The following is a 51600-nucleotide window of genomic DNA, read 5'->3' on the forward strand; positions in this document are numbered from 1 at the left end:
ACCGGAGGCACGCATGAGCCTGTTCGCCGGTGACCTGGTCAGCGGCGGCGACAACATGGATGACAGCGAGTGGGGCGAGTGGTTCGCTGCCGCTGGCTGGCTGGCGCAGGAAACACTGGTGGCGCCGGCCATCGGCAACCACGAGTACTTCGAGGAATTCGAGGACACCCCGCAGGAACGCCGCGTGCTGGGCAAGCATTGGCCGGTGACGTTCGCGCTGCCGGGCAATGGCGCCAGCGCAGCACAGCAGACCAGCTACTGGTTCGATGCGCAGGGCGTGCGCGTGGCCGTGGTTGATGGCACTTCGGCGCTCGACCTTGGCACGGCCAAGGCACAGGCGCAGTGGCTGGAAAAGGTGCTGACCGGCAATCCGCAGCCATGGACCATCGTGCTGCTGCACCAGCCGTTCTACTCACCGCGCGAGGGCCGCGAGAACGCGGCGCTGCGTGATGTGCTGTTGCCGGTGGTGCGCCGCCACAACGTGGACCTGGTGCTGCAGGGCCACGATCACACCTACGGCCGCCGTGGTGAAGGGCAGGCCGCCACGCCGCAGTATGTGGTGACCGTGGCCGGGCCCAAGCAGTACCGCCTTTCCGACGAAGCACGCAGGACGATGGATCCGGTGGCCGAAGACACCCAGCTGTTCCAGGTGCTGCACATCGACCCGCAGCAATTGCGTTACGAGGCACGCACGGTGACCGGTCGCCTGTACGACGCGTTCGAGCTGCGTCGTGATGCCACGGGCGGCAAGCAGCGGCTGGAGCAGCGCGAGGGCCGCATCACTTCGCGTGAATGCCCCCGTGCGCAGACTGCCAAAGGTCGCGCAGACCGTTGTTGGGAGTGAGAGGAAGCGCCATGACGACACGCCGTATCGTCCCGATGGCCGCCATCGGCGGTGCACTGCTGCTTCTGGCCGGTGCGGTTGCCGCCGCCGACGCGGTGCTGCATCCGTTCCTGGTCGCGCAGCCGAAGCAGGCCCCGCAGGAGGTGAACCTGGCGGTGGAGATCCCCGCTGGCAGCTTCACCAAGTACGAAATCAAGGAAGACGGTTTGGTACACGTAGACCGCTTCCAGTCGATGCCGGTGGCCTATCCGGCCAACTACGGTTCGATGCCGCGCACCTTGGCCGGCGACAACGATCCGCTGGATGCGCTGGTGTTGACCCGCGAGCCACTGCATCCGGGCGTGATCGTGCGCTTCCGGCCGATCGGCTACCTGAAGATGATCGACGGCGGCGAGCATGACGAGAAGATCATCGGTGTTCCCACCGACAAGGTCGACCCGACCTACGCCAACATCCGTGACCTGAAGGATCTGCCGGAGGTCGAGCGCCAGCGCATCGAGGCCTTCTTCCGGGTCTACAAGGACCTGCCGGCGGGGCGCAATCCGGTGCAGCTCAACGGCTGGGGCGATGCCGCCGAAGCGCGTGTGCTGATCAGCGAGGCGATGCAGCGTTTCGAGAAGTAGATCCATGCCATGCATGGATTCAGCCTCGCAGTGTCTCCAGCAGGCACTCGGCATCCAGGCGGTTGCCAAGCACCTGCGCAACGGCCTGCACCGCGGCTTCCTCGTGCACGGCACGGATGCCCCCATCGTCATCATCGTCGTAGAGGTCGTCGCCGGCCTCCAGATACACGGTGCCGGCCGCGGCCAGAACCGCCATCAGGGTGGGTACATCGGCAACAATCTCGCCGGCATCCAGCAGACCGGCACCGTGGTGACTGAACAGCACGCGGCCGTCGTCCAGGTCGAGGATGAACGGGTCAGCGCCGCGATCGGCAATCACCAGCCAGTTGGAGGGCCAGCTGTCGATGGGCTCGCCGCTGACGCCGTTCCAGCGGTAACCGGCTTGGTGGCGCCACAGACGCTGCAGCGGGGGTATCCAGACATCGAGGCCCGGAATGGTGATGCCGGAGTTGCCCACCTTCGAATTGATCTCATGACCCAGCGGTCCCACCTGCGCGTAGAAGCGCGCCAGCACCGGTGGTAACGGGAGCGGTCCCTGCCAGTCACCTTCGTGCTGGGCCCGCAGCAGCCCGAAGCGGGCAAATGAGGCGTGCAGATCATCCATGGCGGGGTCCAAAGAGGAGCGGCCCAGCAGACTAGCAGACGGGGTCTGCGTGCAACGCCTTCACCGCCGCTGGCTATCATGTGCGCCTTCCACAACGAAGGCGGTGCATGTGTCGGTAGCGTTGCTATGGTTCCGCCGTGATCTGCGGCTGCAGGACAATCCTGCCCTGCAGGCCGCGCTGGATGCCGGTCACGATGTGGTACCGGTCTACATCCACGCGCCGCACGAGGAAGGCGAGTGGGTACCCGGTGCGGCCTCGGATGCGTGGCGCCACCATTCGCTGGCGGCACTGGATGCCGACCTGCGTTCGCGCGGTTCTTCGCTGGTACTGCGCAGCGGCGACAGCCTAGCCACGCTGCAGGCACTGATCAAACAGACCGGCGCCGAGGCGGTGTTCTGGAACCGCAAGTACGAACCGGCCACCCAGCCGCGCGACGCCACCATCAAGCGCACGCTGCGCGAGCAGGGCATCGACGCACAGAGCTGCAATGGCAGCCTGCTGTTCGAGCCGTGGGACATCGCCACCCAGCAGGGCCAGCCGTACAAAGTATTCACGCCGTACTGGCGCAACGTGCTCAGCCACTGGCGCCTGCCCGCGCTGCAGGCCGCACCGAAGGCGCTGACGGCGCATTCGGTCGACAGCCTCGGGCTGGAGGAGTTGCGGCTCGCGCCCACGCTGGACTGGGACACCGGCTTCTGGGAGCACTGGCAGCCGGGCGAAGCCGGAGCACTGGAGGCACTGTCCGTGTTCGAGGACGGCGCGTTGCGCGGTTACCGCGAGCAGCGCGACCTGCCGGATCGCGTAGGCACCTCTCGAATGTCGCCGCACCTGCATTTCGGCGAGATCGCCCCGTGGCGCATCGCCCATGCGTTGGAAGGCCTGCGCAGTGCGGGCACCGATGCCGATATCGATGGTTACCTGCGCCAGCTGGGCTGGCGCGATTTCGCCTACCACCTGCTGCACCACTTCCCGAAGACGCCCACCGAGAACCTCAACCCACGCTTTGACCGTTTCCCGTGGGCAACACCGAGTGCCGCGCAACTGCACGACTGGCAGCGCGGCAACACCGGCGTGCCGATCGTCGATGCTGGCCTGCGTGAGCTGTGGCATACCGGCTACATGCATAACCGGGTGCGCATGATCGTGGCCAGCTACCTGTGCAAGCACCTGCGTGCGCACTGGCTGCACGGTGCGCGCTGGTTCTGGGACACCCTGGTCGATGCCGACCTGGCCAACAACACGATGGGGTGGCAGTGGGTGGCCGGGACCGGCGCCGATGCCGCGCCGTACTTCCGCGTGTTCAACCCGGTCACCCAGGCTGAGAAGTTCGACCCGCAGGCCCGCTATATCAGCCGCTGGGTACCCGAGCTGGCAGCATTGCCGGTGAAAGCGCGCTTCGCGCCCTGGCAGCATCCGTTGCTGCTGGCCGCACATGCCCCGGGCTATCCGCGTACGCCGCTGGTGGATCTGGCGGTTGGCCGCGATGCCGCGCTGGCTGCTTACCGGCAGTCGGGAGCGGGGTAAAGTGCGGGCTGGCCGATCCGGTCAGTTAGCTGAACGCGGCCCTGTCGGCGCGCCCGATCATCATTCCGGCATCGCACCGGGCTGTTTATTCTCTTTGCGCCCGCAGGCCGCCGGCCGACCGGAAACCAAGGAGAACCTCATGATCCGCAACACCACCCGCAACGTCGCACTGGCCCTGATGAGTGCGGCCGTCCTGTCGGCCTGCGCCACCGGCGGCTCCTACGTACAGAGTGACCAGTACGGCAACCCGACCGAGCAGCAGAACCGCACCGGCCGCAACGCGCTGATCGGTACCGCCATCGGCGTGGCCGCCGGCCTGTTGACCGGTGACAGCGCCACGGAGCGTCGTCAGCACGCGCTGATCGGCGCCGGTATCGGCGCGCTCAGCGGCGCGGCCGTTGGCCAGTACCAGGACCGCCAGGAACGTGCACTGCGCGAGCGCACCGCCAACACCGGCATCGATGTGCAGCGCCAGGGCGACAACATCATGCTGAACCTGCCGGACGGCATCACCTTCGACTTCGGCAAGGCGACCCTGAAGCCGCAGTTCTACGGCTCGCTCAACGGTGTTGCAGGTACCCTGCGTGACTACAACCAGACCATGATCGAAGTGGTCGGCCACACCGACAGCATCGGCAGTGACGCAGTGAACAACCGCCTGTCCAAGGAACGCGCCGACTCGGTCGCGCAGTACCTGGTCGGCCAAGGTGTGCAGAGCGTGCGCATCGAAACCCTGGGCGCAGGCAAGTCCTACCCGATTGCCGACAACAGCACCGATGCCGGCCGCGCCAAGAACCGCCGCGTCGAGATTCGTGTGATTCCGCTCAAGCAATAACGCTACGCGTTATTGCTTGAGCCGGTCCGGCCATCGGCCGGAACGAAAATGCCGCCCTTGCAGGCGGCATTTTTGTGGGTGCCGAGCGTTGCTCGGCACGCCGATAGCACATGTAGAGTCGAGCCATGCTCGACTGCTTTGCATATCAGCCGAGCATGGCCCGGCTCTACAGATGCGAACCCGTGCCGACCTTGGTCGGCGCGGTTCCAGAAGCAAAGTCGAGCATGGCTCGACTCTACATGGAGCTGCACCGCGCGCCGGATAGATCCATGCCGTGCGTGGACGCGTCCGGTCATGCCGCCGAAGCGGCCACCTTCTCCAGAATCCGCTTGCCGCTGCTTTCCAGCGCGGCGTCTTCCTTTTCCCGCTGCTGCTGCGCCAGTTTCGCGCCCGGGCACTGGGCCAGCATGTAGTTCGCGTCGAAGTTGAGCTTCTCGACCAGGAAGTCGACGAATGCACGCACCTTCGGCGAGACCAGGCGGCCGCCGGCGAACACGGCATTGAAGTCCACCTCCGGCCCGGTCCAGCCAGCCAGAACGCGGCGCACCATGCCTGATTCGACGAACGGCTTGGCCATCACGTCGCCGGTCAGCAGCAGGCCTTCGCCACACACCAGCGCACCATTGAGCGCGGACATGTCGTTGGCGGTCATCAGCGGCGTGACCGGGAAGTCACGCAGCTCGCCACCGTTCTCGCCCAGCTGCCAGGTGAAGCGCGGCGAGTTGCCGGTGTGGTACGGCTTGCGCATCGCCAGGATGCGATGGAACTGCAGCTCTTCCGGATGCAGCGGCTCACCATAGCGTTCGATGTAGGCCGGGCTGGCGAACACCTGCGTGCGCAGGCTGCCGAGCTTGCGTGCCACCAGGTTGGAATCGGGCAGGGCACCCACGCGCAAAGCCAGATCGGCTTCGCCGGCAATCAGGTCCAGCTTCTCGTTGCCCATATGCATGTCGAGGCGGATCTCCGGGTACTGCGCATGGAACTGGCCCAGTAGTGGTGCGATCCAGGTGATGCCGATCGAGTAGGGCACGGTGAAGCGCAGCCAGCCGCGTGGGCCGGACTGCAGCTGGCTGACCGCGCTCTCGGCTTCTTCCAGTTCGCGCGCGATGCGCTGGCAGTGTTCGTGGTAGATCGAGCCGGCTTCGGTCAGGCCAAGGCGGCGCGTGGTCCGGTGCAGCAGGCGCGCACCCAGGCGCGTCTCCAGTTCCTGCACCTTGCGGCTGACCGTGGTCTTGGGCAGGCCGAGCGATTTGGCAGCGGCAATGAAACTGCCTTGCTCGACCACTTTGACGAAGATCAGCGTCTCGTTGAGATCGTGGGACATGGTCGGGGATCCTGGACGTCGGGGATGGGACAATCGTGACAGAACGATTGGACCGGGAGCGGGATGATTATTCCCCTTAATCAGGACTAATCAAGTAAAGGTTTGAGGTCTATCGTGGCGCCATTCGTTATTTGGAGCCCGTCCGCCATGAGCCTGCGCAACATTCTTGCCCGTCTCCGGAACGCCGGCCAGAGCACCCTGGACCTGGCAATGACCGTTGAAGTCCGCCCGAGTTCCTTGGTACACAAGGACTTCCGTGAGTTTACCGCGCCCATGCGTCAGCAGCGTGGCGGTGCCATCCGCCTGGTCCCACACAAGGGCGACCGACTGCGCCGAATTGGGACTATCCCGGATTTGGGAGGAAATGTCCCGTGAATGGGATGCTGACGCCAGAAGTTCTGGTTCTCGGCGGCACCGGTGCCGTGGGTCAGGGCGTGGTTGGCGCACTGTTGGAAGCCGGTAGCCCGGTGCTGGTGGTTGGCCGCGATCCGGGCCGACTGGCGGCGCTGCATGAGCAGTTCGCCGATGAGCCAGGCCTGGAAACGCTGCTCGGCTCGCTCAGCGACGATGGTTCGGCGCGCGCGCTGGCTGAGCGCGTCGCGCAGCGCCCGCGCCCGCTGGCTGCCGTGATCGCGGCCATGGGCGGTCCTTACCGGCGTGGCCGCGTGGTCGATCGCAATGGCAATGAACTGCTCGGCGCGCTGCAGGCTGACCTGATGCCGCACGTGCACGCGGTGCGCCACCTGCTGCCGTTGCTGCAGGAGAACGTGCACGCACGTCGCTACGTGATGATCGGCAGCCCGGCCGCCGTGAAGCCATGGGCCGGTTACGGCGAAAGCTCGATCACGGCTGCCGCGATGCGCATGTACGCGCAGGTGGTGCACCAGGAAGCGCAGGCGATCGGCGTGCGCGCGCAGATGCTGGAAGTCTGCAGCCCGGTGTGTACCCCGGCCAACGCGGCCAATGCCTGCATCGAGTGGCCGAGCTCGCTGCTGGTCGGCCGTCGCGTGGTCTCGCTGCTGGATGGATGCCGCGACAACCGCGCCGTCGTCCGTTGTGACAGCAGTGATGCCGAACTGCCGCGTGGCCTGCTGCACCTGGAAATTCCACCTTTGTGGCGCGATACCGCAGGCGTTGCTTGACCTCGACCTTGGTTGAGGTCGCAGGATACGCCGCCCGTTTTTGCAACACGTTCTCATCTAGCTGTACCACCCCTCCGTACGGATGCATGCCATGACTTCCCCCAATACCACCCCACATCGTTTCGGCCATCGCATCGCGATGGTCGGCGTGTCGATCCTCGCCGCAGCCGTGCTTGCGGCCTGCAGCGGCGGCCACGCCGAAGAAGCGGGCGCACCGCCGCCGCCGCAGGTCAGTGCCGCGCCGGTCCTGGTCAAGCAGGTCAGCCAGTGGGACGAGTTCAGCGGCCGCGTCGAGGCGGTGCAGAGCGTTGAACTTCGCCCGCGCGTGTCCGGCTACATCGACAAGGTCAACTACGTCGAAGGCCAGGAAGTGAAGAAGGGCGAAGTGCTCTTCACCATCGACGCGCGCAGCTACCAGGCCGAGTACGACCGCGCTGCTGCCGAACTGGCCCGCGCTCGCACCCAGGCCACCCTGGCCCGCAGCGAGTCCGAGCGTGCCAAGCGGCTGTCCGAGCAGCAGGCCATTTCCACCGAGACGGCCGAGCAGCGTCGCGCTGCGGCCGACCAGTCCGGTGCGGCCGTGCAGGCGGCGCAGGCGGCGCTGGATGCCGCTCGCCTCAACCTGGAGTTCACCAAGGTGCGGGCCCCGATCGACGGCCGTGCCGGCCGCGCGATGGTTACCGCCGGCAACCTGGTCACCGCCGGCGACAGCGCCAGCGTGCTGACCACGCTGGTGTCGCTGGATACCGTGTTCGTCTACTTCGATGCCGACGAAAGCACCTTCCTGCGCTACGCACAGATGGCACGCAAGGGCGAACGCCCGAGCGAGCGTGACAGCGATCTGCCGGTGAAGGTCGGCTTGTCCGGTGAAGAGGGCTACCCACATTCGGGCAAGGTCGACTTCCTCGACAACCAGGTGGCCCGCAGCACCGGCACCATCCGCGTCCGTGCACTGCTGGACAATGCCGACCGCCAGTTCACCCCGGGCCTGTTCGCCCGTGTGCAACTGCTCGGCAGCGGCCAGTTCCAGGCCCTGCTGATCGACGACAAGGCGGTGCTGACCGACCAGGACCGCAAGTACGTGTACGTGGTCGACAAGGATGGCAAGGCCCAGCGCCGTGACATCCAGCTCGGTCGCACCGCCGACGGCCTGCGCATCGTCGAACACGGCCTGGCGGCCGGCGACAAGGTGATCATCGACGGCGTGCAGAAGGTCTTCATGCCGGGCATGCCGGTGCAGGCCAAGGCCGTGGCGATGCAGCCGCAGGCTGCGCCGCCGGCCCCGGGTCGCGATGCCACCGCTGCACTGAACCACTGATCCGCGTCCCCGCTTAGCTGCCGGCGCCAGCGGCAGCCTCCCCTGCCTTCGTCATCTCGGCGAGGGGCGGGGAGGCTGTTGCCCGCCGAACGCCTTTCCCAGGAATTCCTCCATGGACTTTTCCCGTTTCTTCATCGACAGGCCGATCTTCGCGGCGGTGCTGTCGATCGTGATCTTCGCCGCAGGCCTGATCACGATTCCGATCCTGCCGATCAGCGAGTACCCGGAAGTGGTGCCGCCGTCGGTGGTGGTGCGCACGGTGTATCCGGGCGCCAACCCCAAGGTCATTGCCGAGACCGTCGCCACGCCGCTTGAAGAAGCAATCAACGGCGTCGAAGGCATGATGTACCTGAAGTCGGTTGCCGGTTCCGACGGCGTGCTGCAGATGACCGTCACCTTCCGCCCGGGCACCGACCCGGACGCGGCGGCGGTGAAGGTGCAGAACCGCGTGGCGCAGGCGCAGGCGCGCCTGCCCGAGGACGTGCGCCGGCAGGGCGTGACCACGCAGAAGCAGTCGCCGACCTTCCTGATGGTGGTGCACCTGACCTCGCCGCAAGGCAAGTACGACACCCTGTACCTGCGCAACTACGCCCGCCTGCACGTCAAGGATGCGCTGGCGCGTATTCCGGGCGTGGGTGATGCGCAGATCTTCGGTGGTGGCGACTACGCCATGCGTGCCTGGCTGGACCCGGACAAGGTCGCATCGCGCGGCCTGACCGCCAGTGACGTGGTGCGCGCCATGCGCGAGCAGAACGTGCAGGTCTCGGCCGGCCAGCTGGGCGCCGAACCGCTGCCGAACAGCCAGTTCCTGACCCTGATCAATGCCCAGGGCCGCCTCAAGTCCGAGAAGGAATTCGGCGACATCGTGCTCAAGAGCGGTGTGGATGGCGAGATCGTGCGCCTGGCCGACGTGGCCCGCCTGGAACTGGGCGCCGGTGACTACACCCTGCGCTCGCAGCTGGACGGCAAGAACGCGGTGGGTATCGGTATCTTCCAGTCGCCGGGTGCCAATGCACTGGAGATCCGTGACCAGGTCATCTCGACGATGGACGAGATGCAGAAGACCATGCCGGCCGACGTGAAGTACGAAGCGGTGTATGACACCACCATCTTCGTGCGCGACTCGATCAAGGCCGTGGTCTCCACGCTGCTGGAAGCCATCGCCCTGGTGGTGCTGGTGGTGATCCTGTTCCTGCAGACCTGGCGTGCTTCGATCATCCCGTTGATTGCGGTGCCGGTGTCGGTGGTGGGTACCTTCGCCGCGCTGTACCTGCTGGGCTTCTCGATCAATACGCTGAGCCTGTTCGGCCTGGTGCTGGCGATCGGCATCGTGGTCGACGACGCGATCGTGGTGGTGGAGAACGTCGAGCGCAACATCGAGGAAGGCCTGTCGCCCACTGCGGCGGCACACCAGGCCATGCGTGAGGTGTCCGGCCCGATCGTGGCGATCGCGCTGGTGCTGTGTGCCGTGTTAGTGCCGATGGCGTTCCTGTCCGGTGTCACCGGCCAGTTCTACAAGCAGTTCGCGGTCACCATCGCCATTTCCACGGTGATCTCGGCGATCAATTCGCTGACCCTGTCGCCGGCCCTGGCCGCGCGCCTGTTGAAGCCGCATGACGCGGCCAAGGACGCTCCGACCCGGATCATCGACCGCCTGTTCGGCTGGGTGTTCCGTCCGTTCAACCGCTTCTTCAAGTCCAGCTCGGAGAAGTACGAGCGTGGCGTGTCGAAGATCCTCGGCCGTCGCGGTGCGGTGTTCGTGGTCTACGCGATCCTGCTGGTCGGCACCGGCGTGATCTTCAAGCTGGTGCCGCCGGGCTTCATCCCGACCCAGGACAAGCTGTACCTGATCGCGGGCGTGAAGCTGCCGGAAGGTTCGTCGATCGCGCGTACCGATGAAATGCTGCGCAAGGTTGCCAAGATCGCCCAGGAAACCGATGGCGTGGCCCACACCATTTCGTTCCCGGGCCTGAACGCGCTGCAGTTCACCAATACCCCGAATACCGGTGTGGCATTCATTCCGCTCAAGCCGTTCGCCGAGCGTCATGGCCGTACCGCCGCGCAGATCAATGCCGAGATCAACCAGAAGATCGCCGGCCTGCAGGAGGGCTTCGCGTTCGCGATGATGCCGCCGCCGATCCTCGGCCTGGGCAACGGCAACGGCTACCAGATGTTCATCGAGGACCGTGGCAACCTGGGTTACGGCGCGCTGCAGAACGCCGTGCAGGCGATGCAGGGTACCGTCGCGCAGACCCCGGGCATGGCCTTCCCGATCAGCAGTTACCAGGCCAACGTGCCGCAGCTGGATGCTGAAGTGGACCGCGTCAAGGCCAAGGCGCAGGGCGTGCAGCTCACCGAGCTGTTCGACACGCTGCAGACCTATCTCGGTTCGGCCTACGTCAACGACTTCAACCAGTTCGGTCGTACCTGGCAGGTGATCGCCCAGGCCGACGGCCCGTTCCGCGAGAGCGTCGAGGACATCGGCAAGCTGCGTACCCGCAACGACCGTGGCGAGATGGTGCCGATCGGTTCGATGGTCACCATCAAGCAGACCTTCGGCCCGGACCCGGTGCTGCGCTTCAACGGCTACCCGGCGGCGGACCTGGCCGGTGAAGCCGACCCGCGCCTGCTGTCTTCGGCCGAGGCGATGAACAAGCTGACCGAGATCGCCGGCAAGGTGCTGCCGGTAGGCATGACCACCGAATGGACCGACCTGAGCTACCAGCAGGCGACCCAGGGCAAGGCGGCCTTCATCGTGTTCCCGGTGGCGATCATGCTGGCCTTCCTGGTGCTGGCCGCGCTGTACGAGAGCTGGTCGCTGCCGCTGGCGGTGATCCTGATCGTGCCGATGACCCTGTTGTCCGCGCTGTTCGGCGTGTGGCTGACCGGCGGTGACAACAACGTGTTCGTGCAGGTCGGCCTGGTGGTGTTGATGGGCCTGGCGTGCAAGAACGCGATCCTGATCGTCGAATTCGCCAGAGAGCTGGAGATGGGCGGCAAGGGCATCGTTGAATCGGCACTGGAAGCCTGCCGCCTGCGTCTGCGCCCGATCGTGATGACCTCCATCGCGTTCATCGCCGGCACGGTGCCGCTGGTGCTGTCGCATGGTGCGGGCGCTGAAGTGCGCTCGGTGACCGGTATCACCGTGTTCGCCGGCATGCTGGGCGTGACCCTGTTCGGCCTGTTCCTGACGCCGGTCTTCTACGTGGCCCTGCGCAAGTTCGTCACCCGCAATGGCGGTGGCAAGCTGGTGCAGCACGGCGAGCCGACCATTCATCACTGACATGGAACCCCGTCGCCGCCGGTCACTGGCCGGCGGCGGCTTCCCCCCTCACAAGGCATGAATCCATGAACTCCCATCAGAACAAGATCGCGCTGGTTACCGGCGCTACCCGCGGCATCGGCGCCGAGACCGTGCGCCAGCTGGCCCAGGCCGGTGTGCACACGCTGCTGGCCGGCCGCAAGCGCGAGACCGCCGTCGAGCAGGCACTGAAGCTGCAGGCCGAGGGCCTGCCGGTGGAAGCCATCCAGCTGGACGTGACCGACGCGGCCAGCATCGCCGAAGCGGTCGAGCAGGTACGCCAGCGCCACGGGCGCCTGGATATCCTGGTCAACAACGCCGGCATCATGATCGAGAACCCGGCACAGGCGCCGTCCGAACAGTCGCTGGATACCTGGAAGCGCACCTTCGACACCAACGTGTACGCACTGGTCGCGGTGACCCAGGCCTTCCTGCCGCTGGTCAGGCAGGCCAAGTCCGGGCGCATCGTCAACGTATCGAGCATGCTCGGCTCGCAGACCCTGCACGCTGATCCGACCTCGGGCATCTACGATTTCAAGATCCCCGCGTACAACGCCTCCAAGGCAGCGGTAAACAGCTGGACGCTGGCGCTGGCCCATGAACTGCGCAGCACCCAGATCAAGGTCAATACCGTGCATCCGGGTTACGTGAAAACCGATATGAACGGCGGCCACGGCGAGATCGAGATCAGCGAAGGCGCGCGCTCCAGCGTGCAGATGGCACTGATCGGCCATGAAGGTCCGAACGGCAGCTTCACCTACCTGGGTGAGGTGCTGCCATGGTGATCCGCACGTTGGCGATGGCCGTCTCCAGCCTGGTGCTGGCAGGCTGTGTCAGCGTCGGACCGAACTACAAGGCGCCGGTGCAGGAACCGGTGGTGCTGCAGGGTGCGCAGCAGCCGGTATTCAGCACCACTTCGCCGGTCGCCAGCTGGTGGGCGCAGTTCGATGATCCGGTGCTGGAAGAGCTGGTGCATGGCGCACTGTCGGACAACCTGGACCTGCGTGTGGCCGTGGCCCGCGTCAGCCAGGCCCGTGCGGTGTTCGTCGAGAGCCGCTTCGACCAGGCGCCGCATGTCACCGCAGGCGGCAGCTACGATCGCCGCAAGCAACCCGATCCGCAGCTGGGTGGGCAGCGGGTGTTCAGTGAAAGCTACCAGCTCGGCTTCGATGCGGGCTGGGAGCTGGATCTGTTCGGCCGCAAGCGCCGTGCTGCAGAAGCCGCGCGTGCCGACCTCGATGCCGAGCAGGCCAACCTGGCCGACGCACAGGTGCTGGTCGCCGCCGAAGTGGCTCGCAACTACTTCGAACTGCGCGGCACGCAGAAGCGCATCGCCGTGGCCCAGCACACTCTCGTCAATCTGCGCGAAACGCAGAAGCTGACCGAGGCGCGCTGGGAACTGGGCGCCGGCAGCGAACTGGACGTGCAGAGCAGTCGTGCCCGGCTGAAGGCCATCGAGGCCGACATTCCGCTGCTGGAAGTGGCCGAAACGCAGTCGCGCAACCGCCTGGCGGTTCTGCTGGGCCAGCGTCCGGAAACGCTGACCGCCATGCTTGCGCCGCACGAAGTGCCGGCATTCGCCAAGGCGTTGCCGCTGGGTGATACCCGCGAGCTGCTGCGCCAGCGTGCCGACGTGCGCGTGGCCGAGCGTCGCCTGGCGGCGGCGACCGCACGTGTGGGCGTGGCCACTGCCGATCTGTTCCCGCGGCTGTCGCTGTCCGGTTTCGTCGGCTTCCTCGGCGGTGACGCCAGCGGGCTGGTCAACGGCAACAACAAAGCCTGGTCGCTGACCCCGTCGTTGAGCTGGGCGGCGTTCGACTTCGGCACCGTGCGTGCACGCCTGCGTGCAAGCAAGGCCGAGGCTGAAGGTGTCGCCGCGCAATACGAACAGGCCGTGCTGCTGGCACTGGAAGACACCGAGAACGCGCTGACCCGCTACTCCAAGCAGCAGGCGCGCCTGGCCATCGTGGTCGAGCAGGCGCAGGCGGCACGGCGTGCCGAGTCGCTGGCGCAGATCCGCTACCGCGAGGGTTCGGAGGACTTCCTGACCCTGCTGGATGCACAGCGCACCCAGCTGTCCGCTGATGATGCGTTGGCCGCGGCCGAAGCCGAGGTCAATGTCAGCGTAGTGGGTGTGTACAAGGCGCTGGGCGGTTGGGGCCAATCACCTCAACAGCCGAGTGTGGCGCAGGTGCAGTAAAGGGGAGGGGACGGACGCGAAGGCTTCCGTCCCTTTCTTCTTCAGGGCCGGCGATGGGCTGGCACGGTGCAGCCGTGCACCTGGTCACAGTCGTGACGTTTCTGACTCTGCCGAAAGCCGTGTCCGCCGTGTAACTAGTGGGGCAGGCTCTTGGGAGGACAGGTGATGGTCGACGGTAAACGGGATACCCGGCGGATGTTGTTCGGCGATCCGGGGCCGCCTGGCGCCGGGCTGTCGGTAGCGGTCGTGGTGTTGCTGGTACTGGCGACGACGGCCGCTGCGATCGGGTTCCTGCGCTTGCCCGATCAGATGCTGGGCCTTGGCCTGATCGGAGTTGCCGTGTTCCTGGCGATCGGCGCGCGCATCTGCCAGGCACGCAACCAGCATCAGGCGTTGTATCGGTTGTTGTCGCGGCAGCCGCCACCGTAGCTGCGGCTGCCGCGCGGGTTCAGCGCGCTGGCCAGTCCAGCTCGACCACCAGCGGGAAATGATCGGATGGCAGTACGCCGTCGATGCGCCGGTCATCGGTGAGGAAGCTGCGCGCATGGAAACCACGCACCAGCACCCAATCCAGCTGTGAGGTGGCCTTGCCGGTGAAGTCATGGAAGGTCAGGCGTGGGCCCCGCGGCGCCTTCACCTGGGGACGGGTGTCCTGCAGCACGCGGGAGAACGCTTTGTAGGTATCCCCGCCGGGCTCGCTGTTGAAGTCTCCGGTCAGCACCACCGGCAGGTCGGCCGGCAGCGATGCCAGGCGTTTGCCGATCAGTTCGGCACCCTTGACCCGGCGCGGCTCATCTTCGTCGCGGTAGGGCAGGTGGGTGTTCATGAAGTAGAAACGACGGTCATCATCAAGGCGCCGGAATACGGCCCAGGTGACCATGCGCGGATACAGGTTGCCCCAGCTGATGCTGCCGGGCACGTCGGGCGTATCGGACAGCCAGAAGTTGCCTGACTCCTCGATGGCCAGCACCTTGCTGTCGTAGAACACGCCCATGTGCTCGTCGCCGCTGCCACCACGGCGGCCTTCGCCGAACCAGCGGTAGCCGGGCAGGTGCTCGGACAGGTAGTCGGCCTGTTCCTTCACCAGCTCCTGGGTGCCGATCACCGCCGGGTGTGCATCGAGGATGACCTTGACCATCGCATCACGGCGGTCGGGCCAGCGTTTGCCGGGCTCGGTATCGGCCGGGGTGCGGACATTGAACGACATCACTTTCAGTGGCGCAGGTGTGGCAGCCCAGGCGACGGCAGGCAGAGCTAGCGCCAGCAGCGCACACAGCGCAGGGCGATGGAAACGCGACAGCATCGTGGAATCCCTCCATTCCATGAAAACGGTTTCACAGAGCATCGCATGGATTGCCGGTTCCCGGTTGTGCCCGCACTGGCGGTATCCGCTGGCTGTCCCCAGCGTATTCAGGTCAACGTTGACGGCGTATTGACCTGCCTGCGCGGGTTCGCGTGCTAGAACGGCGCTGCCGGGCCGTTGATTCCGGCACCCGCAACAGCAACCCACAATGGATCGACAAGGAGCTGTGCCATGACACGATTGATTCGCGCTCTTCAGGTATCGCTGAACTTGCGTTCGGACAATTCCACGCAGTGCATCCGTTCCAAGTACCGCTACTGGAACATCTTCTGAGCGGAAGGACTCCGCGTATTCGATGACACATCGCCAGGGATGGCCGGTGGCCATCCCTGGCCTCAGGAGCGGGGCATGGATGAGCGTGCAGCGGATGCGGAAGTCGTGTCCATCGACGACCTGCTTGAGCGGGTGCGGCGCGAAGGACCGGTACTGCGGTTCCAGAATGATGTGGTTGGCATCTTCGACCCGGCATTGGCGGTAAAGATCGACAAGGCCAATACCGACCAGCATACCGTGCCGGATTCGTTGATCGATTTTCTTGGCCTGCGCGGTACAAAGGATCCGGTTGCATGGCGCGAGGTGCGTGCGTTGTTGAGCGAACAGGCCGGGCGCCTGGCCAGTCCTGCGCACATGCGTTCACTGTATGCACGAATGCAGGGTTTCCTCACCGAGCGCGCAGGCCGCCCGCACGACCTGAGCGCGCTGAGCTGGTGGACGATCTCGCAGTCGTTGCTGCCATTGCTGATCGACGGCCTCAGCCGATCCGATGTCGATGCGCTCATCGGCGAGCAGAAGACCCGCTACAACGCGATCGTGCTGCAGAACTTCTCGTTCTGGCGGCGCGTCATTGATTTCCACCTTTCCCGCCGCGCGGCTCGCACGGTGTCACGCCATATCCGCCGCCGGTCACGCGAGACGCAGCCGCGCGAGGATTTCCTGCAATCCCTGCTGCCGTTGGTACAGCGGGTGGGTGTGGATCGCGTGGCTTACCTGGTGTCCATGGTACTGGCTGGCATGTCGGGGTTGCCGGGCATCACCGCCGCCAGCCTGCTGTATGCCATGCATCGCTTCCCGCAGTGGCATGCACGGATCCGCGAGGAAACCTCGGCGCTCAGCCTGGACGAACTGTATGCGCTGCCGATCAAGTCGCTGCCGTGCACATCGCGATTCGTGAAGGAAACGTTGCGACTGTGGCCTGGGCTGTTCGCCCTGCATCGCCCGGCGTCGCATGACATCGATATTGACGGGGTCTGCATCCGCAAGGGAGGTGCCTATGAGTTGTCGTCGTACTTCCAGCACCATTCGCCGGACTACTGGCAGTCGCCTGACAGCTTCGATCCGGACCGCTGGTTGCCCGAGCGCCGGCAGCCGAACAAGGGGGCCTACGTCCCGTTCGGTTTTTCTTCGCGTGCGTGCATCGGCAGCGCGGTCGGCCATGCACAGCTGCTGTTGTTCTGTGCGCTGGTGACGCGTGATTTCGAGCTGCAGGTACAGGATCAGCCGGCCCCGTGGATGCAGCTGGAAGGGTTCGCGATTCCCGTCGATTTCATCGGCACGCTGACGCCGCGTAGCGCTTGAAGCCCGCAGCTGCAGCCGTGCAGACCGGGCGGGCGATGGACGCCCACCCGGTGAATTGGACATACAGTCGCTCAGTCGGCCGGGAGGTACCACTGGCCATTCTGGTCAATCCAGTACACGCGGACGTAAGGTTCGCCGTTCTCGTCGAAGTACGTTACTTCACAGCGCTGATGGTAGTAGGGCCCCATCTTCACTGGAACGCAGTTCGCGTTCTCTGGGCCGCCTCCACCGGGACGGGCGTCCGCCACCGGGGCCAGGGTCGCAGTTGCCACTACCAGAGCGGCCATCGCGGCCAGTTGCAGTTTCATAAGCATCATCCTTGCTTTCTGCAATCGCGCACATGCGCATGGCGTGTGTAACACGTGAACCCCACCGCAGGAAGTGCCTTGCCAGGATCAGTCCTCGATCTCGCCGCGACGGCTGGCAGCGCGTACCGCCTGCGCGGTGGTCGCCACGCCCAGGCGCTGGCGCGCGCGCCGCAGGTGGTTTTCCACGGTGCGTGCAGACAACCCCAGCGTGGCGGCGATCTCTGCTTGGCGCCGGCCCGCGGCAACCCAACGCAGCACTTCGCGTTCGCGCGCGCTCAGTGCGCCGACTGGCAGTTCGGCGGGGGCTTCGGCCAATCGTCGCGCCGTGCGGAATGCTGCGGTCGCAACAGCCTCCAGCAGCAGGCGCGCGCGTGCGGATGCATCGACCGCGGCCCCGGCGAAGCTGATCGCCCCCTCCAGACCCGTGGTGCCGAACACCGGCACCTGCAGACCGTGCAGGCCATCGCCACGTGGCTGCTTCACCACCTGGTAGCGCTCGCCGCGCGCACCCTGGCGCTTGCTCCAGAAGAACGGCGCATCACTGTCCAGCACGTGGCGGTTGACCGGGCAGGCATGCAGGTAGCGGGCGAGGTCGGTATCGCTGCCATCGCCGAGCCAGTCGCCCTCTATCCAGTACACGCGCTGCGCGTCGCGCTCCAGCCCGGTGCCGGTGGCGAACACCAGCACACGGTCGTAGCCAAGCGGTGCGGCGACACTGCGCAGTATTGCGCCTACCTCGGTCAACGAGTCGGCGCGTTCAAGCCCCAGCAGCGCCTGCACCAGCTCGGCCATCGGGATCAGCGCCCGGCCAGAGTGTCGAGCAGGGTGCGTGCAGCCAGCTTGCCCAGCGCGTTGCCGGCCAGCGGGCTGTCGCCGGTCAGTAGCAGGCGGTCCTGCAGGACGCTGCCATCGATACCCTCGTTGACGATCTGCACGCCCTGCTGCGCCAGCCGTTCACCGAAGAACCACTGCAGCTGCCCCGGCATGTAGCCGATGTCGGGTGTCTGCCGGTCCATTGCATCGGGGAAGGCACAGATACGATAGCCACGGAACAGCGAGCCGCCATCGGCTTCGTCGACGCCCGCGGCCAGCAACGCAGCAGGTCCGTGGCAGAGGGTGATGATGTGGCGTTGCTGGGCCATCGCCCACTGCAGGGTGGCCTTCACCGCGCGGCTTTCCGGCAGGCCGATCAACGCGCCATGGCCACCGGGGATGAATACCGCTGCGTAGTCCGAATCGGGACCGAGGCCGGCCACCACGTCGTCCAGCTGCAGCGGCTGGCGGAAGCGTTCTTCATAGCGCTCATACAGTCCGCCGATCTCCTTGTCCTCGCGCGGGAATGCCCACCACTCGAACTTGGCGGCGTTGCCCGAAAGCGTGGCTACATCGATGTCGAAGCCGGCTTTGTCGAGGTGGTACATCGGCAGCAGGGTTTCCACCGGGTGGTTGCCGGTGGAGAAAAGATGGCCGTTGGCGGTCGGCAGATAGCGCTCGTCGGCGGTGATCATCAGCACCTTCCAGCGGCCATCGCGGCGCGCATCCGGGTAGTCGGCGCCGGACAGGTCACTCTTCGCCGAAGTGAACTGCGACAGCGAGTACGGGGAAGGGAAGAAGGCGTCGCGCTCGGCCGGATCAGGGCTGGGCTGGCGGCTGGGCTCTTGCGTGTTCATGCGGACCTCCTGCGGGAATGTGTGGCCAGCATAGAAGGGCCGCTGCGCACGCGCGATGAGGGAATTCCCTCAAGCGCCGCGGGCTCCCGTGGCGGCGCGCAGGCCTCAGGCGGCCCCCTGCGCCGACTTCACGCAGCGGTAGGCATCATCCAGCGCGGACAGGAACGCCTGCTGCTGCGCCGCATCCAACGTCACCGAGCGTTCGAAGGCCGTCAGGCGTTCGCTCCAGTCCGGCAGGGCGTCGTCGCTGTACAGCGCCTGGTGAGCGTCCCAGCAATCAGCGGCCTTCAGCAGCATCCACGGCGCATACAGCGGCAACCGGGTACCGTCCTTGAGGATCAGCGGGCGCGTGGTCTGCGAATGTGCCAGCACAGCATGCAGGGAAGGGTCATCCTGCACCTGGCTCTTCCAGATGTGATTGTGGAGGCGCTGCTTGGTGAAATGGAGGATGGCTTCATGGTCCTCACCCGGTCCCGCGGCCCGGAGGGCATCGGTGAGCTTCAGATGCCCGCGTTCGAACAGCCAGCGCACCAGCAGGGTCGAGGCCTGCTTGAACGTGTTGTGTTCGTTGTCCGGGTCGAAATCGTGATGGCCGATGAACTGGCGGTCCTCGACCAGATTGATCTGCAGCTCCTGCACGTGCTGGCGGCGCTGATCGAACCAGAGCTTCATCTGCACATCGTCAGCGAGCACTTTCTCAAAGTAGGCCGTGTCACCGAAGTCCTGCATCTGGCCGTCGAACCCGTCCAGGCAATCCTGAAGCGATGCCTCCGGTCCGACGTATCCACTCCAGAATCCTGCGGGCACGGCAGGAGCGTTCCGCGGCCGATGGGAATACAGGGTGACCGACTTCAGATGGCTCGCCCAGCTCCCGCGCTTGGCCTCCCGCGGTGGGTAGAAGCGATCATGGATGATGTCGAAGGCAAAGTGGTACTCCATGCCATGTGCCTTGTCCCTGGCCGACTTCTGGCCCTGGTTGGCGGTGATCGTGGCAGGTGGAGATGCCAGTCCGTGCTGCGCGAACCAGGCGGCCAGCGCCGGATCGGAACCGCGCAGGCCGATCAGGCCGATGATGTCCTTGATATGCATTCCGTTGCCTTGTCCTGTTGAAATGAGGGCGGCCCACACGCCGTGGTGGCGTCCCGGTAGCGCTAGTTCGCCGCGGCACCGTGCTCCTGCATGTCCTCGTGCAGGATCCGCCGCAATTCGACGATTGCCGGGGTTGCCTCCTGCACGCTGTGCCCGGACACGATCACCTTTTCCGAAACCGCATGTGGCAGGTGCGAGCTCCAGTACGGCACCAGCCCATCGTCAGTCTTCTCCAGCGGGCCGTCGGCCTTGGCGCGGGCGATGATCGAGTGGTAGTGCACCTTCGGCGCCATTGGCAGGTCGGCCACGGCGCGTACGAAGGGATCGTCCTTGTCCAGATTCTGGATGCTGTTCATCTGGTAGCCGTGCTTGCCGTCGTTGCGATCGATCTTGCCGTCGTTGGCGATGGTGGCCACGTCTTCCAGTACGGTCAGCGGCAAGCGCACCAGGCGGCCGATCCAGCGGCCCAGGCGGGTGCTCGCCACATCGGTGCCGCGGTGCGGCGTGGCGATGAACACCACGCGCGATACTTCCGGTTCCGGCAGGAAGGTCAGCACCGGCGCGCCCTTGGTGCGCAGCAGTTCCTGCTGTGCCGGCGTCATCTGTGCGGTGGCCAGCAGGGTATCGACCAGGTGGTCGCCTGAAGAGGAGATCATCAGTCGCGCAATCACGCCGCCCATGCTGTGCCCGACCAGCACCATGTCATGCGAGGCCTGCGCCTTGCCGCTGGGGTCGAAGTGCTGGAAGACCTCGGCCAGCGTATGACGCATCGCATCGTGGCTCATCGCGATCGGCATGTTGGTCGGGTAGTAGAACTGCCAGATCTGGAAATCCTGGCGGATCTCCTCGTCGCGCATCAGCTCGTTGGCGACGTTGACCCAGGCTTCCGGGCTGCTGGCCAAACCGTGGATCATCAGTAGCACGCGACGGTTCGGATCGTACGGCTGCATCATGTACAGGTGCGGCGTATCGATACCGCCCTTGCCACCGAACAGCGAGCGCAGCGACTGGTGGCTGAAGTTGGAGCGCGCCAGCCACAGTGCGTAGCCAGCGGTGAAGTTCGCCGCCAGCGGCACTTCCTGTCCGTGCAGGGTGACTTCGGTGACCTGGTAGGGATCGTGGATCTCCAGTTCCGGCTCGTCGTCGTGCAGCACTTCCCACAGGTTCTTTCCGGAGAAGCGCAGCAGCACTGTCATCGACGGCGAGGGCATCTCGCTCCAACTGCGTGGCGTCGCTGCCGTCGCCACGGTAGAAGTAGAGGTCGTAGTTGGCGTCGCGCTGGCATTGGCTGGATCATCCATCACCGCCACCAGCTCCGCGCCGAAGCCATCGCGGCGGTGCACGCTGCGCAGCGTGCCGGTGAACGACAGTGACGCGGCGGGCACCAGCTCGGTGGGGGTACGCGTGTCCAGTGGTGAAGCTTCGCCCGATGGAGCCAGCACAAAGGTCCAGCGGCCGAGCTGGAAATGGCTGGCTTGGCTGTGCACGCGGCCGGTGGCATAGGCGTTGTACAGCTGCACCGAGGCTTCCTGCACGGCCAGGTTGTAATAGTCACGCACCTGGGTCTGGCGATCTTCGAAGCCACGCTGGTTGGCGGTGCGCTCGGTGAAGAACAGATACCCGTAAGCCTGCCGCGCGACCTGCATCCAGGCATCCAGGCGCGGCTGGAAGTCGGCGTCCAGTTCGGTGATGGTGGTCTTGGCCCGGCCCGAGGCGGAGTACTCGCGTTTCGGTGCGGGCAGGGTCATGGCGTACTGCAGCCACAACTCGGCCAGGCTCGAGCGCTTGTCCTCCTCGCGCACCAGGATGGTGGCTTCCATCGCTTCGATGCAGGGTAGGCCAGGCTTGGCGCAGACGCCTTCGTCGAGGCCGGCCACGCGCAGGGTTTCCGTAGTTGCCGAGCTGAGCTTGCCGGTGGTGAGGATGTCACCGCGCTTGAGCGCGATGTACTGGCCGGGCGTGACCGAGGCCACCTGCACCGACGGTCCGAACTGGCGCAGCGTCGCGCAGCCACCGAGGGTGAGCAGCACGGTGATGATGAGGGTCGTGCGGCCGATGAAGCCCAAGCCCGTGGTTGCCATACGATCCTCCTGCGCGGTGGCGACACTCTAACGACAGGCCTGTCAAAGCGGAAGATACCGGGCGGTCGGTTTGTCTGGCCCAAGCTCCGCCACCTGGGCGATTCAGGCATTTCCGTGTGACACTGGGGTGAATGGGGTGATGCAGGGACTGCGATGCGGTGGTTTGAGACCCGTATTCCACCACCGCTGGTGATGCTGCTGTGTGCCGCTGCCGGTTACCTGGCCAGCCGCCTGTGGCCGGGCACGGTGTTGCCATTGCCGATGCCGGCGCTGCTGGCGGGCGGGGTGATGGCCGTCGGCCTGGCGCTGAACCTGCTGCCGAAGCTGGCCTTCCAGCGTGCGCGTACCACGGTGAACCCGCTGCGCCCCTCGGCGTCGAGTGCGCTGGTCACGCACGGGGTGTATCGCTACACGCGCAATCCGATGTATCTGGGCCAGGCGACCGTCCTGGCCGGTGCGATGCTGTACCTGCAGAACCTGACCGCGCTGCTGGCCGTGCCGCTGTTCGTGATCTACATCACCCGCTTGCAGATCGTGCCGGAAGAGCGGGCACTGTCGGCCCGCTTTCCCGAGGCCTATGCAGGCTTCCGCCAACGCGTGCGGCGCTGGCTGTAGACCTGCGCCGTTACGGAGTGATCTGGCACTTCACCGCCGCCGAATAACCTTCGTAGTCGTCGCCGGCGATCACGTGCAGGGTGTGGCGCTTGTCGATGGCTTTCACGTAGGAGGGGGCTTCGGTGTTGGCGTGCTCGTTGACCGTGGTTACCGACCAGGACTTGGCCAGGCGCTGCGAGTCGACACCGTTCAAGTACACGAAGATGCTCTTCTCGCCCTCGGCCACGTTTACATCGGCACTGGTTACCGTGCCGCCAAACAGCGCGACCGGCTTGTCCTCCGGCTCGAAGGTACCGCCCGGTTTCTTGGCCAGGCCGGCCGCCTGCAGCGCATCGATGGCGTCGGCCGCACTGAAGTTCGAGCCAGCCTTGCAGGCCAGCAGCGCTTCCAGCGTGGCGGTGCCTGGCGGCGCGATGGCCGCATGGGCTGCCGGACCTGCGACAAGGGCAGCCAGGGCAAGGGCGAATACGGTGGGTGCGGTTTTCATTGCAGATCCTTCTGTTCGTCTCGGAGCAGGGTAGGCTCCGATAGGGTCACAGAGTCTCGATCATGCGCCGCCATTCCGACGTGACGAACGTACCGGATCGGATCACCGGCAAGCAGCGCAGCGGCCTCGGAAGGCCGCTGCGCCATGCCATCAGTTGCTGGCGGCCTTCACCGCTTCTGCGGCGTCGACAATGCCCGGTCCGCAACCGCCGGGGCAGTTCGCCGCCGCGATCGGGTGCGCGGTTCGACGCAGAATGTCCTTGACCTGGTCGGTGGTCTTGGGCACCGGCGCCACCGCCTGCATCAGCGCGACGATGCCAGCGACGTGAGGCGCCGCCATCGAGGTGCCGGACATGAAGTCGAAGGCGTTGTTACCCACGGTGGACAGGATGCCCTGCGCCGGATGCTGGCGGGTGGGTGCGCAGTTGGCCTGGCTCGGCGGCGTGGCCAGCGGCAGGAACTCACCCACCGACGCACGGCACGACCAGGTCTCGCCACCCGGTGCGGTGATGTGGATGCCTGCACCATAGTTGGAGTAGAACGCGCGACGACCGCCCTGATCGTTGGCAGCAACCGCGATCACGCCCTTGCAGTTCGCCGGGGCGAACTCGGACACATCAAGATTGCTGTTGCCGGCGGCGACCACCACGATCGTGCCCTGGGCCGTGATGTCGTCGATTGCATCCTGCTCGGCCGGCGAGCAGGCGCGGCGGCCACCCAGGCTCAGATTGATGACCTCGGCCGGGTTGGCATTGGCCGGGACGTTGGGCACGTTGATACCGGCACTCCAGAGCATGCCGTCGATGATATCGGCGGAGCCACCATTGCCCTGGTTTCCCAGTACGCGCACCGGTACGACTTTTGCGTTGTAGGCCACGCCGGCCACGCCGATCTGGTTGTTGGTCACCGCAGCGACCGTTCCGGCGACGTGGGTGCCGTGTGCAATGCCCGAGGCATCGAATGCATCGGCGTCGCGTCCGTCACCATCGTCGGAGCCACCACAGCCGGGATTCATGCCCCCGATGATGCACTGCCAGTCACTGAACGGACGGGTTGACGAGATCATGTCGTAACCCGGCAGCAGGTTCGCCTGCAGGTCGTTGTTGTTGAGATAGCCCGAATCGACCACCGCAACCACCACACCCTGGCCGGTGGAGCGATCCCACGCGCCGGGCAGGCGAGCGCCACTGGTCGGGTTGCTGTAGTGCCACTGCTCGCCATAGCGCGGGTCGTTCGGCGTGGCGAATGCACTCATCATGTAGTTCGGTTGCACATACTCGACGTCCGGATCGTCGGCGATGCGCTGCATCAGGATCTCGGCCTCCGGACGGTCCAGTGGCTTGTCCGTGGTGACCACGTCGGCGCCGCCGCCCATGCGGCGTTGATGGGTCACGGACGCGGCCGCTGGCGACGCACTGCCGATCGAACGCTTGCTGCGCTGCTGGACGCCGAGGCGCTTCTTCAGCGCGTCCTGGGCGGTGTCGGCGGAGACGCGCTTGCTGCTGCCGTCCCGGTACTTGACGATGAAACTGCTGTACTGCTCGTTGCTGGCCATGCCTCGCGTCCATACCCGTTCGGTGGGTTGGGCGAAGGCGGGGGCGCTGGCCAGGACCAGGGTGATGGCACTGGCAAGGGAAACCCGAAGCGACGTACGCATGGATACAGTTCCTTTGTGGAAGATGTGTCGAACAGGCCGTGCCCCTCGGGCTCGGCTTGGATGTGAAGGGTGCGGTATCCGGTGGTCTCCTCTTGATGGCGACCTAGGACGAACGGCTTCGCGGACACATCCCCCCCAAGGAGAGGGTGGGAAATTTCTGAAGTGGTTTAGTGATGTCGAAAGCGAGAGAAGATGTGCGGTGCCGACATGGCTTGTCGGCATCGGGTCGCGACTGCGCCTGGGTGGTGAATTTCGCAGCGATGTGAGGCGGGAAGTATAAAAAGCCCGGAAACACACGGTGGTGGAGTTTCCGGGCTTCTTCGGTACGTGAAGAACCGTTTACTGCTGCCGGTCCAATCGAGCCATCGCGTACTAGCCCTTCAGCCTTCCGGACACAGAATAGAGCGGTTCCAGCAGCCATTCATAAAGCTTGCGGCGCTCCCCCATGATATCTGCCTCGAGTTGCATGCCAGGGCGAAGTGGCTCCATCTTCCCGTATGCCAGCACTCCCTGCTGATCCAACGAGACCAGGACTCGATATAGAGACTGCGTCGTGCCGCCTTCCTTCTGATTCCCCGTCAAGGCGCTGCGAGAGATGCGGATGACCGTTCCTTCGTGGGCTCCAAATTTCTGATGGGGATATGCCTGGTAACGCAGCAGAACCCTGTCGCCTGATTTAACGAATCCTATGGCCGAGCTGGGCACCAGCAGCTGTGCTCGAAGCTCGGACCCCTTGGGAAGCAGGCTGAGAATGGGTTGGCCGGGCTGCACCGCCTGGCCAGCCTCAACGAGTCGATTTGCCACCAGTCCAGTTACCGGGGCTCGAAGGAGCAGCTCTCCGTCGGCCTCCATCCGGATGAATTCCTGATTCAACGCGGCAAGGTCACGCTCAGACACCGCCTTGGCAGATAGCCTTTGGTGGGGAATTTCTGCAAGCCGCTGCTCAAGTTCGGCCAGGTTCCGCCGAATCGAGGTCGCTTGGCGTTGAAGGGCTTGTTGCGCATTGACCGCCTCAAGCACCGATTGCTCTTGTTGGTTGATCTGAATCAGGCTTACGTAGCGCTCATCCTCGACGCTCCGATAGCGGGCGAGGGTCTCGCGCCCGATTCTCACCTGCTCGCCGCGGGTATGTATCTCCGCGTCGATCTGCGAAAGCTCCTGCAACATCGCAGCGCGTTGGGTCTTGGCGCCATCCTGTTGAGTTGCCAGCTGTCTATCCTGAAATTCGCTCATCGCACCCACACTGGCTATGCGGGTGCGTTGTGCGTCGAGCAATGTTGACACGGCATCCTGGCCCGAGGACGTTACCCGAGGCACGTTGATCGTCAGCAGCCCGTCCTGGCGTTGCACATGATCACCCTCTTCGACGTCCAGTCTTGCGACCACTCCAGCGGACGGGGCGACGACCGTGGAAAGCCCGAGGTCGGGCACAAGCTCACCGGAAACTCGCGATCTGCGCGAATACTCGCCGATCCAGAAGAAGCTGACGACGCCCATGGCCGCTATCGCTGCGAACACCGCCAGAAGCCAGAACCGGAGTGGCTGTACGAGGGATATCCCGCCCAGCCAGCTTCGCCGCTGGGCATCAATCGCCTCCTTGCGGAAGAGGCCGCTCATGCAGTGAGCTCCGCTGCATCACCTCGCTCCGGCGCCAGGGAGCTGGATGTGTTCTGGCTCAGCACGTGCGCTACTCCTCCCGCATGCATGATCAGCACGCGGTCGGCGCTGGCGATGGTTTCCGGCCGATGGGCGATGATCACCCGAGTAAGTTCAAGCTGTTTTACGGCCTCATTCACCAGTCTTTCGCGCTCCACATCAAGATGGCTGGTTGCCTCGTCGAGGAAGAGCAATTGAGGTTTGCGATACAGGGCGCGAGCGAGGATCACTCGTTGTTTCTGGCCTCCAGAGAGGGTCGTTCCCATATCGCCGATCAGGCTGTTGTAGCCCATGGGCATGGCCGCGATGTCGTCATGCACGGCGGCCAACTTTGCGGCTTCACGCACTCGTTCCTCGTCGTGATGATTGTCCTCAAATGCAATGTTGTCACTGACACTCCCTGCGAAAAGCTGGTCATCCTGCATCACCGCTCCGATCATGCGGCGGTAGTCGCCTATGCTGATCCTTGATAGGGGCACGCCGCCAATGCGGATCTGACCCTCGGTCGGCTGTAGGAGCCCAAGGAGTATCTTGACAAGCGTAGTCTTCCCGCAGCCCGAAGGGCCAATGATTGCGACCGACTCACCGGCATCCACCACAAAGCTGCAGTTCTTCAGCACCCATGGCTCCCCAGGGGCGTAGCGGAAGCCAAGTCCCTCGACCTCAATGCGGAGTCCGTCTGGCAACAGGGCGTTTCCGTTGGAAGTGTCGCGCTCTGGCTCGGTGAGAACAATGTCGGAGAGTCGCTCGCCGTGAAGGCGAAGCATGCGGAACTCTACCCACTTGTCGATCAGCGCTCCGACGCGCTGCGAGAATTGGTCCTTGTAGGCAAGGTAAGCAATCAGCATGCCGACGGAGAACACATTGTCCATGGCCAGTAGTGCCCCCAGCCAGATCACCGCAATGCGCTCCAGGCCAAACAGCAACTGATTCGCACCACCGAAGCTCAGCCCGAACTTCGAGAGCCAAATGTCTTGATTTACGGTCTCGTTCATGAGGTTGAAGTAGCCCGCCTGACGAACTGATTCGCGGCCAGCGACTTTCACCGACTGCACTCCCCGAATCGACTCAAGAAGATGGCTCTCCTGTCGTGCCCCGGCAATCAGCTGCTTCTCCGTGCCTCGCCTGAGGGGCGCGAATGCGCAGGCGCGTGCAATTGCATACAGGGCAACTGCAAGCAGCGTGACCAGCGCCAGCTTCCAGCTGTACAGCAGCATCATTCCCAGGGTCACAACCGCCATGAGGCCGTCAATGAGTGCTTCTACGAAGCTGATTGTCAGTGTTCTCTGAATGGCCTGGATGCTTCCCATCCGTGACGTGACATCACCTAGATGGCGCTTCTCGAAATAGTCCAAGGGTAAATGCAGGAGGTGGCGGAAGACGTTGCCGGTCCATTGCAGGTTGAGCCGGTTTGACAGGTAGATGACTGCCCAGCCTCGAATCTGCCCAATACATACCTGCAGCAGAAGCGCCAGAGCGAACCCAGTGCCCAGCACAGTCAGCAAGTCTCTGTCATAGGCGACGAGGGCTTGATCCACGGTCCACTGCATGAAGAACGGTGCTATCAGGACGAATACCTGAAGTGCCACAGACAAGAGCAGCAGTAGCCCAAGAGCCCGCCAAAGCCCCTCGACCCTGCCTGTCAGCTGTGCAAGCGAGACTGCTGGCGGGCGAGGGGTTACCTGGAACTCGGCAGTTGGATGCAACTCCAGAGCAATCCCGGTGAAGTGGCGTGAGATCTCCTCCAGGGAAAGCCTACGCTCGCCATAAGCGGGATCCAGGACAGTGACGCCGTTGCGATGAACTTTGCTGATTACAACAAAGTGGTTGAGGTCCCAGTGCGCGACGCACGGCAACTGAAGTTGGCTCAGGTGCTCCAGGTCCAAGCGCAGGGGCCGGCAACGAAAGCCTAAGCTTCCCCCGATTTCCATGATCTGGGCGAGGGTGGCACCCTTGAGGGAAAGTGCATGACGACGGCGAAGTTCACGGAGTCCGAGGTTGTTGCCATGATGCGACGCAATCATGGCCAGACAAGCGAGTCCGCATTCCGCTGCCTCAGATTGAATCACGACGTCAATGATCTAACGCTCCCAAAAAGGCCGCAAGACTGAAATAAAAAGAATGGGAAACTCAGGCGCGTAGCCGATGTCCATCATGTGCGCATGTGCGTCTTCAGGATGGGCGGGTTGTAAGTCCATGCTGGAACATGTGGGGGCCTAGGGATGCTTGGTATGGATCCTAGAGAAGAGGGGGGAGAAGTGCCCAATGCATGATGGAAAGATTGATAACTCCATGGATTATGGATCGCTGGACGGTGTTCAGGCCAAAAGCTATCGCACCAATGCAGAGAATCACCGAGTAGATGAAAGATGACACAAATGCATCGACGTGGACGGCAGCGAACAGCGCGCTGACGACAATGGCACCCGCGACTTTTCCGAGGTAGTGAGAGGCTCCATCCAGAAAGAGATGTCTCACGACCTTCTCCTCAAAAAGTGGAGCTACGATGCAGCTGGTTACGATGCCGAGCACATAGAACTTCAATGGAATTTCATTCAAGGATATGGAATTGCTGGCATGTCCTGAGGGCAGTCCTGCAAAAGCTATCCAAAGTGCTCCGCAAATAAGGCCGGCGCCAACCAATACAGGTGGAAGCCAGAAAGTCCATCTCCTTCCGGGTTCATTTGGAAATAGCCAGGCGCAAGCGAGAAATGCGAGGAACTCAGTCGCCGCCTTTGATCCGAATACGTTGAATGAATCCAGAATCCCCTGTGCTGCCCCAACGGCAACCGTCGCAATCGCTGCGGCGAATATCTTGTTCTCCGCAATAGGGCGGGGTCTTCGATGGGCAAATTTTTGAAGCATGTTTCCTTGCTCCAAGGGTCTAGGCCCGAAATGGCGCCTAGACCCCTACTTATGCTGCCTGAATCAGCGAGCCATGATGTAGTGATAGATCAGGCCGGCAGCGCCAATTCCACTGAATGGTGCGATCCTTCCGTACATATACGCAGCATTACCAAAATCATTGAGCGTTCCGGTGACGTGGGTGCCGTTGCTTGGGCCAATCTGGATGCGAACACCGCCCGAAATTTCTGCAACTTCAAGTTCATTTAGATCACGCATACAGCCTCCAATTCCAAGTTGTTGAGACAGTCATCCTCGTGAGCCCGCGCAGCGCGTCGAGCATGAGCCAAGCCGCACCGACAGTCATTCATGTGGCTACGATGCCGATGTGCTGGCAAGGCTCTTGTGTAAGAACGGATTGAGGCAAGGCATCCCCCATTCCACCTTCAGCAATGTTCACGTTGAGTTCACATCCCGCTTGGCTGCAGGACCGGGGCGTGGCAGAGCAAGCTGCGAACAGGTTGGTCAATACACAGCCAGCAGAATTGGCGCATGGCATTCCGTTCGATGCCGGATCTGTTCGAAGGCGTCAAGTGATTCCACAAGGCGAGGGGCCATGAGTCGCTAATCATGGTCGACGGCCAGGTGATCGCGCTGATCGTATGGCGACGGCGTACCGCACGACCTGGCCACAGCTCTATGGATTGTCCAGATCTACAGCGGGCAACAAAAAAGCCGGAACCCCTTATTTGACGAGGGATTCCGGCTTTTCGTGGACCCTTGCGGACCCGGTATTGGTGGAGGTGGGCGGAATTGAACCGCCGTCCGAAGGCACTCCATCCCCAGCACTACATGCTTAGCTCACCGTTGAATCTCATCCCCGAGCAGCACGGTGTGCAAAGCGCACCCGGGAACCAGCCTGTTGTGTTCTAGTGCCGGACTGACAGGCAGCCGCCCAGCGCGATTCCATGATAATGACTCTACGCTGCGAGCATGGACACAAGCAGTTTCGAGGCTCCGCCTAAGTCGGCAGAAGGTCACGCACCGCAGTTTTTAGGCTGCGAGAGCGACCGGAGCGTAGTTGTCGTCGTTGGCAACTAGAGTTTTGCAGCTGGATTTACGAGGAAAGCTACCCCCTCGGCATGCGCCAGGCGACTTCACAACCCCCGTCGAAACCAATGCACCCCCGGTTTCTTCAAGTATTGCAAGGCTTTCAGGCCCCTGGTTGACCAAATGTTGACCAAGAACCCGCCTAACGATGCGGATGTTACGGCAAACTTCCTGAACAGTCACGCGGTCAGCCCCCATTTGCCGGCGGTCCGTCCCCGAGTTCGGGATGCTCGTTCAGGTACGAGACCACGTCATCGCTGAAAAACTGGCCGCGGTAGTAACTGTGTGGGTCATTCAGGGCGACCAGCTCGTCTAGGTATCGACGGGTGGAATTGCGGTTGATGATGAACTGCCGTTCGATCATCAACACCTTGTCATGGGGTTCGGCCGATACGTCAATCACGCGCCCTGGAGGCGCTGCAGGCAGCGGTGTGTCACAGGGGGTCTTGTCGCTGTTGATCTCATTGAGGCGATCAAAATGCGCTGCGGTGGCGTCAGTGCTGAGGATGTACTCCCCGCCTTCCATCACACCCATGTATTCGAAAGTGCCCAAGGGGCCTGCGTGCTGAAGCATAGGGACGTGCCCCTCTTCGTGAAGCCGGCCGCGAACCAAGCCACCACTGCGAGCGTCAACAATCCATCCGGCCAAGAAGGCGGCGGTGAACTCTTCAGGAGAGCGAATGAAGAACTTGTCACTGTCTGCGGTCTCCTGTGAAGCAGGATCAGCCCCTGCACCTATTGGCTCGTCGTCCATTGCAGCGCCTCCAGTCGTTCAGATAACTCATGATAGTCCACTAAACCACAGACTTCGGCATCCAGACTGACGCCGCTTTGGCACCGGCGTCAGGGACCATCGACGGAATCCACCGGCCGTACTTCTTGGCGGTAATCGTCCAGTCCCTGTGCCCCATTTGCCGGGCCACCCACATCACGTTCTCGCCGACACTGAGCGCCTGTGAGGCAAAGGTGTGTCGCATCTGATACGGGTACCGGTACCGGACGCCGGCCTTGCGCAGCGCGCGCTGCCATTCGCCGGCGCGGATGCTCTGATCCGACCCCCACCGCGCGTTCGTCCTGGGGTCGTGGAAGACGAACTCGCCGGCGGTGGCGGTATGGGCACGCTGGGCCTTCAGGGCATCGATCGCCGGCTGCAGCAGCTGCACTTCTCGCACGCCTGACTCGGTCTTGGGGGCCTTCATCTTGCCCATGACCCAGGCGCGCCGGATCTTGACCGTCCCCTTGCGCCAGTCGATGTCCGACCAGCACAGGCCGATCATTTCCGAGGTGCGCAGGCCCGTGGCGAAGTTGAACTGGCAGTAGTTGCGGACCTGGTCCTCGCGGCAGGCGGCCAGGATTGCCTGGACTTCCTCCGGCGTGAAGGGGTCGACCTCTTCGCGCGCATTGGCCTTGGCACGCCGCTTCACCCTGAAGCCGTCGAGGGGATTGCTCTGGATCAAGTCGTCGGCCACAGCCTCATCCAAGGCGCCGCGGAGCGGGCCCAGGACGTTGTTGATGCGCTTGGCCGACGTCGACTCGTCGAACGTGGCCACCAGCTCCTTCAGCGCGATACGGTCGAAGTCACGGAGCGCGATCGCTCCGCACCGCGGCACCAGGATGTTCTCGACGATGCGCCGGTAACCGATCAGGCTGCTGTGCTCGAGCTCGGGCTCTTTCTGCGCCAGCCACCGGGTCAGCACCTGCTCCAGGGTATCCAGGGCCGCTGGCTTCTCTGCGACCTGCACTGCGCGCTTGCTACCAGGGAAGTGAGTGGCGTAGTCGAAGGTGCCTTTCTCGATCTCGACCTTGATCTGCCCCAGCAGATTCTCGCAGTAGCGCAGGTTCCGCGCGGTGGGGGCGAGCTTGATTCGCTCACGGCACCGCTTGCCCCGGTAGTAGAAGTCTATTGCGATGCTGCTCTGTGTAGCTGGCCTGACGCCGCCTTGCCGTGCATTACCCACTCTTCGTACCCCTCCAGGTCGATCAGGTTTCTTCCATCTGGCGCCTTGATGAACACGGCGCCCTCCAGCCAGTCGCCACGCTTGATCTTCGAGTTGACCGCGTCGACCGTGTAGCCGGTCAGCGTCTCGAACTGCTTGAGCGTGACGAATCGGACCGGGCGCAGGTTCGCGGGGGATCCGGTCCTCGACAATCCTCGTGACGAGGGTCCGTAGCTACTCATGGGGCACCGCCTGCAGGCTCCAGAGGACCGATGGGCGCTCGTCGGGACCGTGGAAGGGCGCCCGTTGCACACGGCCGGTCTTGGCCAGCTGGTGCAGGTAGCTGCTGACCCGGTTCGAAGGAAGCTGCAGCTCGGCGGCCAGCTCGCCGGCCAGCCCCGGCCCCTCCTGCAGCAGCTGCAGGATCCGGGTGGCAGTGCCGTCGGCAGTGCCTGTATCAGCCATGGTCTGCCTCAGCTGCTTCTGGGTGGCCGGGGCATCCGGCACCGCTGTAGTCGAAGCCCTCGCAGGGAGCGAGCGGGATGACCCTGCGGCCGTTGGCCAGGTGGTCGGTCAGCACCCGGCGGGCGTCGGCTGCAGTCACCGGCTCTCCGTGCGGGCTGCGCTGGAAAAGCCCGTCCAGATCCTGGTCCGTGAAGTTCGTCAGTGCGCCGGCGACGTCCAGGTGCACGTGATAGTGCACATGCAGGCGGTCAGAGGTATTCATGCGTCGGGCTCCTGGTGTTCGGTGCTGCGCTCGGCAGCATTCAAGGCGGCGCGCCGCTGGGCGAAGCCGCGGCAGGCGCTGATGGCGTTGCCGTGCTCGTCGACGGCTTCGTGGCAGAGGAAGGGGCGCTCGCCCGGGGTGGAGCAGTAGTCGGCGTCCTCCGTGGTCGGAAGGCACTGGTTGGCCACAGTGCCGGCGCGGAACGCACAGCCACCGCAGAGCGGGCCTGGGTCGATGCCGGCGGCCAGCACGATGGCGTTGAGGGCGCCCTGGATGCAGGGCATGTTCACGCGCTCGGCCTCGTGCGGCCACACGTGGCCCTGCAGCACCAGCAGGTCCTCGGCCTGCTCGCGGGCGTTGCGAGCGACCTGGTTGGCCAGGCCAATGAACTCGCCGAACAGATCGACCATCGCGGCGTTGCCGATCTTCTCGGCCAAGCGCCGCAGCGCCGGCCGGCGGAGATCCATGGGTACCGCCGCGATCGCGCGCAGTTCCCTGGCCAGGTCTGGGTGGATGTTGTGGTCGGCAGCGTCAGCGCGCGCCGAGGTGTCAGCCATTGGGCGTATCTCCTGGGCCGAAGAAGACTGCCAGAGCCTGGTAAATCGACTGGCCTTGCTCGTGGGTCATGTCAATGCACAGACCGCAGCCGAGCAGCTGCAGATCGAAAGCGACCGTGTTCTTGATGGTCAGCTGGCCTTCCTCGCCGGTGATGTCGATCGCGACCTCAGCCATGGTCTGCCTCCTGCGGCAGCAGCTTCTGCTGCTGCACGTGCTCGATCACCGTCTGGCCGCTGGACAGCAGGATGTGCGACAGGAACGCAGCCTCGAACGTCAGCATGCCGATCTCGATTGCCGTTACCTGGCCTTTCACCCAGTCGCGCAGGATCGAGTAGACGGCTACGCCGCCGATCTTGAGCGCCTTGGCGTCGTGTTCGGCTCGAGTGGCCCGGATCCGGGGGCCGTAGGGGTGCTCGCGCAGCCACGCGGCCGCATAGCCGCGAGCGCTGGCTTTCAGCTGCACCTGCCGCCCGCGGTGCTCGAATTGGATGAACAGTTCGCCGGTCTCGTAGTCCTCACCGGTGGCGAAGCGCTGGCACCCGAACGATCGCAGCATCTTCTGGATGTCGTTGATCGCGTTATTGCCGCTGGTCGCATTCTCGTAGGGGAGGCTCATTTGTCCACCGCCTGGCCGTCGATCTCGGCACCCGTGACCTGTCCAACCGGCTGGCGAGCGTCTGGGAAGCGCTGGAGCGCCCAAGCCTCAGCGCGACAAAACGCTTCGAAGTCGTGGGCGACTTCGCATTGTCCGCGCTCCATCCAATAGTCAGCCCATGAGAGCCCATTCACCGGCCGGCGGGCGGCGACGTGCCGCATGTTCGGGCATTCGGCGGTGTGCAGCTCACCCTCCGGCTGGGCGCAGCATCCGTAGATGCGAGCCGGCTGGCGGGCGGCGAGGGCTGCACGCACGCAAAGCAGAAGGCCGATGCCCACCGGGATGTCATCCTCATAGCCGAGCGCCTTGGCGGTTTCAAGGCGTTCGTTTAGGTCAGCCAGCAGGTCCGTTGGGACAGGGTGCGCTGGGCAAGGGTGGTGCAGCGAGCCACCGCCGCTCGGGCAAGTGCAGCCCCTATTGACGTCGTTCATGCTTCGATCCTCATGAAGGTGATGACCCACACCCAGGGGTTGCTGTTCCAGTCGCCGCCGGTGCTGTCCCACAGCGCGCTGAAGGCGATGCGCTCGTCCCCTGTGTCCAGGTCGCGAATGGGGGTGTCCTGCTCGCCGGCCCACTCCATGGAGCCCTCGGCAAGGGCATCGGCTGGGCTGATGGCCTGCAGCCGCTCCACGCGCACGTCAGTGATTTCAAGGAACAGGCGGCACATGGAACGCGGCATGTGAATGGACGGCCGCAGTGTGATCTCGTGCGGCTCGACATCGATCACGTCGTCCGGCCCAGGTGCCAATCCGCCCTGCAGCGTGGCGTAGCCTTCTTCGGATTCCAGATGGACGGGGCCGAGGTAGCCGTGCCTTTCCACGTCCACGGTCGTTTCGCGTACCCACAACCGGTCACCGCGCTGGCCTAAGGGGCACCGGAAGCCGGTGGTCATTTCCTGACTGCCGGTGATGCGGAACTCGCCGCCATTGGAGAAGGCGCGGGCCTGGCTGAAATCTGGATTGCAGCCAGGGCGCCAAGGGATGTCCTTGATTGCGCGCCGTGTCTGCGTTTTCTGGCCGGCCAGGATGGCGCGCACCATGGCACCGTTGAACAGGATGGGACGCTCACGCATGGGCCCGCTCCGCCAGTGGCGTCGGCGCGGCAATGTCACCGGGCAGGCCTGTCGGTTCGGCCGCGCCGGCGGCATCGTCGTATGCACGGACCGCGTGGGCGATCGCATACAGGCGCCAGAGGAAGTGGAACGTATACTGCTGCAGGGACGATGCGTATTCCCAGGCGTCGGTGATCCGGAAGTCGCTGTAGTCCGGGTCGTTCGGCCTGAAGTCCGACATGGCACTGATCGCGTTGCTCAGGGCATCGTGATCTTCCGAGTCGTTCAGCACTTCGAGCTCGAGCTCCTGCCACAGCCGGGCCACCCATTCCGGGGGCGTGTCCGGATCCGCCAGGTCGTCGGGATCCACGCGTTCCTCGACGTATTCCTTGAACAGGCGGGTCACCAGCGCGCGGAAGAGGTCAGCGCTGAATTCCTTCTTCTCGCCGTCGTTGGCCACGCACTTCTCGGCCCAGTAGCCATCGTTGACGAACAGGCCGCCGGCCTCTTCATGGTGGGCGGGCTTGGTGCGGAAGAACTCGAACATGTCGTGCAGGCGGTTGAAGACGGCGGTGCCCATGTCGCCGGAGATCGCCAGGTGCCCGGGCCAGGTCACGATGTCAAAGCCGTAGCAATAGCTTCCAGGGCGACGGAACTGCAGGTGGCGGTGCACGCCGTCGTCGACCACGATCCGCAGCTCATGGGTGGCCGTATCGGCGAGGAAGCGAGGGAGGACGTCACTGCGGTTCATGGGTATCTCCGGACTGTGCGGACGAGGCCTGGGCGGCCTTCAGGGCGGTTTGCCAAGCGGGTATCGGGCTGTCGTCGGCGCCGAGCAGCTGCAGCAGGCCGGGCCGATGGCCAGCTGCGATGCGGCCGCCGGCGCGCAGAACCAGCAGCACCTGCGACTTTTTCGTGAGCGGATCCTGCCGAGGTAGATGGCGGACGTTGATGACCTTGCCGTCCACGATGTCCGCTACGGAGGTGACGTCAGGGCCGGTGGCCATGTCGCAGCCCTCGATTGCTACGGGGCGATCTGCGGTCATCGTCAGCGCCCCTGGCCGGGCGGCAACGTGGGGAGCTGCTGGGGCTCGGCAACTGCCGCAGTCAGGTTTCCGGTTTCATGGGCCAGCCGGATTGCGTCGAGCTCGACCTTCACCGCGCCGATGTAGGTGGTGGCCACGATGGTCGAGGCCTTCGCGCGCTCGATGACCTGGCCCATCTGTTCGGCACTCAGGTCGTCGTCGCCCAGGCGTTCGAGCATGGCGACCAGGTGATCGCGGACGTCACTGACCTTGTTCTTCATCTTCTTGCTCCTTGATTCGCCTCCTGAGCCGGCGCGTGATGCTGGACTTCAGGTGGACAAGTTCTTTCAGTTCCGGCGGGAACCGGTTGTGGTAGCTGTTGCGCCGCATGTTCTCGGCGAGGGTGACGGCCTCAAGGCGATCAGCGGTGATCTCGGCGGCGACCAGCGTCTTCAGGCCTGGCCGGAACACCACGATGTGTCCCTCCGGTACCGGGCCGTTTGCCGCCTCCCAGACCATCACGTGCACCGGGCGCCAGCGATTGACTGGGAATAGGGCTGGGTCGTCGGTGACCTTGCGCATCAGCACCTTCCGTTTCGGATCCACCTTCTCGGTCCCGATCGGCACGTAGTTGCGCGCCTCGCTGGCCGGCCGACCCTTTTTGAACTGGGTTTCCCGCATCCGGCCTGCATACCAGCCCGGTCGGCGGAGCCCCTTGTTCGCCGGCGTGCTGCCGGGCTTGATTCGTGACGCGATCGATCCGGGTTCCTGTGTGCCGTTCCAGAGGGCCGCCATCGGCTGGGTGTAGAAGTCGTCGGCCTTCTGCAGACCCAACACTCCGGCCCGCCGATACACCGCAGCCGTGGGCCGCTCGAGGACGTGGGCGATCAGAAAGGCGGGGAACCGCGGCCAGTTCAGCCGCAGCGTTTCGTCCTCGTCGGCGGTCCAAGGCCGACGCGCGTTGGGGTGTGACTTCCGCGTCATGGCTCATGGATTCCATTCCGAGCGCTTCGGTGCTTGGATCTGCTGCCGCGCGCGCTGGCGGACCGCTTCCTTCCGGAAATACTCGCGGTGCTCGACCTTCTGACCGCGGATGCGAAAGCCCCAGCTGTAGGCGCGCGGCGGCAGCGTCAGCACCAGCGTCCAGGTGCCTTCGGCCTGCAGGTCCTCGGCCAGCGCGATGCGATGCCAGCCTTCAGCACGGCGGAACAGCAGCTGGCCAGCGCCATACCAGGTCGACGAGTACGGTTCCTCAGCGATCGCCGACGGCACCGCGTCCGGCACCGCCGGCAGCGGCCCGTCGTAGGGTCGGTGCTCGAAGTACCCGCCGCGCAGATACAGGCTGAAGAAGGACCAGGGATGGTCGTGGAAGACGCCGCCGTGGTCGCTGCTGCGGATGTGGTGCAGACGCAGCGCCAACCAGGGCCGGGGCTGGCCACGGTCGTCGACGCCGGCGCGGCCGATACGCAGCAGCCAGAAGCGGTCCATGTACGGCGTGCCATCGGCGTTGACCAGGTGGAAGTAGGGCGTGCGGGTGCCGCGCTGGATCAGAGCGGTCGCAACGCGGTCCAGCACGCGGCGGCCCATGGTGCGCGGCGGCGTCTGCAGGTCCATGTAGCTGCCGCAGCGACCGCACGACTCCATATCCGGCCAATCGCGGGCACAGCCGAACAGGGCGCAGATGAAGGCGCGCACCCGGCTCACGGCAGCTCGCCCTTGTAGGTCGCGACCAGGCCGTCGGCGGCGGTCAGCGTGCCGGCCTCGATCTGGCGCAGGCGGCGAGCACGTTCGGCCTGGCCGCCGCCGGCCGGTGCCCAGGTGGTGCGATGGCGTGCTGGCATGCGGCGGACAGGGACGGCGCGCGCTGCGCGCTGCGGCCTGGCCAGCAGCGCGGGCAGCAGGATGTCGAGGGAGAAGCGGCCAGTGCTCAGAAGATGCGGGTGCATAGGGACCTCATGCGTAGGTGGTGAGGCGGAAGTGCTCGCGGACCAGGTCATAGAGCCGGCCGACTTCGGCGATCTGCAGGGCGAACCGGGCATCGAACTCGGCGCGCCTGCCGTCCTCGTCGCCGTGCTGCAGCTGCTCCACTGCGCCGTCCAGGAAGCGGAGCTTTCGGACGATCAGGTCGTCACCGAGGACGAAGGAGAGGTGGTCGTCCAGCACCAGGGCGAGCTTGGTGACCTGCTTGCCGGTCTCTAGGTGCAGGTCGACCTCGTCGCAGCGCAGTTCGTGATGCTGGCAGCGAACGATTGCGCCGCCCTCGACCGGATCGCGTAGCTCGCATTCCTCGCCCAGGCTGAGGCCGTCGGGCAGGGCTTCACCGGCAACCCAGCGGGTCAGGATGGCCCTGGGCGAAACCTCGGCGTTCAGGGGGAGAGCGGGGAAGCTGCCGACCACGTTGCGCAGCTGGCTCATGGCGGCCTCGCCGGTCTTGCGGCTGCTGGTGTCCACGAAGACGACGCCGCGCTGGTGGTCCAGGTAGAGATCCGTGCGGGAGGGGCGGACGAAGGCACGAGGCAGCAGCTCGTGCAGCAGATCGTCCTTGATGCGCTTCCGCTCGCGGCCGCCGGGGCGGCGCCCGTCGCGTTCCTCGATCTCCAGCAGCTTGAGCTCGAGCAGGTTGCTAACCACTGCCGGCGGCAGGATCTTCTCTTCGGCGCCGATGGCCATCCACATGCAGCGGCCGATCTCGTGCGAGAGCAGTTCCTTCTCTTCGCGGCCGAACGGCGAAATGAAACCGCCGGAGCTCATTTCCAGCGGGCCCACGGGCTTCAGGGCGCGCGCCTGCAGGCCGTCCTGCCAGTCGAACATCTGCAGCTGCGGGTAGGTGAACATCGTGAGGTTGCGGAAGAACATCAGGTGTCTCCGGTCTGTTCAGAAGTGACGCTGCTGCCTTCGGGCAGCTCGGAAAGGCCCAGGGAGTAGAGCGCGTCGTCGATCGCGGCCTGCTCGGCTTCTGCGATGACGCTGTGCGGTCCAGCCACGCCCGGGATGTGGACGTGGAAGAGCCTCACGGTCGGCAGGCCTCTGCTATGCGCTGGAACTTGCGCGCCCAGGTGGCCAGGTCCGGCTTCATCCCCGCGCTCCAGGCGATCTGGAAAATCGTGCCGAAGCGGATCCGCAGCGCGCGCCACTGGTCTGGTGGTGCGATGGACACCGCGCGCTGGTAGCGCTGCACGCGCGCCGCGGGGGTGATCGCCGGCGGCATGCGGTCCAGGTCGTGCTGCAGGATCGCGTCGACGCCGTGCCCCAGCAGGTGCAGGTCTGCCGTCATGACATGGCCCTCCCGTGCACCACCCAGAACAGCTCGACCAACGCCCGCGGTACTGAGGGCATTGCCCGCGCCTCATTGAACGCGGCTTCGATGATCTGTTCGAAGGTGCGGCCATCTGGCGCGCGCGCTGCTTCGCCGTCGACCTTCAGCAGGTTCGTGAGGTATTCCTTGCTGTTCGGCCCCAGGTTCTCGACCAGGTCGTCGAGGTCGATCTCGGCGTCGACCGTCATGTTCACGATGGTCATGACAGCACCGCCCGGGATCCAAACCCTACCGCCACTCCCAGCAGGAAGCCGGCCGTGCCGCCAATGGCCAGCACTCGCCGAAACAGGACTGCGGTGGCCTCGGCGATGATCTGTTCCGCCCTCATGCGGCACCGCCTTTGCCACGCGCGAGGGCGCGTTGGCAGCGAGGGCAGGTCACAGGAAGCGATTCGCAGGCGGTCCAACCCACGGACCGGCGGCCTGGTGCTGCTCCGCATAGCGCCTTGCCGGTGGCTTCGACATATCCGCCATAGCGCCGCACCTGCGCGGAAGGGATCGCGTGCAGGTTGGTGCCCTGTCCCCGTTCGAGGCCGTTTGCAGAGCGGCCGGCCAGCTTCGCCGCCAGCATCTCAGCACCGGCGTTCATGCGGCACCGCCTTTGACGCGGGCGAGGGCAACCGCGCGTCGCGCCCAGGCCTCGCGCGCCGCTTCGAACGATTCGTGATCGCTTGGCGAGTTGAGCCACCGATCGCGCGCCTGGTCGTAGTCCTCGTCGGCCGCCACCAACGCATCAATGGCAGCTCCGGCTTCCTGCAGCGCGTCGGCGTAGCGGCGGGTATCAGCGCCGTCGTCAGCGGCTCCGTGGAGCGCGCTCACCGCGTGCCGGATCGCAGCGATCTTGCACGGGGCGTTCATGCGGCACCCCCTTGCGGCATGACGAAGCGGTAGCCGCGCAGGCGGATGGTCTCGATGGCGTGCTTGTGTCCAGCGGCAGCGAGCTTGCGGCGCACACGCGACACCAGCACCTGCAGGACGTTGGACTCCCGCGACGGCGGCTTGCTGCCCGGGTACATCGCGGCATGCAGCGCGTCGACTTCCACGAGGCGATCGGGCGCACCGACCAGGACCTGCATCACCACGGCCTCGGTGCGGCTGAGCTTGATGCTGCTGCCGGCGATCAGCAGGCGCTGGCGCACCACGACCGCCATGGTGCCTTCGGCGCCCGCGCCGGCGGCCGTGGCGCAGCTGCTGCAGAGGTCGGGGCCGGCCCAGGAGCAACCGCCGGGGCAGGCCTGCTGATCGGTGCAGCTGCAGACGCGGCAGCGACGTTCGGTGGCGGCCATCAGTGCACCTCCACGAAAGCCAGGTCATAGATGACGCACTGCGCCCGGGCCACCACAGGGGAGGCGGCTTCCGTCGACAGGGGGACGACGGTATTGGCCCGGGCGCAGGCGTCGGGGGAAACGGAATAGGTACCGGCGACAACCGCGTCGACGGCGTCGAGCGCGAGCTGCCAGCGATAGGGGGAGAAGTCCTTGGCCAGCGCGGCGGAGACGCCGGCGGCGCAGTCCGGCACACGGTCGGCGTCGTTGAAGCCGTTGAGCACTGCCTGCGCGATGGTGGTGCGCAGGCCCCAGTCGTTCTCGTTGGCCAGGGTGTAGACCTCCAGCGCCGCGCAGATGCGCGGGCTGGTGATCACCAGTGCAGCTGGTGCCCGGACGGCCTGGCCGGGTTCGTCTGTGGAAGGGGACGATGGGGAGAAGAAGGCGCCAATGCCGGTGGCTCCGAGAGCCCCCAGTGCGAGGTACAGCGACGAAGACAGTGCAGACATGTGCTCAACCATCCGTGCTTGGGATGGCTAGCAACATAATGATAGGCCGGTGAACAGTCAAGCACTAAAATGATAGATGGCCCCGACTTGATGCTAAGCAGCTGATTGATCAGGATTTAGTGGCCGGTGAATCCCCTGACTTCGAGGGACAGGCCAGGCGTGATCCCGCCTCCCGCGGCAGTGCGGAGGTCATACATGGCGTCGGCGAATTGCTCTGCCCGAGCAGGATCGCTTTGCATCGCGCAGGTCCAGAACACCGCGAGCTTCAGCAGCGCCGCATCCATTTCGGACTGGACGAGCTGCGCCTGGAAACGTTCCTTGACGAGCTTGTTCGCGTGGTCACGCCATTGGGACGGCAGGCTGAAGGTGATGACGCGCGTATGGCGGTGAATGAATACATCCGCGCCCGTCTGCATCGTCTTGACGCCTGCTGCACTAGCAAGAAAGTCGAGTATTCCCATGGCTGATCATGTCCCTGTGTCCTTGATCGGAACGGTTGCCGGCACCTGGGAATAGCGAACTTCAGCATCAGCCACCCGCAGAATTACCGACCGGCCCTCTGGTGGCACCGTGGCGAAGGCGTCCACCAGGCGTTCGACCTCGTCGTCCAAGAGGCTATCCAGCGTGATGTCCTGAACCAGGAGCTTCCAAGGTGTGATCTTGAAGGCGTCGGCGAGCTTGTCGACGGTCGAAGACGTCGGGTTCTTGGAGGCGCCATCCGGGCTCAGCAGCCCCGACAGCAGAGTTTGCGCGACCCCGGCTTTGCGGCCGAGCTCTGCCTGAGAGAGGTTCAGGTGCTTCATCAGTCGCCGCACATTGGCGGCGATGACATCTGCGCTCGAGGGACGTCTTGCCATGGCTACCATGCTAGTGATGGCTGAACGCTCTTCGATGCTTGATTGCCTAGCATTAGAATGATAGGTTGCGGACATGGACGCCGATACCCTCTTGCATCAAACCGTGGTGCGCCTGCGTGCGCATGAAGGGAAGTACGCCGAGATCGCCCGGCAGAACCCGGACATCGGCTATTCGTGGCTGACAAAGCTGGCGCACGGGCAGATCACGAACCCGACGATCGCCAGCCTGCAGCAGCTGATCGAGGCGCTGAACGCCTTCGAAGGCCTGGAGCGGGGCGGCCTGGCTGAAGTGGCCGCTCAGGCGGATCCGGTTATGGATCCGGTTATGGAACTGCGCGCCGAACCGAGCGGCGACGTGGACGCCGGCCGCATCGTGCCGCTGGAGACAGCCTGATGGCCCGTCGACACCTCAGCAATCCTCGGGAAGGGGAAGATCGAGGCCACGGCCGGGATCGCAGGGAGCTGCGCGCGCTGCGTAACCAAGTCCGGGACCTGCAGCGGCAGGTCGATGACCTCACGGTTTGCCTTGCCCAGAGGGAAGCCACGGCCCGCTGGGCTGCGACGACACTGGCGGCGATAGAGGCAGCCCGTACCCAGCCGTCGACAAAAAGCCGGCCGGCCGGACTCTTCGCGCGTGCTGCTTCGGCATTGCGCGCGCTGTTTCTCCGGGGGGCGCAATGAACAGCGGGCCCCAGAAGCGCGGCCTGGCAAGCTCACTGCCAGCCACGACACCGACCGTCATGACCGCGGTGCTGAAGCGCATCGGAGCGCTGGAGCGCCGGGTCCGCGCGCTGGAGCAGCGGCAGCCGGCTTCTAGCGTTCCTGCTCCGATCCCGCGCGCTGCTGCTCCAACAGCCGCTCCGCTTCCCCAGCCTCCGCCAGCTCCTGTCGGCTCTGCTGCGCCTTCAGGATCTGACGCTCGATCTCCAACAGGCGAAGCACGGTCGCAGCGGCCACGCCGGCTGGGGCTTCGGGCGAGGTTTTGCCGCGCAGTGTTTGGATGGCGGCGCGAACTACCTCAAGCAGCATCTCTGTGTCGGGATGACTGCCAATGACGGCCAGCGTGAACCAGCTGTTCGCCTGCTTTTCAGCCTCCAACGCGGCGATTCGTTCGTCGTATTGGGCGAATCGGGCTTCCAGTTCGGATGGGGTCATGAGGAACGTCAATTGCTGGGGGAGCGCCGATTCTGCCAGCCGACCAGCACAGATGCGTACCCAGCACCTAAGGAGCGCTGAATGACTGACGAATCTGAAAAGCCGAGCTCCCCCGTTGGCATAGATCACCCGGCCGCCGTTGGGCGACCGGGCTTCAGCTTCACTGGGGAGATTGAGCCTTGCGCGCCAGAACGTTCTTCCGGTTCTCGATCGTCTGTTGAAGCGCGACAAACGTCTGGTCGAACGCGGCGGCAGCCTCCGCTGAAGATGCTGGTGCTGCGGTGCCTGCGAACTCTTGCCGCACGGATACGAGGGCTTTCGCGGCCAGATCCAGGTCGGGGAGGGCAGCAATAAGCCCGTGCAAAGCGACGTTGGTCGCGATGGAGGTACCGCTTGCGATTTCCAGGTCATTGCGAAGCGCCTTGATCTGGATCTGACATCCCGCAATCAGGCCGCGCAACTCCTGTTCCAAGAACGTGTTCATGGGTCTCTCCGGTAGGTGGGTTGGTTGGTTCGCACCCCCATTCTGCCAGCCGGCGGACCCGCCCTTACTACCGAGGACTCCCATGCCCTGGATCGATGAAACCTGGCTGCAGGACGCACTGGCGGCCCTGAAGGCCACGTGCGATGTCGACGCACACACCCGCAACGCGATGATCCAGTTCCTGCTGGACAACGGCTTCTGGGATCAGGAGAAGCTGAAGGACTGGACCAGCGCTGTTGCCAAGTTCAACAGCTGCCTCAACCCGAACAAGGCCGAGTTCTTCAAAATCGGCGAGCTGTGGGCGCTGATGCGCCGCTTCGGCCGCCACCAGCTCTTCTTGGCCATGGCCGCAGATCTCGGCTATGAGGTCCGCCCGATCCCGACCGAGCACCGCCGGCAGGAGCTGCTGCAGCAGCTGGTCGACGTCCAGGCGCAGTGTGCAGCCGCCGTGGAGCGCGCCGCCGGCCAGCTGGAACGCCTCAACACGCCCGCGCCGGAGCCGCGCCCAGGTGCCATCCATGGACAGGGTCGCGCGCAGTTCAGCACCAGCCCGAGCGATTGGAGCGCGCCCACCAGGGGCAACGCCGTCCAAAGCGTGGGCTGCCCGTGACGGGATAGGCCTGCGCAATGAGCAACAAAATCACGGAGCTCTGCTGGCCACTGCAGATGCCGCCGCCCGCTAAGGCGGTGCTGATGGCGATCGCGTGGCACGCAGACGACTTCGGCATGGCCTTCCCGGGCTTCACCACGCTGATCGAGAAGACCTGCCTGAGCAAGACAGCACTGCTCAGCGCGATCGCGTGGCTGGAAGACAACCAGGTGTTGACCATTCGTCGCGGCGGCAGTGATGCCGGCGGCACCAAGTACAGCAACCGGTACAGCCTCAACCTTGGCCGACTGGACAAGAACGCGTTCGCGTCGAAGCCGCGGCGTGCATCCAAACCGGTTCGCCAGACGGACCGGTCCGAGAGCGATGACGATGCTGACCGGTCCGGCACGCACACCGGTACGAATGCCGGACCGGTACGCGACACGGACGGGTTGGAAGGCGCTGAAGGCTCCGACCGGTGCGTGGGAAGTACCGGTGCGCGAGAACGACCGGTACGCCTCGCGAGCTCGACCGGTACGTCTGGCGGACCTGACCGGTCCGTCTCGCGTACTCAACCGGTCCGCGAGACGGACCCTAAAGGTCATGAAAGGTCAGTAAAGGTCATTGAACCGTCAAACGCGCAGGCGCGCGACGACGATGCGGTGGTGCCGCAGCTCAGCGACGACGAGGTCAAGCGCGAGCTGATGGGCATCCCCCGATTGCCGTCGGGTCTGGACCCCCAAGTCCTGGCCAGGTTCGTGCGGCACCGCCGTGTGCTGGGCAAGCCGATGACGATCAGCAGCTGGCTGGAACTGCAGCCGCGCTTCCGTCAGCTCACGGCCGACGGCCACGACCTCAATCGCTCCCTGCGCCAGACGATGGCTGCAGGCCTGGCACTGCCCGTAACACCGAAACCCGAGGGGACCGACCATGCCAACAATTCAGGCTCTGCTGCCGAACGAGTCCGACGTCGCGCAGAGGCAGACGAGCTCCGTGACGCCGCTGCAGAGGCAGACGCCGCCGCCGGCACAGCAGGCGCCCTTGACGGCCCGGGCTACGCGCACGCTGTGGGTGCGCATGGCTGAGATCTACGGCTACCGCTGGACCAGCGCCTACGGCGAGGATCCCAGCGGCGGCGCTGCCGCTACCTGGGCGAAAGGGCTTGCCGGGCTCAGCGGGGAACAGCTGGCCGCGGGCCTGGGCTCGAGCATCGCCTCGGCCGACCCGTGGCCACCGACCCTGCCGGAGTTCCGGCTGCGCTGCCTGGGTGTGCCGAGCTTCGCCGCTGTCCGCAACGACACCGGCCGCCGGGACGGCTTCACGCGCCTGGTGTGGCAGTACCTGGACGGCCATCGCTACCGCACATCGAGTGCCGACAAGAGCGATCGCCTGTTGCGGGAGGCCTACGACCAGGCGCGCGAATACGTGATGCGCGGCGGGCAGCTGCCGGACGAGCCGGTGGCGGTCCTGGGCCAGGCCGCTGTGGCCACGCCGGTACCGGCCAGCCCTGAAGCACTCCGCCGTGCTGAGCGCGAGATCGCGGAGATCTTCGGCAAGGGATCTGCAGAGCCAGGCAACGACGACCATCCCCCGGCGACGGGCAAGATGGCAGCGGCAGGGCTGGATCGATGATCGACCAGGAGCAACTGCGCAGCTACCACCGGTCGCAGGTGCTATACGCCCTGCAGGAGGCCAGCGAACCGATGACGGCCTCCGAAGTGCACGAGGGCATGACGACCTTGGCGCTGGCCATGGGCCACCCTCGGGAATGCGCGGCGATCACCCCAGCTGCTGTGGCCGGGATTCTGCGCGGCATGCTCGGCGAGCAACTGGTCACCCAAGGGGACGACAGGGCAAATCGCCGTTACGGGCGTGCCGAGCCGACCTGGTCGATCGCTGCTGGCCGGGCGCGGGTCTTGCAGCCGTCGGCCCCGGGCAGGAGCACGGCCGCGATGGATGCCGCGTCACCGATGGCGGGGCAGGGCACCCAGCTTCGCCAGATCACCATTGATCAGCGCCTGGCATTCCTGCAGGCCGAGTGCGCCGCGCTGCTGGCGGATGTGACAAAGGAACATGCGGCGTTCGAGCTTCGGGTTCGAAACCAGCTGGAGGCGTTCGAAGCGCGCGCTGCACGGTTGCTCGGTCTACCGCAGGACGGTGGCCAATGAGCAACCGCGGACTCCGCTACAACCGGATTGAGGACATGCCGCAGGGCATGCAGCAGCTGATGCACAAGGCTGGCAAGGCCGCGCCTGCGCGTGGGCCAGCCGAGCACCAGGTGCGTGCGCCGATGGAGAAGCGGCCGAAGTACGGCAATGTGATCACCACGGTGGACGGGATCCGCTTCGACTCGAAGCGCGAGGCCCGCTACTACGAGCAGCTGAAACTGCGCAAGCAGGCCGGCGAGGTGCACTTCTGGCTGCGCCAGGTACCGATCCATCTGCCCGGCGGCACCAGGTATGTCCTGGACTTCCTGGTGTTCCTGCGCGACGGGCATGTCGACTTCGTGGACGTGAAGGGCCGGGAGACGAAGGAATTCCGCATCAAGAAGCGCGAAGTGGAGCACCACTACCCGATCAAGGTGTTGCTGGCATGAGCGGCTGGAGATCCAGTGGCCGCGTAGGCGGTACCGGCGTCGACCTCAGTGCGGTGGCCACCACGGACCTGTTGCGGGAGATCGAACGGCGATGCTCGGCGGGCGGACCGCCCAAGGTCGACCGCCCTGCGAAGGACCGGCCATTCGCGACCAAGGCGCTCTGGGCCGAGGACAAGGTCAACCAGGCACGTGCCCGGCTTGCCGAGCTCCGCGCGCTGCCGGTACCGACCTGCGAGGCCGAGCGCGCCGCCCGCTCCGCCCAGGACTCGCAACTGGTCGCCGACGTCGTCAAGTACGACGGCATGGCCAAGGCATTCAAGAGGAAGGGCCAATGAAACCTGCGGAGCTCAAGGCGAGGTACCCGACCGAAGCTGCCCTGTGTACGTGCCTGATCGACTGCCTGACCGCGACTGACGGCTGGGAGATCTACCCCGAGACGGCCGGCTTCGACATCCTCGCTGTGTGGAAGGCGACCGGGCACCAGCTCGGCATCGAGGCGAAGCTGCAGCTCAACGCCAAGGTGGCCGACCAGATCCTGCCGGCGCACTGGAGCAACGCCGACCAGCGGGGCCCGGACTTCAGGGCTGTGCTGGTTCCCTGTACGACGGCAGCAAACTACGGCATTGCGCGCATGCTCGATGCGCTGGGTGTGCAGGTCCTGGTGCCGGACAGCTGCATCGGCCGGTGGAAGATGGAGCCCGGGCAGCAGATCCAGCGCGAGGTGCATCGGCATGGCCTGCACCAGGCCGCCCCTTGGGACCGCGCATCCGGCGATCTCCGCGAGTGGGGGCCCACGGCATGGTTCGACTGGAACCCCACCAAGCGCTGTGAGCTGCCTGAATTTGTGCCGAAAGTGGCCGCAGGTGTACCGGCGCCGCTGCAGTTGACGCCCTGGAAGGTCGGCGCGCTGAAGGTGCTGGCAGATCTCGAGCTCGATGGCTTCACAACGGCGAAGGGCGTCCGGGCCCATGGCGTGGATCCGCGCCGCTTCTGTGCGACCGACGGATGGCTGAAGCAACTGGGCGGCGGGAAATGGGCCCGCGGAACCCTCCCTGCTTTTGAGGACCAGCACCCCGAGGCCTATGCCCAGGTGCTGGCCCAGGCGCGCGCCGCGCGCGCTGCAGCGGATCCCAAGAAGACCCTGGAACAGACGCCATGAACGAAGTTGCAGTCGGTACCACCGCGCTCGCTGCCGCGCGCGAGCTTGAATTGGCGTTCCTCAAGGGGAAGAAGATCCCGTCCTGCGCCAACTGCAACGGCAAGGCGAGGGTGTGCTGGCCAGGTCGCGAGTCGCAGCTCGTGCAGCTCCAGTGCCGGCACTGTGGGCCGCGCGGAGCCATCTTCGACAGCAGCGCACCGGTCCAGTGCGGCCGCTGTGGTGCCGCCCCGACCGGCCTGTTCCCGCGCGGCGCACAGATTCAGTGCTGCAGCTGCGGTGCATCCTCAGCCGTGTTCGTTGGCCAGGATCCTGCCGGTGCTCTGGCGGCGGCACTGGATGCCTGGTGCCGCCGTGCACCGGTTCTTCCGCCGGCGGCGGACGACAGTGCAGGCCAGCGGCGCCGCGGCGCAGCCCCGGATGGATTCGATGACGAGGGCAAGGGCGATGTCCTGGAGCTGCTGTCGCGCCTGCTGGTTGGCGGGAGCTACCGCATGCCAGTGGAGGGGCGCAGCACCTTGGCGCCGCTCGGCAGCAGCGACATCGCCGGCGCGGTCGGCTACATGCGCAACCCGCTGGAGAAGTACACCGCGCTGGCTGTAGCGACGCGGATGGGCCCCGCTGCGATCGCAAGGCTCTCCCTCGCTGCCTACCGCCAGGTGGCCAAGGACGTCCGCGCAATGCGACCGCGGCCGCTGGACCTCGGCAAGCCCGCCGATCGCTGGCGCCTTCGCCTGGTGATCTACGACGCGGCGCACGAGCTGGTGTGGCCAGAGCGGCGGCAGCCGTTCGCAGGCCTGGCCAAGTCAGCCAAGATGCGAAAGGGCAACTACATCAAGGCCCACAAGTGCGCCAGCGCTGTCCTCCAGGAAGCGCTCCATGGCGGCCGGCTCGGGTTCCGGCGGGCAATGTGGTGACCACGACTTGGTCGAGACACTTACTCAGAGAGAGTCAATTCTGCTGTGCAGAAGTCGTGGAGCACTGACAGTTTAGGATCGAGAAGTCCGCTCAAGATGTTGTACCGACGAGCCATCTCCTGCCGCTTTTGCGGATCGAGGTCTGACAAGCTCAGCTCATTCTGTAGACCGGCTAGCTCAGTGGCCATTTCCCCAAGCTCTACTGCCGCTGAGTAGGCCTCATTTGCGAAGAGGTAGCGGAACCGACGGGCGCCGGTTCTTACCTTTACTGCCTTGGTGTAGTCGGGCACCAGGCCCTTCAGGATCTCGATGATTGGGCTTTCCACATCGTTCAGCGCTGCCATCCGCTTGTCGAAGAGGTCCGCCTTGAGCTTCTTCCTCGCCGTCGTCGCCTGCTCTCGGGCGGTAAGCCATTGCCTGAGGGCGACGTAGAAGACCGCTCCCGCCAGAACCAGTTGGCCGATTGCGGTGAACAGTCGCAGCTGAAGGTCCGTCATTCCCCAAACTGTCTCAACCATTGCGACGCCCTCCCTATATTGGCCGGGATTATCACATTTGTTAAGGTTTGTTAGGGGGGGCAGGCCGCTTCCCTACAATCCTTCAAATGGGGCGCTGGATGGATCCTTTGTGCGAGAACATTCTGATCGGCCTCGGGACTGGCCTGGTCACAGGGCTGTTGTCCGGCTACTACTCCGGCATGGTGATAAGCAGGACGTCTCGGTATCACTCGCTGCTCAGAGACGCGCAACGGGTGTTGAAGCAGATTGAGTTTGAGCAACAGGAGAATCGTGTCGTAATACGACATTGGGAACCAAAAGCGCTGAGCGCCGTGGGCGACGACCTAGCGACGGACGGCCAATCAAAGGCGGCTTCAGTCGTACAAGGGCAGTCGATCCAGGTGAATAGAGCCTTCTTTGCAGCGTGTGCGGGGGAACTGGATGCGCCAGGGTTTGAAGTCGCGGTGACACGTGCTCGCAGTGAGATTGCCAAACTCCGACCTTCGAAGCGCGTTCTGATTCCGTGGGGCCAGCTATGAGCTGTTGGACATTGGCCATCGATTGGCCGGTAGTGACGCAGGGATTCGGTGCGCTCGCGCAGGGAGCCGGTGCGCTCGTCCTGGCCTGGGTAGGACTGGCTGGCCTTTCGTCGTGGCGGAAGCAGCTGAAGGGAACGCGCAGCCAGGCGCTGGCTGAAGAGGCCCTCAGCCTTGTGTACCGCGTCGCCGACGGCATTCGCCACATGCGTCAGCCCTGGGCATGGGCCGGAGAAATGCGGAAGGTCGAAAGGTCGGAAGGCGAGAGTGACGAGGATTTCGATCAGCGCAAAGAGTACGGAGTGGTGGAGGTGCGGTACCAAGCGCACGCCGACGCAGCCGCACAATTGGCAGCTATCAGGTTCAGGCTACAGGCGGTACTAGGCGAAGGCGCAAAGAGCTCGATTGACGAGGTCTTGGAGCTACTCGCCAAGGTCCGGAGTGAGGCCGGCAACGCAGCGCGTCACAAGCGCGTGATGTTGCACCAGGCGGACCTTATTCGGAGGTTTCCGAGCGACGCAACGAGCGATGCATACGAGGACGCCAAACGCCGTTTGACTGAATCAGAACGATGGATCCAAGAGCAGCTGCCTGGTGAAGATCCAGCCGAAGAGGTCCTTTCGAGGGCAGTCAATCGCGTTGAACGCGCACTTCGGGACGCGGCCTCGTTAAAGCCATAGTGTTAATGTAGATGACCTCAGTAGTTCCTCATGAGGAAGATTTCTTCCTCATGAGGAACCGCAGTTGCCTCGGGAACCGAAAGTAGGTTTGAATTCCTACAGTGGGCGTTCTTATGGGCGCCTCAATTCAAAGGCCGTTGATTGACCAGGACGTGGGAGTCCGCTGGTCGATCAGCGGCCTTCTTGTTTGCGGGGTAGAGCAGTCCGGCAGCTCGCGTGGCTCATAACCACGAGGTCGGTGGTTCGAATCCACCTCCCGCTACCAAACGGCCGGTAGTCATGGCCACCACTCAAGCCAGCACATAGGCCGTCGTGAGACGCGCCGCTGGTGTCCGCGCGACCTTGCAACCGCGGTAGTGGTGGGCCATGCCGGCCTCCTTTCATTGGGGGAACCGCGGTGAGCATCAAAGAGCAGATCACAACGGACCTGGCGGTCGCAGGTTCGAAGATCGGAGCGGTTGTGAGCGTCACCGCCGCGACGTACTCGCCGGGCTACACCCTGAGTGACTGGGCCCTGATCGGCACGATCATCTTCACCACGGTCCAGACGTTCACCGTCATGGTGAAAAACTGGGGCGACTGGTCTGCCTGGTGGACCGCCCGCATGGGCAACGCCAAGCGATTCTGGGCGTGGATCCGCCGCCGTGGCTGACACCAAGCTCAGCACCAAGCAACGCGTCGGCTTTGCCGCCGCGCCGCTGGCGCTGATCGGAGCGCTCGTCGCTGCCCTGGGCACGAACGACTCGGCGCACGAAGGGCGCCGCTATACGCCGTACTACGACTCAGCCGGCATCCTGACTGTCTGCGCCGGCATCACGGGCCCGGCGGTGGTGAAGGGCAAGCGCTACACCGATGACGAGTGCACCAGGCTGGAGACGGCCTACGTGCGCACCATGCTCGGCCACATGGGGCAGTGCGTTC

General features: G+C 64.8%; 69 protein-coding genes, 1 tRNA gene and 1 other RNA gene (2 of these 71 running past the window's edge). 26 read left to right on the top strand and 45 right to left on the bottom strand.

Annotated features, from left to right (window positions below; all coding sequences use genetic code 11):
• Window positions 1-844: the 3' portion of a purple acid phosphatase family protein gene (locus tag AC0Z6F_RS02905; RefSeq protein ID WP_485616797.1), read on the top strand. It extends 524 nt beyond the left edge of the window; only the last 844 of its 1368 coding nucleotides appear in the window; its start codon lies off the left edge, out of view; its stop codon occupies window positions 842-844.
• 11 nt (window positions 845-855) lie between these two features.
• The gene (locus AC0Z6F_RS02910; RefSeq protein ID WP_485616796.1) at window positions 856-1467 is read left to right on the top strand and encodes an inorganic diphosphatase; all 612 of its coding nucleotides are present in this window, start codon (window positions 856-858) and stop codon (window positions 1465-1467) included.
• A gap of 19 nt (window positions 1468-1486) precedes the next feature.
• Here AC0Z6F_RS02910 and AC0Z6F_RS02915 read toward each other — a convergent pair whose 3' ends face one another.
• Entirely contained in the window at window positions 1487-2071 is a 585-nt protein-coding gene (locus AC0Z6F_RS02915; RefSeq protein ID WP_012510722.1) for a hypothetical protein, read from the bottom strand.
• A 109-nt stretch (window positions 2072-2180) separates the two neighbouring features.
• Between AC0Z6F_RS02915 and AC0Z6F_RS02920 the strand changes: the two genes are divergently transcribed.
• Together AC0Z6F_RS02920 and AC0Z6F_RS02925 are read left to right on the top strand one after the other, a co-directional pair.
• Window positions 2181-3596: a cryptochrome/photolyase family protein gene (locus AC0Z6F_RS02920; RefSeq protein WP_485616795.1), complete on the top strand. Its 1416-nt coding sequence runs from the start codon at window positions 2181-2183 to the stop codon at window positions 3594-3596.
• Between the two features lie 139 nt (window positions 3597-3735).
• The gene (locus tag AC0Z6F_RS02925; protein WP_012510724.1) at window positions 3736-4431 is read left to right on the top strand and encodes a YiaD family glycine zipper/OmpA-like lipoprotein; all 696 of its coding nucleotides are present in this window, start codon (window positions 3736-3738) and stop codon (window positions 4429-4431) included.
• 292 nt (window positions 4432-4723) lie between these two features.
• On the opposite strand, the gene AC0Z6F_RS02930 is transcribed toward AC0Z6F_RS02925, so the two are convergent.
• Window positions 4724-5755 carry a LysR family transcriptional regulator gene (locus AC0Z6F_RS02930; RefSeq protein ID WP_012510725.1) on the bottom strand — a complete coding sequence of 344 codons (1032 nt, stop codon included), beginning with the start codon at window positions 5753-5755 and terminating at the stop codon, window positions 4724-4726.
• 147 nt (window positions 5756-5902) lie between these two features.
• Here AC0Z6F_RS02930 and AC0Z6F_RS02935 point away from each other — a divergent pair, with 147 nt between their 5' ends.
• From AC0Z6F_RS02935 to AC0Z6F_RS02965, 7 genes are all read left to right on the top strand, one after another.
• Window positions 5903-6130, top strand: a complete 228-nt coding sequence (locus AC0Z6F_RS02935; protein ID WP_012510726.1) for a hypothetical protein — start codon at window positions 5903-5905, stop codon at window positions 6128-6130.
• Entirely contained in the window at window positions 6127-6897 is a 771-nt protein-coding gene (locus AC0Z6F_RS02940) for an SDR family NAD(P)-dependent oxidoreductase (protein WP_012510727.1), read from the top strand. The genes AC0Z6F_RS02935 and AC0Z6F_RS02940 overlap by 4 nt, the downstream gene beginning before the upstream one ends.
• A gap of 91 nt (window positions 6898-6988) precedes the next feature.
• Entirely contained in the window at window positions 6989-8215 is a 1227-nt protein-coding gene (locus tag AC0Z6F_RS02945) for an efflux RND transporter periplasmic adaptor subunit (RefSeq protein ID WP_012510728.1), read from the top strand.
• Between the two features lie 112 nt (window positions 8216-8327).
• Window positions 8328-11498 carry an efflux RND transporter permease subunit gene (locus AC0Z6F_RS02950; protein ID WP_485616793.1) on the top strand — a complete coding sequence of 1057 codons (3171 nt, stop codon included), beginning with the start codon at window positions 8328-8330 and terminating at the stop codon, window positions 11496-11498.
• 65 nt (window positions 11499-11563) lie between these two features.
• A complete protein-coding gene (locus tag AC0Z6F_RS02955; RefSeq protein ID WP_012510730.1) occupies window positions 11564-12301 on the top strand; it encodes an SDR family oxidoreductase in 738 nt (245 codons plus the stop codon).
• Window positions 12295-13716: an efflux transporter outer membrane subunit gene (locus AC0Z6F_RS02960; protein WP_100468168.1), complete on the top strand. Its 1422-nt coding sequence runs from the start codon at window positions 12295-12297 to the stop codon at window positions 13714-13716. The genes AC0Z6F_RS02955 and AC0Z6F_RS02960 overlap by 7 nt, the downstream gene beginning before the upstream one ends.
• A gap of 165 nt (window positions 13717-13881) precedes the next feature.
• A complete protein-coding gene (locus AC0Z6F_RS02965; protein ID WP_012510731.1) occupies window positions 13882-14145 on the top strand; it encodes a hypothetical protein in 264 nt (87 codons plus the stop codon).
• Window positions 14146-14164: 19 nt separating this feature from the next.
• Here AC0Z6F_RS02965 and AC0Z6F_RS02970 read toward each other — a convergent pair whose 3' ends face one another.
• The gene (locus AC0Z6F_RS02970) at window positions 14165-15019 is read right to left on the bottom strand and encodes an endonuclease/exonuclease/phosphatase family protein (protein WP_485616791.1); all 855 of its coding nucleotides are present in this window, start codon (window positions 15017-15019) and stop codon (window positions 14165-14167) included.
• Window positions 15020-15427: 408 nt separating this feature from the next.
• On the opposite strand from AC0Z6F_RS02970, the gene AC0Z6F_RS02975 reads away from it, so the two are divergent.
• The gene (locus AC0Z6F_RS02975) at window positions 15428-16654 is read left to right on the top strand and encodes a cytochrome P450 (RefSeq protein ID WP_485616790.1); all 1227 of its coding nucleotides are present in this window, start codon (window positions 15428-15430) and stop codon (window positions 16652-16654) included.
• A gap of 71 nt (window positions 16655-16725) precedes the next feature.
• Here AC0Z6F_RS02975 and AC0Z6F_RS02980 read toward each other — a convergent pair whose 3' ends face one another.
• From AC0Z6F_RS02980 to AC0Z6F_RS03000, 5 genes are all read right to left on the bottom strand, one after another.
• Window positions 16726-16962: a hypothetical protein gene (locus AC0Z6F_RS02980; protein ID WP_485616789.1), complete on the bottom strand. Its 237-nt coding sequence runs from the start codon at window positions 16960-16962 to the stop codon at window positions 16726-16728.
• 87 nt (window positions 16963-17049) lie between these two features.
• Window positions 17050-17754: a PA1136 family autoinducer-binding transcriptional regulator gene (locus AC0Z6F_RS02985; protein ID WP_012510735.1), complete on the bottom strand. Its 705-nt coding sequence runs from the start codon at window positions 17752-17754 to the stop codon at window positions 17050-17052.
• A gap of 5 nt (window positions 17755-17759) precedes the next feature.
• Complete coding sequence (gene hchA / locus AC0Z6F_RS02990) at window positions 17760-18632, bottom strand: glyoxalase III HchA (protein WP_485616788.1); 873 nt, start codon at window positions 18630-18632, stop codon at window positions 17760-17762.
• Window positions 18633-18737: 105 nt separating this feature from the next.
• A complete protein-coding gene (locus tag AC0Z6F_RS02995) occupies window positions 18738-19721 on the bottom strand; it encodes a hypothetical protein (protein WP_004153218.1) in 984 nt (327 codons plus the stop codon).
• Window positions 19722-19783: 62 nt separating this feature from the next.
• Window positions 19784-21802 (bottom strand): esterase/lipase family protein, encoded by a 2019-nt coding sequence (locus tag AC0Z6F_RS03000; protein ID WP_485616786.1) that lies wholly within the window; start codon window positions 21800-21802, stop codon window positions 19784-19786.
• Between the two features lie 153 nt (window positions 21803-21955).
• Here AC0Z6F_RS03000 and AC0Z6F_RS03005 point away from each other — a divergent pair, with 153 nt between their 5' ends.
• Complete coding sequence (locus tag AC0Z6F_RS03005; protein WP_485616785.1) at window positions 21956-22417, top strand: methyltransferase family protein; 462 nt, start codon at window positions 21956-21958, stop codon at window positions 22415-22417.
• Between the two features lie 10 nt (window positions 22418-22427).
• On the opposite strand, the gene AC0Z6F_RS03010 is transcribed toward AC0Z6F_RS03005, so the two are convergent.
• The 34 genes from AC0Z6F_RS03010 to AC0Z6F_RS03175 all read right to left on the bottom strand — a co-directional run bounded on the left by AC0Z6F_RS03010 (window position 22428) and on the right by AC0Z6F_RS03175 (window position 42069).
• Entirely contained in the window at window positions 22428-22904 is a 477-nt protein-coding gene (locus AC0Z6F_RS03010) for a hypothetical protein (protein WP_485616784.1), read from the bottom strand.
• Between the two features lie 150 nt (window positions 22905-23054).
• Entirely contained in the window at window positions 23055-24560 is a 1506-nt protein-coding gene (locus AC0Z6F_RS03015) for a S8 family serine peptidase (RefSeq protein WP_485616783.1), read from the bottom strand.
• A gap of 372 nt (window positions 24561-24932) precedes the next feature.
• Complete coding sequence (locus AC0Z6F_RS03020; RefSeq protein ID WP_485616782.1) at window positions 24933-26177, bottom strand: HlyD family secretion protein; 1245 nt, start codon at window positions 26175-26177, stop codon at window positions 24933-24935.
• Entirely contained in the window at window positions 26174-28294 is a 2121-nt protein-coding gene (locus AC0Z6F_RS03025; RefSeq protein ID WP_485616813.1) for a peptidase domain-containing ABC transporter, read from the bottom strand. Before AC0Z6F_RS03025 ends, AC0Z6F_RS03020 begins: the two co-directional genes overlap by 4 nt.
• 160 nt (window positions 28295-28454) lie before the next feature.
• Window positions 28455-29081, bottom strand: coding sequence for a CPBP family intramembrane glutamic endopeptidase (locus AC0Z6F_RS03030; RefSeq protein ID WP_012510744.1), 627 nt, complete (start codon window positions 29079-29081; stop codon window positions 28455-28457).
• A gap of 63 nt (window positions 29082-29144) precedes the next feature.
• Complete coding sequence (locus tag AC0Z6F_RS03035) at window positions 29145-29339, bottom strand: hypothetical protein (protein WP_012510745.1); 195 nt, start codon at window positions 29337-29339, stop codon at window positions 29145-29147.
• Window positions 29340-29855: 516 nt separating this feature from the next.
• Window positions 29856-30248, bottom strand: a transfer-messenger RNA (tmRNA) gene (gene ssrA / locus AC0Z6F_RS03040).
• A gap of 109 nt (window positions 30249-30357) precedes the next feature.
• Window positions 30358-30924, bottom strand: coding sequence for a hypothetical protein (locus tag AC0Z6F_RS03045; protein ID WP_313415494.1), 567 nt, complete (start codon window positions 30922-30924; stop codon window positions 30358-30360).
• 40 nt (window positions 30925-30964) lie between these two features.
• Window positions 30965-32128, bottom strand: coding sequence for an Arm DNA-binding domain-containing protein (locus AC0Z6F_RS03050; protein WP_485616781.1), 1164 nt, complete (start codon window positions 32126-32128; stop codon window positions 30965-30967).
• Entirely contained in the window at window positions 32071-32349 is a 279-nt protein-coding gene (locus AC0Z6F_RS03055; protein WP_313415496.1) for an excisionase, read from the bottom strand. The genes AC0Z6F_RS03050 and AC0Z6F_RS03055 overlap by 58 nt, the downstream gene beginning before the upstream one ends.
• Window positions 32342-32572 carry a winged helix-turn-helix domain-containing protein gene (locus AC0Z6F_RS03060; RefSeq protein WP_191078084.1) on the bottom strand — a complete coding sequence of 77 codons (231 nt, stop codon included), beginning with the start codon at window positions 32570-32572 and terminating at the stop codon, window positions 32342-32344. Before AC0Z6F_RS03060 ends, AC0Z6F_RS03055 begins: the two co-directional genes overlap by 8 nt.
• Window positions 32565-32834, bottom strand: a complete 270-nt coding sequence (locus AC0Z6F_RS03065) for a hypothetical protein (RefSeq protein ID WP_313415497.1) — start codon at window positions 32832-32834, stop codon at window positions 32565-32567. The genes AC0Z6F_RS03060 and AC0Z6F_RS03065 overlap by 8 nt, the downstream gene beginning before the upstream one ends.
• Window positions 32831-33391, bottom strand: coding sequence for a hypothetical protein (locus AC0Z6F_RS03070; RefSeq protein WP_485616778.1), 561 nt, complete (start codon window positions 33389-33391; stop codon window positions 32831-32833). The genes AC0Z6F_RS03065 and AC0Z6F_RS03070 overlap by 4 nt, the downstream gene beginning before the upstream one ends.
• Window positions 33384-33566, bottom strand: a complete 183-nt coding sequence (locus AC0Z6F_RS03075) for an SAM domain-containing protein (protein ID WP_313415499.1) — start codon at window positions 33564-33566, stop codon at window positions 33384-33386. Before AC0Z6F_RS03075 ends, AC0Z6F_RS03070 begins: the two co-directional genes overlap by 8 nt.
• Complete coding sequence (locus AC0Z6F_RS03080) at window positions 33559-34008, bottom strand: hypothetical protein (protein ID WP_485616776.1); 450 nt, start codon at window positions 34006-34008, stop codon at window positions 33559-33561. The genes AC0Z6F_RS03075 and AC0Z6F_RS03080 overlap by 8 nt, the downstream gene beginning before the upstream one ends.
• Window positions 34005-34478 (bottom strand): hypothetical protein, encoded by a 474-nt coding sequence (locus AC0Z6F_RS03085; RefSeq protein WP_313415501.1) that lies wholly within the window; start codon window positions 34476-34478, stop codon window positions 34005-34007. Before AC0Z6F_RS03085 ends, AC0Z6F_RS03080 begins: the two co-directional genes overlap by 4 nt.
• On the bottom strand, window positions 34475-35119 hold the full coding sequence (locus AC0Z6F_RS03090) for an ASCH domain-containing protein (protein ID WP_313415502.1): 645 nt from the start codon (window positions 35117-35119) through the stop codon (window positions 34475-34477). The genes AC0Z6F_RS03085 and AC0Z6F_RS03090 overlap by 4 nt, the downstream gene beginning before the upstream one ends.
• Window positions 35112-35849 carry a hypothetical protein gene (locus tag AC0Z6F_RS03095; protein ID WP_313415503.1) on the bottom strand — a complete coding sequence of 246 codons (738 nt, stop codon included), beginning with the start codon at window positions 35847-35849 and terminating at the stop codon, window positions 35112-35114. The genes AC0Z6F_RS03090 and AC0Z6F_RS03095 overlap by 8 nt, the downstream gene beginning before the upstream one ends.
• A complete protein-coding gene (locus tag AC0Z6F_RS03100; protein WP_197588275.1) occupies window positions 35836-36144 on the bottom strand; it encodes a hypothetical protein in 309 nt (102 codons plus the stop codon). Before AC0Z6F_RS03100 ends, AC0Z6F_RS03095 begins: the two co-directional genes overlap by 14 nt.
• A gap of 2 nt (window positions 36145-36146) precedes the next feature.
• Window positions 36147-36404 carry a hypothetical protein gene (locus AC0Z6F_RS03105; protein ID WP_313415505.1) on the bottom strand — a complete coding sequence of 86 codons (258 nt, stop codon included), beginning with the start codon at window positions 36402-36404 and terminating at the stop codon, window positions 36147-36149.
• Complete coding sequence (locus AC0Z6F_RS03110; protein ID WP_485616772.1) at window positions 36385-37107, bottom strand: HNH endonuclease; 723 nt, start codon at window positions 37105-37107, stop codon at window positions 36385-36387. The genes AC0Z6F_RS03105 and AC0Z6F_RS03110 overlap by 20 nt, the downstream gene beginning before the upstream one ends.
• Window positions 37108-37110: 3 nt before the next feature.
• Entirely contained in the window at window positions 37111-37827 is a 717-nt protein-coding gene (locus tag AC0Z6F_RS03115; RefSeq protein WP_485616770.1) for a hypothetical protein, read from the bottom strand.
• A complete protein-coding gene (locus AC0Z6F_RS03120; RefSeq protein ID WP_485616769.1) occupies window positions 37824-38069 on the bottom strand; it encodes a hypothetical protein in 246 nt (81 codons plus the stop codon). The genes AC0Z6F_RS03115 and AC0Z6F_RS03120 overlap by 4 nt, the downstream gene beginning before the upstream one ends.
• A gap of 7 nt (window positions 38070-38076) precedes the next feature.
• Window positions 38077-38979, bottom strand: a complete 903-nt coding sequence (locus AC0Z6F_RS03125; protein WP_485616768.1) for a recombination-associated protein RdgC — start codon at window positions 38977-38979, stop codon at window positions 38077-38079.
• Complete coding sequence (locus tag AC0Z6F_RS03130) at window positions 38979-39107, bottom strand: hypothetical protein (protein WP_485616767.1); 129 nt, start codon at window positions 39105-39107, stop codon at window positions 38979-38981. The genes AC0Z6F_RS03125 and AC0Z6F_RS03130 overlap by 1 nt, the downstream gene beginning before the upstream one ends.
• 26 nt (window positions 39108-39133) lie before the next feature.
• Window positions 39134-39397, bottom strand: coding sequence for a hypothetical protein (locus tag AC0Z6F_RS03135; protein ID WP_053463345.1), 264 nt, complete (start codon window positions 39395-39397; stop codon window positions 39134-39136).
• Entirely contained in the window at window positions 39394-39642 is a 249-nt protein-coding gene (locus AC0Z6F_RS03140; RefSeq protein ID WP_046430051.1) for a hypothetical protein, read from the bottom strand. Before AC0Z6F_RS03140 ends, AC0Z6F_RS03135 begins: the two co-directional genes overlap by 4 nt.
• Window positions 39639-39767, bottom strand: coding sequence for a hypothetical protein (locus tag AC0Z6F_RS03145; protein WP_258008226.1), 129 nt, complete (start codon window positions 39765-39767; stop codon window positions 39639-39641). The genes AC0Z6F_RS03140 and AC0Z6F_RS03145 overlap by 4 nt, the downstream gene beginning before the upstream one ends.
• A complete protein-coding gene (locus tag AC0Z6F_RS03150) occupies window positions 39764-40027 on the bottom strand; it encodes a hypothetical protein (RefSeq protein WP_485616764.1) in 264 nt (87 codons plus the stop codon). The genes AC0Z6F_RS03145 and AC0Z6F_RS03150 overlap by 4 nt, the downstream gene beginning before the upstream one ends.
• On the bottom strand, window positions 40024-40296 hold the full coding sequence (locus tag AC0Z6F_RS03155; protein WP_046430052.1) for a hypothetical protein: 273 nt from the start codon (window positions 40294-40296) through the stop codon (window positions 40024-40026). Before AC0Z6F_RS03155 ends, AC0Z6F_RS03150 begins: the two co-directional genes overlap by 4 nt.
• Window positions 40293-40724, bottom strand: coding sequence for a helix-turn-helix domain-containing protein (locus tag AC0Z6F_RS03160; protein ID WP_046430054.1), 432 nt, complete (start codon window positions 40722-40724; stop codon window positions 40293-40295). Before AC0Z6F_RS03160 ends, AC0Z6F_RS03155 begins: the two co-directional genes overlap by 4 nt.
• Window positions 40724-41212, bottom strand: coding sequence for a hypothetical protein (locus tag AC0Z6F_RS03165; RefSeq protein WP_485616762.1), 489 nt, complete (start codon window positions 41210-41212; stop codon window positions 40724-40726). Before AC0Z6F_RS03165 ends, AC0Z6F_RS03160 begins: the two co-directional genes overlap by 1 nt.
• A gap of 116 nt (window positions 41213-41328) precedes the next feature.
• Window positions 41329-41673 carry a hypothetical protein gene (locus tag AC0Z6F_RS03170; protein ID WP_046430058.1) on the bottom strand — a complete coding sequence of 115 codons (345 nt, stop codon included), beginning with the start codon at window positions 41671-41673 and terminating at the stop codon, window positions 41329-41331.
• A 6-nt stretch (window positions 41674-41679) separates the two neighbouring features.
• Window positions 41680-42069, bottom strand: a complete 390-nt coding sequence (locus AC0Z6F_RS03175; protein WP_180882702.1) for a helix-turn-helix domain-containing protein — start codon at window positions 42067-42069, stop codon at window positions 41680-41682.
• Window positions 42070-42142: 73 nt separating this feature from the next.
• Between AC0Z6F_RS03175 and AC0Z6F_RS03180 the strand changes: the two genes are divergently transcribed.
• The gene (locus AC0Z6F_RS03180; protein ID WP_095377412.1) at window positions 42143-42463 is read left to right on the top strand and encodes a hypothetical protein; all 321 of its coding nucleotides are present in this window, start codon (window positions 42143-42145) and stop codon (window positions 42461-42463) included.
• Between the two features lie 419 nt (window positions 42464-42882).
• On the opposite strand, the gene AC0Z6F_RS03185 is transcribed toward AC0Z6F_RS03180, so the two are convergent.
• Both AC0Z6F_RS03185 and AC0Z6F_RS03190 read right to left on the bottom strand, forming a co-directional pair.
• A complete protein-coding gene (locus AC0Z6F_RS03185; RefSeq protein WP_313415517.1) occupies window positions 42883-43224 on the bottom strand; it encodes a hypothetical protein in 342 nt (113 codons plus the stop codon).
• A gap of 160 nt (window positions 43225-43384) precedes the next feature.
• On the bottom strand, window positions 43385-43708 hold the full coding sequence (locus AC0Z6F_RS03190; RefSeq protein ID WP_485616760.1) for a hypothetical protein: 324 nt from the start codon (window positions 43706-43708) through the stop codon (window positions 43385-43387).
• An 82-nt stretch (window positions 43709-43790) separates the two neighbouring features.
• Between AC0Z6F_RS03190 and AC0Z6F_RS03195 the strand changes: the two genes are divergently transcribed.
• From AC0Z6F_RS03195 to AC0Z6F_RS03230, 8 genes are read left to right on the top strand one after another with little or no spacing between them, the layout of a single operon-like run.
• Window positions 43791-44318: a hypothetical protein gene (locus AC0Z6F_RS03195; protein ID WP_049419530.1), complete on the top strand. Its 528-nt coding sequence runs from the start codon at window positions 43791-43793 to the stop codon at window positions 44316-44318.
• Between the two features lie 17 nt (window positions 44319-44335).
• Window positions 44336-45382, top strand: coding sequence for a helix-turn-helix domain-containing protein (locus AC0Z6F_RS03200; protein ID WP_485616759.1), 1047 nt, complete (start codon window positions 44336-44338; stop codon window positions 45380-45382).
• Window positions 45375-45929 carry a hypothetical protein gene (locus AC0Z6F_RS03205; protein WP_485616757.1) on the top strand — a complete coding sequence of 185 codons (555 nt, stop codon included), beginning with the start codon at window positions 45375-45377 and terminating at the stop codon, window positions 45927-45929. The genes AC0Z6F_RS03200 and AC0Z6F_RS03205 overlap by 8 nt, the downstream gene beginning before the upstream one ends.
• On the top strand, window positions 45926-46465 hold the full coding sequence (locus tag AC0Z6F_RS03210) for a hypothetical protein (RefSeq protein WP_313415522.1): 540 nt from the start codon (window positions 45926-45928) through the stop codon (window positions 46463-46465). Before AC0Z6F_RS03205 ends, AC0Z6F_RS03210 begins: the two co-directional genes overlap by 4 nt.
• Entirely contained in the window at window positions 46462-46893 is a 432-nt protein-coding gene (locus tag AC0Z6F_RS03215; RefSeq protein WP_485616755.1) for a DUF1064 domain-containing protein, read from the top strand. Before AC0Z6F_RS03210 ends, AC0Z6F_RS03215 begins: the two co-directional genes overlap by 4 nt.
• The gene (locus tag AC0Z6F_RS03220) at window positions 46890-47228 is read left to right on the top strand and encodes a hypothetical protein (protein WP_164166112.1); all 339 of its coding nucleotides are present in this window, start codon (window positions 46890-46892) and stop codon (window positions 47226-47228) included. Before AC0Z6F_RS03215 ends, AC0Z6F_RS03220 begins: the two co-directional genes overlap by 4 nt.
• Window positions 47225-48052, top strand: a complete 828-nt coding sequence (locus AC0Z6F_RS03225; protein ID WP_485616753.1) for a hypothetical protein — start codon at window positions 47225-47227, stop codon at window positions 48050-48052. Before AC0Z6F_RS03220 ends, AC0Z6F_RS03225 begins: the two co-directional genes overlap by 4 nt.
• Window positions 48049-48966: a hypothetical protein gene (locus AC0Z6F_RS03230; protein WP_485616751.1), complete on the top strand. Its 918-nt coding sequence runs from the start codon at window positions 48049-48051 to the stop codon at window positions 48964-48966. The genes AC0Z6F_RS03225 and AC0Z6F_RS03230 overlap by 4 nt, the downstream gene beginning before the upstream one ends.
• A 20-nt stretch (window positions 48967-48986) precedes the next feature.
• Here the strand turns inward: AC0Z6F_RS03230 and AC0Z6F_RS03235 are convergent, their stop codons facing one another.
• Window positions 48987-49484, bottom strand: coding sequence for a hypothetical protein (locus tag AC0Z6F_RS03235; RefSeq protein WP_485616749.1), 498 nt, complete (start codon window positions 49482-49484; stop codon window positions 48987-48989).
• A 550-nt stretch (window positions 49485-50034) separates the two neighbouring features.
• Here AC0Z6F_RS03235 and AC0Z6F_RS03240 point away from each other — a divergent pair.
• The 4 genes from AC0Z6F_RS03240 to AC0Z6F_RS03255 all read left to right on the top strand — a co-directional run.
• Window positions 50035-50679, top strand: coding sequence for a hypothetical protein (locus AC0Z6F_RS03240; RefSeq protein ID WP_313415528.1), 645 nt, complete (start codon window positions 50035-50037; stop codon window positions 50677-50679).
• Between the two features lie 188 nt (window positions 50680-50867).
• Window positions 50868-50944, top strand: a tRNA-Met gene (locus AC0Z6F_RS03245).
• A 132-nt stretch (window positions 50945-51076) separates the two neighbouring features.
• A complete protein-coding gene (locus AC0Z6F_RS03250; protein WP_241889259.1) occupies window positions 51077-51331 on the top strand; it encodes a hypothetical protein in 255 nt (84 codons plus the stop codon).
• A protein-coding gene (locus AC0Z6F_RS03255) for a lysozyme (protein ID WP_430345393.1) crosses the window boundary here: on the top strand, window positions 51324-51600 show its 5' portion. It continues 266 nt past the right edge of the window; 277 of the gene's 543 nt are visible here — the first part of the coding sequence; the start codon lies at window positions 51324-51326; its stop codon lies beyond the right edge, outside the window. The genes AC0Z6F_RS03250 and AC0Z6F_RS03255 overlap by 8 nt, the downstream gene beginning before the upstream one ends.

The sequence above is a fragment of the Stenotrophomonas sp. 1L-E-5-B-C3 genome, assembly GCF_057292075.1.

Coding starts and splice junctions, on each gene's coding strand:
- AC0Z6F_RS02910 (WP_485616796.1), top strand. CDS start 856: ATGACGACACGCCGTATCGTCCCGATGGCCGCCATCGGCGGTGCACTG.
- AC0Z6F_RS02915 (WP_012510722.1), bottom strand. CDS start 2,071: ATGGATGATCTGCACGCCTCATTTGCCCGCTTCGGGCTGCTGCGGGCC.
- AC0Z6F_RS02925 (WP_012510724.1), top strand. CDS start 3,736: ATGATCCGCAACACCACCCGCAACGTCGCACTGGCCCTGATGAGTGCG.
- AC0Z6F_RS02930 (WP_012510725.1), bottom strand. CDS start 5,755: ATGTCCCACGATCTCAACGAGACGCTGATCTTCGTCAAAGTGGTCGAG.
- AC0Z6F_RS02935 (WP_012510726.1), top strand. CDS start 5,903: ATGAGCCTGCGCAACATTCTTGCCCGTCTCCGGAACGCCGGCCAGAGC.
- AC0Z6F_RS02945 (WP_012510728.1), top strand. CDS start 6,989: ATGACTTCCCCCAATACCACCCCACATCGTTTCGGCCATCGCATCGCG.
- AC0Z6F_RS02950 (WP_485616793.1), top strand. CDS start 8,328: ATGGACTTTTCCCGTTTCTTCATCGACAGGCCGATCTTCGCGGCGGTG.
- AC0Z6F_RS02955 (WP_012510730.1), top strand. CDS start 11,564: ATGAACTCCCATCAGAACAAGATCGCGCTGGTTACCGGCGCTACCCGC.
- AC0Z6F_RS02960 (WP_100468168.1), top strand. CDS start 12,295: ATGGTGATCCGCACGTTGGCGATGGCCGTCTCCAGCCTGGTGCTGGCA.
- AC0Z6F_RS02965 (WP_012510731.1), top strand. CDS start 13,882: ATGGTCGACGGTAAACGGGATACCCGGCGGATGTTGTTCGGCGATCCG.
- AC0Z6F_RS02970 (WP_485616791.1), bottom strand. CDS start 15,019: ATGCTGTCGCGTTTCCATCGCCCTGCGCTGTGTGCGCTGCTGGCGCTA.
- AC0Z6F_RS02975 (WP_485616790.1), top strand. CDS start 15,428: ATGGATGAGCGTGCAGCGGATGCGGAAGTCGTGTCCATCGACGACCTG.
- AC0Z6F_RS02980 (WP_485616789.1), bottom strand. CDS start 16,962: ATGAAACTGCAACTGGCCGCGATGGCCGCTCTGGTAGTGGCAACTGCG.
- AC0Z6F_RS02985 (WP_012510735.1), bottom strand. CDS start 17,754: ATGGCCGAGCTGGTGCAGGCGCTGCTGGGGCTTGAACGCGCCGACTCG.
- hchA (WP_485616788.1), bottom strand. CDS start 18,632: ATGAACACGCAAGAGCCCAGCCGCCAGCCCAGCCCTGATCCGGCCGAG.
- AC0Z6F_RS02995 (WP_004153218.1), bottom strand. CDS start 19,721: ATGCATATCAAGGACATCATCGGCCTGATCGGCCTGCGCGGTTCCGAT.
- AC0Z6F_RS03000 (WP_485616786.1), bottom strand. CDS start 21,802: ATGGCAACCACGGGCTTGGGCTTCATCGGCCGCACGACCCTCATCATC.
- AC0Z6F_RS03005 (WP_485616785.1), top strand. CDS start 21,956: ATGCGGTGGTTTGAGACCCGTATTCCACCACCGCTGGTGATGCTGCTG.
- AC0Z6F_RS03010 (WP_485616784.1), bottom strand. CDS start 22,904: ATGAAAACCGCACCCACCGTATTCGCCCTTGCCCTGGCTGCCCTTGTC.
- AC0Z6F_RS03015 (WP_485616783.1), bottom strand. CDS start 24,560: ATGCGTACGTCGCTTCGGGTTTCCCTTGCCAGTGCCATCACCCTGGTC.
- AC0Z6F_RS03020 (WP_485616782.1), bottom strand. CDS start 26,177: ATGAGCGGCCTCTTCCGCAAGGAGGCGATTGATGCCCAGCGGCGAAGC.
- AC0Z6F_RS03030 (WP_012510744.1), bottom strand. CDS start 29,081: ATGCTTCAAAAATTTGCCCATCGAAGACCCCGCCCTATTGCGGAGAAC.
- AC0Z6F_RS03035 (WP_012510745.1), bottom strand. CDS start 29,339: ATGCGTGATCTAAATGAACTTGAAGTTGCAGAAATTTCGGGCGGTGTT.
- AC0Z6F_RS03045 (WP_313415494.1), bottom strand. CDS start 30,924: ATGGACGACGAGCCAATAGGTGCAGGGGCTGATCCTGCTTCACAGGAG.
- AC0Z6F_RS03055 (WP_313415496.1), bottom strand. CDS start 32,349: ATGAGTAGCTACGGACCCTCGTCACGAGGATTGTCGAGGACCGGATCC.
- AC0Z6F_RS03060 (WP_191078084.1), bottom strand. CDS start 32,572: ATGGCTGATACAGGCACTGCCGACGGCACTGCCACCCGGATCCTGCAG.
- AC0Z6F_RS03065 (WP_313415497.1), bottom strand. CDS start 32,834: ATGAATACCTCTGACCGCCTGCATGTGCACTATCACGTGCACCTGGAC.
- AC0Z6F_RS03070 (WP_485616778.1), bottom strand. CDS start 33,391: ATGGCTGACACCTCGGCGCGCGCTGACGCTGCCGACCACAACATCCAC.
- AC0Z6F_RS03075 (WP_313415499.1), bottom strand. CDS start 33,566: ATGGCTGAGGTCGCGATCGACATCACCGGCGAGGAAGGCCAGCTGACC.
- AC0Z6F_RS03080 (WP_485616776.1), bottom strand. CDS start 34,008: ATGAGCCTCCCCTACGAGAATGCGACCAGCGGCAATAACGCGATCAAC.
- AC0Z6F_RS03085 (WP_313415501.1), bottom strand. CDS start 34,478: ATGAACGACGTCAATAGGGGCTGCACTTGCCCGAGCGGCGGTGGCTCG.
- AC0Z6F_RS03090 (WP_313415502.1), bottom strand. CDS start 35,119: ATGCGTGAGCGTCCCATCCTGTTCAACGGTGCCATGGTGCGCGCCATC.
- AC0Z6F_RS03095 (WP_313415503.1), bottom strand. CDS start 35,849: ATGAACCGCAGTGACGTCCTCCCTCGCTTCCTCGCCGATACGGCCACC.
- AC0Z6F_RS03100 (WP_197588275.1), bottom strand. CDS start 36,144: ATGACCGCAGATCGCCCCGTAGCAATCGAGGGCTGCGACATGGCCACC.
- AC0Z6F_RS03105 (WP_313415505.1), bottom strand. CDS start 36,404: ATGAAGAACAAGGTCAGTGACGTCCGCGATCACCTGGTCGCCATGCTC.
- AC0Z6F_RS03110 (WP_485616772.1), bottom strand. CDS start 37,107: ATGACGCGGAAGTCACACCCCAACGCGCGTCGGCCTTGGACCGCCGAC.
- AC0Z6F_RS03120 (WP_485616769.1), bottom strand. CDS start 38,069: ATGCACCCGCATCTTCTGAGCACTGGCCGCTTCTCCCTCGACATCCTG.
- AC0Z6F_RS03125 (WP_485616768.1), bottom strand. CDS start 38,979: ATGTTCTTCCGCAACCTCACGATGTTCACCTACCCGCAGCTGCAGATG.
- AC0Z6F_RS03135 (WP_053463345.1), bottom strand. CDS start 39,397: ATGACGGCAGACCTGCACCTGCTGGGGCACGGCGTCGACGCGATCCTG.
- AC0Z6F_RS03140 (WP_046430051.1), bottom strand. CDS start 39,642: ATGACCATCGTGAACATGACGGTCGACGCCGAGATCGACCTCGACGAC.
- AC0Z6F_RS03145 (WP_258008226.1), bottom strand. CDS start 39,767: ATGAGGGCGGAACAGATCATCGCCGAGGCCACCGCAGTCCTGTTTCGG.
- AC0Z6F_RS03150 (WP_485616764.1), bottom strand. CDS start 40,027: ATGAACGCCGGTGCTGAGATGCTGGCGGCGAAGCTGGCCGGCCGCTCT.
- AC0Z6F_RS03155 (WP_046430052.1), bottom strand. CDS start 40,296: ATGAACGCCCCGTGCAAGATCGCTGCGATCCGGCACGCGGTGAGCGCG.
- AC0Z6F_RS03160 (WP_046430054.1), bottom strand. CDS start 40,724: ATGGCCGCCACCGAACGTCGCTGCCGCGTCTGCAGCTGCACCGATCAG.
- AC0Z6F_RS03165 (WP_485616762.1), bottom strand. CDS start 41,212: ATGTCTGCACTGTCTTCGTCGCTGTACCTCGCACTGGGGGCTCTCGGA.
- AC0Z6F_RS03170 (WP_046430058.1), bottom strand. CDS start 41,673: ATGGGAATACTCGACTTTCTTGCTAGTGCAGCAGGCGTCAAGACGATG.
- AC0Z6F_RS03175 (WP_180882702.1), bottom strand. CDS start 42,069: ATGGCAAGACGTCCCTCGAGCGCAGATGTCATCGCCGCCAATGTGCGG.
- AC0Z6F_RS03180 (WP_095377412.1), top strand. CDS start 42,143: ATGGACGCCGATACCCTCTTGCATCAAACCGTGGTGCGCCTGCGTGCG.
- AC0Z6F_RS03185 (WP_313415517.1), bottom strand. CDS start 43,224: ATGACCCCATCCGAACTGGAAGCCCGATTCGCCCAATACGACGAACGA.
- AC0Z6F_RS03190 (WP_485616760.1), bottom strand. CDS start 43,708: ATGAACACGTTCTTGGAACAGGAGTTGCGCGGCCTGATTGCGGGATGT.
- AC0Z6F_RS03195 (WP_049419530.1), top strand. CDS start 43,791: ATGCCCTGGATCGATGAAACCTGGCTGCAGGACGCACTGGCGGCCCTG.
- AC0Z6F_RS03200 (WP_485616759.1), top strand. CDS start 44,336: ATGAGCAACAAAATCACGGAGCTCTGCTGGCCACTGCAGATGCCGCCG.
- AC0Z6F_RS03205 (WP_485616757.1), top strand. CDS start 45,375: ATGGCTGAGATCTACGGCTACCGCTGGACCAGCGCCTACGGCGAGGAT.
- AC0Z6F_RS03210 (WP_313415522.1), top strand. CDS start 45,926: ATGATCGACCAGGAGCAACTGCGCAGCTACCACCGGTCGCAGGTGCTA.
- AC0Z6F_RS03215 (WP_485616755.1), top strand. CDS start 46,462: ATGAGCAACCGCGGACTCCGCTACAACCGGATTGAGGACATGCCGCAG.
- AC0Z6F_RS03220 (WP_164166112.1), top strand. CDS start 46,890: ATGAGCGGCTGGAGATCCAGTGGCCGCGTAGGCGGTACCGGCGTCGAC.
- AC0Z6F_RS03225 (WP_485616753.1), top strand. CDS start 47,225: ATGAAACCTGCGGAGCTCAAGGCGAGGTACCCGACCGAAGCTGCCCTG.
- AC0Z6F_RS03230 (WP_485616751.1), top strand. CDS start 48,049: ATGAACGAAGTTGCAGTCGGTACCACCGCGCTCGCTGCCGCGCGCGAG.
- AC0Z6F_RS03235 (WP_485616749.1), bottom strand. CDS start 49,484: ATGGTTGAGACAGTTTGGGGAATGACGGACCTTCAGCTGCGACTGTTC.